Raw genomic sequence first — 57,671 nt, 5'->3', positions numbered from 1 at the left:
GATTATGTCTAGCATTCCTTGCTAGACTTGTTTTACGCAGTCATCTTCTCAAAATTTATGACAAAGCTCTATGCGTCAATTGCCTTAATTCTTGTAAGCTATTTCGTACAAAATAAAAAAATCATTTAAAATCAATAATATTTTTTTATAATCTGTTCAACTTATTTTGAATTCCACTTTTCCTTGATGTTTTAATTGTTAAGGCTTGCACCAATGACGCCTGATCTGCAAGTAAGCTCACCGCAGACTTTGCTCTTGTAATTGCAGTATAAAGCAACTCTTTACTCAACAAATTTTGAGCAGATTGATCTAAAACAACCGCTGTATGTGTAAATTCTGAACCTTGTGATTTATGAATAGTTAAAGTAAATGCTGTTTCTATATTTTTTGGAAGACGTGTTGCCAGTACCCATTTTTCTAAGCTAGGAAAATACACATTAAATTGTACTTGTCCCTCTTTTACTTGCTTAAAGCAAATTCCAATATCACCATTTGATAAACCAAGCTGATAATCGTTATAACTCATCATTACAGGGCGTCCAACATACCAATCACCCTGTTTGACTATATTCAGCTGAGCTAAAAGTCGTTGCTCAATTTGATGATTAATTTGTGTTAAACCAAATGCACCATGACGTATTGCAGTTAAAATTCTGTAATCATCAAATTTTTTAACGACTGCATCAACCAGTAATTCAGGTTCATCACTTTCTAAATATTGTTTGAGTACTTCCACATAAGATACATAGCCCAACATCAATTTGTCATAGTACGCAGTTAAGTCCGATTGATTCGAAAGCTCTGAAGGTAAATATTCTAAATTCACCTGATCTTGCATATCTTCAAGTAACACAACTTCTTTTAAAGTACTTGGCTCAACAACTTCTTTATGAAAAGCCTTTAAAACAGAATCGATAGGCTGATTATCATGTGATTGTTGAATAAATTTCGCCATTTCACCAATCAATGCACCCTCTTTAAAACGCCGACTTGTCACTAAATTTACGAAGTTTGATTCCAGTGATTCAACTTGTTGTAAATCTGCCAATACAGAACCAACATCTACAGATGCAAGCTGATTCGCATCGCCTAATAAGATAAGCCGAGCATGATCCGGGATTGCAGTAAATAACATTTTCGCCAAATTCAAATCAAGCATAGAAGCTTCATCGACCACAATCACATCGTAAGGTAAGGGTTGTTTTTCATGAAATCTTGGTTGATGACTATTTCCCAAACCTAAAAGTCGATGAATGGTAATGGGTGTTAATCGCTTTAAGTCTTCACTTAATAAGTCTTGTAATTTTTCATCATCAAAAGATTTCTGAAGTGCCTCTTTCATTCGCTGAGCAGCTTTACCTGTAGGTGCTGCCATTGCAATTCGAATATCTGGAATTTCTTGATTGAGCACTGCAATAATGCGTGCCAAAGTATAGGTTTTACCCGTACCAGGCCCCCCCGTAATAATGCTAAAGCCATTTTCAGCAACCATTTCCAAAGCTTTCTTTTGATGAGTATCTTCTAATAAATCATGATATTTATTAAATGAAATAGCGGAAATTTTTTGATTTTTTAAACGCTGTACTTGCTGGCAAAGTGCCTGTTCTAAAGCCCAATAACGGTATAAATATAAGTACTGATTATCGTGAATAAAAGGTGCTATATTCTGACTAGAAACCTCATTTTCATGCACCACCAATCCACTTAAAGCATCTATGTTTTCTAAATTTAAGCGTATACAACTATCACCTTGCGTTACAGCCTCGAGAACATCTTGCATAATTTTTGTGGAAATGTCCGTTTTTTCGGCATGATTAAACGAAGATTTTATTAAAAAATCACTCCATATTTGAAACCATTCAGTAGCTTGGCTTTCAGGCTGTTGTTTAATCGTTTTCTGCTTGTTTTCCACACAATTATCCTCAAAGTTATCCACAGACTAATATCATGTTTAATCAGCTCTTTTTTTAATGAATTAGCTTTTTTCGAGTAGTTTATCGACAGAAAAACTGCCTAATATAGAATCAAGTCTCAAAATAAACTCTGCATCGGGTTTCCAGTAGTTTATGCCTTGTAACTTTTCACTATTCATCCCTCTTAAATACAGATAACTTGCACCACCCAAATGCTGATGAATATCATAGTGTTCCAATTGCACTTTTAAATATCGATGCAAAGCCACCAAGTATAAGCCTGCCTGTAACCAATAACTGGCTTGTGACATACTCTTTTGAATTTCTTCAATATTATACTGAGATTGATCTACACCTAAAAAGTTACTTTTATAATCGGCAATTTGATATTTCTGACCATCAAAATAAACCAAATCGATAGAACCTGTTAAATAGCGTGCTGAATTTGCTTCATTTAGCTCGAGCATTTCAATACCGTATTCGGCAAATAACTGATAAATACGTTTGGTTGCCAAAACGTGATCTGACAAAGCCAAATAAAATGGAAATTCAGATAAATGATTTTTTGCACTTAATTGGTCAAGCTGAAAACCATCATGCAGTGGTGTTGTTAAAACATCTTTAAGCCATTCAGCCATTAATGCAATTAACTGATCTTCCGTACCTTCTAAAAATTCTTGATGATATTTTTCAGCAAGTTCCAACCATAAACTTGGATAATCATTTTTAAAACGACGATGAATTTCTAAATGCCATTCGCTAGAATCTTGAAAATTGATATGTTCAAAAATTTCATGCAAGAAATTACCTGCCAATGTTCCCATTGGAAAATTACGTTTAATCCATGAAATTGGTTGAGTCTGAATAACGTCTATTTCAGGAATAATATTGATTTCATCTTCAGCACTTTCCATTTTTTCAGTTTTAGCCGCTAAGGCATCTATGGCTTGCTTACGGGTTAAATGCTGTGCCAAAGCACTAAAACTGGTTTTTGTACGAGGATAAAAGCGTTGCATAGGAAATTGCTGTGCTTTCAAAGCCTTAGATTCTGTATCCGAAGCTCTGAGTGCTAAAGGACGCTCTGCAATTAGAGCTTCATCTACACTAAAAGGATGCTGAAAAACATCTGCACCTTGACCGCGCCAAAATGCTAAACCTGTATTCGACTTCCCTTTTACATCTTGCAACATGGCATACACACGGTGACTTGCACGTGTTAAAGCCACATACCACAAACGATGCTGTTCGGCTTCCGCGCGTGCATTATGCTGACCAATGTCATCTTTTGAAATGATTAACTCGTTATTTACCGCAACGACTCGCTGTAATTCCGCTTTACCTGTTTGTGGATTAGTTTGTTCAACTGTGGAAAAGTTTAGGGTTTTCCCCATTTCACGAAAGTCTTTATCTGCGCCCAATAAAAATACAATTTTAAACTCTAAACCTTTCGATTGATGAATCGTCATCAACTGAACGCCTGCTTCATTCGACAGTTTTCTTTCTAGCTCCCACTCTCGCTCACTTGGAGATTGAAGCTGTTTTAAATACCAATGATAAAGACTTTGAGCACCTTGATATTGCTCACTATGTTGACTCAGCACTTCGGTTAAATGACGTAAATTCACAACCGATCTTTCGTTATCTCGACTTTGAGTTGCAACTAAGTTTTCCCAAATTTGGAATAGATTCAACGCATATTGCCATGCGGTTAAAAAGCCTTTTTCTAACCACATTTCACGTATTAAATCGAAATCATAAATAAAGGAACTTAAACCTTCGGCTTGCTGTTCCAATTCAATTAGTTGTTGCAAATTAATATTTAATAATCGGCTAAGTAAAGCTCGTTTAATTTTTCCTTCATCATAAGGATGCATAATTGCTGTTAAAAACGCACCAACATCTTTAGCAACTTGGCTATCAAAAACACTACGTTTAGATGGACGATTCACCTTAACGCCTAGTCGTTCCAACTCATATTGAACTTTGTCTAAGCCATCGTGATTTTTCGACAAAACTGCAATGTCATCGGCAATTAAATAACGTGGTGATGCTTCATCTAAATATAATTTTTTTTCAATTCCTTGATTAAGTAAATCACGAATTTTCCATGCAACTTGTATGGCTTCCATGCTTTTATCTTCAAGCATTAACCAACGCAAAGCTTGATGATTTTTACCATTTTCATCAACCAATGCAGGATGTGGCCGCGAACCAGCCTCAACCAAACTATAAGAAACATTTTCGCCAAAATCCATTTGACGCTGAAATAAAGCATCGACAACTTCAACCAATTCTTTCGTTGAGCGATGGTTATACTTCAAACTATAAAAATGACCTTTTTTCGCAATAATATCTGCACGAGCTTTGTTATAGGTCAGCATATCTCCTCCACGAAAGCCATAAATCGCTTGCTTTGGATCGCCCACCATAATCATGCAGCCTTGCATATAGCGCTGATGATCACGCCAAATTCGTGCCAGCATATCGTCTTGGTCTTGGTTGGTATCTTGAAATTCATCAACTAAAATAAGTGGATATTTCGCTTGTACAAATTGAGCAAAACGTTGACCTTGAGCGCCTTGTAGCGCCTCAGATAACGTTCGAATTTGCTGTGCAAAAGTCGTTTCACCTTTTTGTTGCAATACTTGTGGTAAACGCTTTTTTACTTCTTTGCTTAAATAAAATTTTAAATAAGCATCTAGTACATTTAAGTCGTTATCCAACTGAGATAATTCTTCAAAGAAATCTCTCAATGCTTTAATAACAATGTGATTATTAAAGTTTTCAAGTACATCTTCAGCGCATTTATTCAGGGCTTTTTTTGTAGATAATTCTGTTAAATACTTAACAGTTTGTTCAAAATGTGATGAAAATAAAGCGTAACTTTTTTGCTCGGCTAAAGCCTTAAAAAATTCGGGCAAGTACAATGTTAATGTCTTTTGCATTAAATCATCAGTGCGCCATTTTTTTGCCACAATAGAATTGTATTGACCATCTGACAGGTAATATTCACTTAAAGTAGCGACTTGGCTTAAATCGAGTTGAAGCAATTGATCAATTGACTGTTCAAACTCATTTAAGTTGATTTTTGGTGCTTCAATTTCTTGAAATTGTGCCGATGCAAAATTTAAAGTGTTTTCCACAACCGAAACATAATTATCCACAGATTTTAGTTTTTTCTGTAAAAGTAGATAATTCACGACCTTTTGTTCTTGTGTCTGAATCCATTCACGTAAAGCGTCATGTATGAGTTGTAAGGTATAACTTTTGGCATCATCAGTAATTTCAGCACGTTCAATTTTGCCACTTTCAAAAGCAAATTCACGTAATAATTTTTGGCTAAAACTATCGAGCGTTCCTACAAATAACTCATCAAGCTGATCGATTACCAATTTCAGACGTTCGCGCGCATAATCCACTTGTGTTGCATAATCTGTTAAAACTTTTTTGTATAAAGGATCTTTTTCTTGCTGAATATAGGTTTGAATTTCAGCATCTGTTGAGTTTTGAAACTTCTCAAAAAAACGCAATGTATCGACCAAACGCATTCGAATACGAGACTTTAATTCTGCAGCTGCTTTTCGGGTAAATGTAGTCGCAATCACTTGATTTGGCAAATATGAACCTAGAAAAATACGTACCATTAAGCTCGAAAGCGTAAAGGTTTTTCCTGTTCCTGCCGAAGCCTCAATCCAATGCAACCCGTGAAACTGCATATCTCCAATAGGGTCAAAAGAAAACTGCTGAGATGTTTGAGGATTGTTCATTTTGTTACTCCTCAACCGTTACTTGATGCATAAAAATTGGGTGATATAAATCATAGGAAAAATGCTTACAAGCATCTTCTAATAAAATTGTTGCATCTTGTTCTTGCAAAATAAAATCCCAATCTCGATGATGCTTTGTCGCTTCATTTTCAGTGACAGAAAAGCCTGTGAACTTTCCATCAAAATTCCAATCTTTATAAATATCATCCATATTTTGAATAACCATGTGCTGATTTTCATCAGGCACCCACTCATATTCTTTATATTTTTCAGCAGGTTTTAAAATTAATGCCGCAGGTAAAACTAAAGGCTGTGCTTGACCATATTCCCAAGCCTTAAACCAATGACTTAAATAAGTTCGTGCTTGGTTAGAAGAAACACCTTCACAAATAATGGTGTTATCACTAAAAATGACAATACGAGCATAGTCTTCACCACTCTCACCCAAATTTAAATATGCAATCCACAATAAATATTCAAGCCACACTTTGGCACGGCGTTTTGCCCGTGCGCTTGATGCTTCTAGGCTGACCCACTGTTTAGCACCATGTTTTGGTAAGCTTAAATTAATATGTAAACTCTTATTTACACGCCAAATTTGCTGCGTTATTGCTGTTTCAGTTTCTGCATATTGTTGTAAACGTGCATGTAATTGTGCTTGCTCTAACACGCTCATTTGCCATGCACTTTCTTGAATTTTCCCAACAGGAAGCTTGTCCATTAAAAGCTGTGAATTTTGTTCACCTTCATGTTTTTTCAAAAAATCCCGCATTGCATAACGTCCCAAACCATCAAGTAATAACGGCTCTTGTGTATCGGGTAAATCTTCTGCTTTTAAGTTTTTTACACCCAATGTTTTTAAATATAAACGTGCAGGGAATGTGACATCTTGAATCCATTGATAGCTGTCGAGCACCTGAATATCTTGTTCTAATAATGGATATTGCGTATTGACCCATTGGCTTCGTTGCGATTTAGCAAAACGAATTTGATTGGCAACTTTATACCATTGATCTTGATAACGAATAGTTTCAGTCGATTCAAAACCTATCGGATCAAAAGGCTGTAAAGTATGAACGTGATAGAGCGACTGCAATTGTTTTGCAACATCAATACCTTCTATTGAAACCATTTCATTTAAACTTGAATCGGTCGTTTCAGCTTCTACAATAAGCGCTAAATGCTGAATAAATTCTTGTAAAACTGTCGATGGATCTCGCACTTCACCATCGCTCACATCAAAGCCATTATAAAACAGCCATAAATTTTCTTGCGCCAATAACAGTGAATCTAAAAATGCGCCTTGTTCATCTTCTAAACGTGAACGATCACCTAATTGTGGTTTTAAAATTTCCATTAAATCGAAAGGTAAATGTGTATTTCGATTTGGGAACTTCCCACTGTCTAAGTTCAGCATCACAATAAGTTTATAAGGCAACGGACGCAATTGCCCAATTTGGCTAAAAGTCACTTGCCCTGTTGGTTCTGCTTGTTCAACTTGCGAATCGAGTAGTACATTTATTTCTTCTAAAATGTAGCCTAAAGGCAAACTTAATGCGTTTAAGGCATGATGATTTTCTTCATCATAAAAACTTGCCAAAGTTAGCATTCTGTCTTGTTTTTTAATCAGCTTATAAACCGCACTTAATGAATCTACACCTGCATCAATAAATTCATTAACGTCATCCATTAAAGTTTTAAGCCATTTTTCGACACGAATTTGCTTACCCAATTCATGAGCAATCATCCAATTTCGACGTGCTGAAAAATCTTGATAAATTTGAATAAGTTTAGCAATAAGCTCAAAGTCACTTGGTAAAACATCTGCAAAACTTAATGTATCATTAAAAATTGCATGCTCTGGAATTGCCACACCTAATGCCAAACGGTCTAAAGCAAATTTAAAACTAAAACGATAATCTTCATCGCCTTGTTTTAGGCTTTGCTTTAAATGTTCTTCATCAAATCCACGTTTAAAACCTGCGGCAACAAGCAGTTCGACCATTCGGTCTACGCTATTAATATCGAGTTCATAACGAAGTAATGTGGCATTTAAACCCAACCAATCTGCAAAGTCTTCAATGTTAAAACGACCTTGAATAAGTTGAATTCTACCTAGCACAGAGCGCCATGCATTGGCGGCATCTATTTGAGTTACACCTGCAATTTGCACAGGTAAATAAATACTTTCTTGACTGAGCCTATGCGCTTGATTTTCACGTGAATGATGTAAATTTCTATCACTAGGTGGCGGTGCAAAAATACTACGAATTAAAGGTTCAAGCTGTTTCAAATTTGGTGTTAAAACCAAAATATCACTTGGTTTTCTTGGACTATCTTTATCGCCTTTTGAAAGCCAGTGAATAAGTTGATCTTTTAAAACTTCAAGCTGTCTTTGAGATGAATGACACACATGAATTTGCACAGAATCATCATCTGGTTTTAAGTGATAAGCATTCTTTTCAGGTTCTACCAAATACAAAATATCAGACTGAACTTTTGCCAGTAAAGTATCTGCATATTCATCGACAAAAAGGTCTGCCCAAACCCCTTCTTCCCCTGAAGATAAATTGGATAATAAAGAGAAATGATCACGCGCTTGCTTACCAAAACGTGTAAGTAGTGGATGACGTGATTCACGTTTTTGTGCATTAAAGTTTAAAGTAAATTCTTCAAAGAATTTTTGAATTTGTTCATCGCTTGCATCTGGATTTTTTTCAATAAATCGCTCTTTTACTCGAACGTCATAACGTGCTTTCCAATTCGGATCGACACTATCTGCCCAATATTCTTGCGATGGGTTGTAATGTAGAATATAGATATCTATGTATTGTCCCAAACGGCGCAAAAACTGTAATTGACTAGGTGGCAAATCCAATAAAGTGAAGACCACAAGCTGATGGGGTAACGTGCTTAAAACATCATTGGGCTGTTCAGGTGAGCCTAAAGCTTCCCAAAACAAAACATCAATTTCTTCCATTTCCTTAAAGTCTTGGTCGAAAACTCCTTGCCAAAGCCAACGCTGCCAAACTTCTAACTCTTGAGCCTGATTTAAGGTAAAAGCCGAAATTTCTGTATTGGTTTTAAAGAACATATTTTCAATATTCAGTTCTTTATTTTGCCCCCAAGCCTGTAACCAATTGGTTTGGCAGTTACATTTTCCCTCGCAACCTTTTTGGCAATATCCTCTATAACTCATGTAATTAGAAAATAACTGAGATACTTGTTGAGATACCCAATACAACATATTTTGCTTTTTTAGCTGTTTTTCTAAACCTTGCTCTAAACGATCTGCGCTGTCATAAATACGTTGAACAATCGAATAAAGTGGATGTTTTACATCGAGAGGATTTTGTTCTGCTTGAATAAATTCTTTTAGCGCCTGAAACACACGCCATTTAATAATTAATCTGGGAATGTTGGCTTTACGGACTTTATCTTTATCGTTCTGTAAAACTTGCTGATAAGCAGACCACTGAAAACCACGAATACGATGGTGAAATGTTGTATTTGCACTAATGCCTTTTTTTTCTGCCAAGCGCTGTGTAAGCCAAGCCTCAATAGCAGGTGAAGGCACAATAAAATGTTGAGTTTTTAAAACGTCAAATGGGTTCGATGTCGGCTTCTGAATAGTCTTGAGCATCGCTTCAACAAGCACATCAATGCGCTGACTTTGAATGACATGAATCCCCATTAAATTTAATTCCTTTTCAATTTATGCAATACAAAAGCTTCAAGATTATTTACTATACTTTAATGTCTGTCTATGTCACTTTAAAAACATTATTCAAGGTAAAATTACATTGAATAAAACATCTTCTAAAAGTTTTACATAGAAAAATTTATACGCTTTTTTAAGGTACTTACCAATATGAAAATAGATAATATTCCTGAGTCTATAGATCCAACGCTGAATATTGAAGCTATTCGTACTGAATGCCTCGAACTTGTAAAAAAGCGCTCTTATTTTTCTGCGGGTGCTGCGGTTATTCCTGTTCCATTTTTAGATGTTGTGATTGATGTAAGTATTCTTTCACAGCTTATTCCTGAAATTAATACGCGTTTTGGTTTAGCACCTGAACAAATTAGTGTATACGACCCTGCAACTAAAGAAATTCATTGGAAAGAACTACGTAAACGTGGCATCGAATTTTCAGGATTTGTTGTTGCACGTACGGCGGTAAAAAAATCTCTCAATAACATTGCGGCAAAAGTAATTACGAAACAAGTAACGAAATTTATTCCTTTAGGTGGTCAAATTATTGCTGCAAGTTTGGGTTATTTTGTGATGAAAAAAGTGGCTGAAGCGCATGTTGAAGATTGCTACCGTTTAGCGCTACGCATTCAGCAAAAACAAAAGACCACAATTGATCAATAATTTTTAATTCGTCAAACTCAATATAATGATTAAACCTCTGCTCTTTCAATAAAGAGCAGAGGGTTTTTTTAAAGTATTAATCTGCTTTAAGCTGTTTTAAAATAGCTTTTAACACTTCCAAACGTGCAAATTGTTTGTTGTCTGTGGCAATCACATGCCACGGTGCATAGTCTGTATTTGTTCGCTCAAACATATCTGCTGCTGCTTTTAAATAATCATCCCAACGCTCTCTATTACGCCAGTCTTCCGCAGTAATTTTAAATTGTTTATGCGGTGTTTCTTCTCGTGCTTTAAAACGACGTTCTTGTTCATCTTTACTAATGGCAAGCCAAAATTTAATCACTAAAGTTCTGCTATCGAATAAGTCTTTTTCAAAGCGGTTAATTTCGTTATAAGCACGTTGCCATTCTGCATCTTGCGCAAAACCTTCTATACGTTCAACCAAAACACGTCCATACCAAGATCTGTCAAAAATACTAATCTTTTCTTCAGGTTGCAGCTTTGTCCAAAAGCGCCATAAATAGGGTCGTGCTAACTCATATTTTTCAGGTGCGGCAATGGTATGAATTTCATATTCACGCGGATCAAGCTTTTTCACAATGCGTTTAATAGCGCCGCCCTTTCCTGCTGCATCCATCCCTTCAAATACAATCACAACATTTCGGTCATCAAAACGTAACGCTTTAGAAACCTTAGATGTCAGCTTTTTCAACTCTGCTTTGTATTCGTCTTTCGGAATTTCTTGAAGTGGTGGGTTAATTAAAACTTCAGGTGTTTTTGCTTGTTTCCATTTTCCTTTGGCTTTACTTTGATGCTCTGGAAGATGCTTTAATTTGCGTAAAATATGTTGTGCAAATTGTTGATCTCGCGATACTGCATCTTCGCAATCAATAATGACCCAATCTTCTGTAAAGCGTTGGCGTAAGCGCTGTAAATTATCGTATTGTTTTTTATTACGCCAATCTAAACCATGTAATTTATGCCAATGTACTTCACTAGGATCCATTTCGTTTAAACGGCTTTGCAGTGATTTCCAAGACAAGTCGAACCAAATTTTAATGACATCTACGTTGTTATTTTTTAGATCTTGTTCATAAGCTCTCATGTTTTCCACGTATTCGTCGAATAGCGTGGAATCTAAGGGGTTTGAAACATGAGATGCCGTTGATAATAAGTCTGTATACCAATTACCAAACATCACCAATATTTGTCCTTCGGCAGGAATTGAGCGTGAATATGGCTGCCAAAATGTTTTTTTATGGTCGAATATATGGGGGGCATCTGCTTTTACACGTAAATAGCGTGGGTCTACCCATTCACGGAGTTGTTTAACGGCTTCGCCTTTACCTGCAAGTTCAATTCCGTTGACCAAAATAAGTAAGCTTTTGGCATTTGATTGTCCGCGAGTTTCTTTCATGGCGTATTGCGCCTGAATAAGCTCTACAGATAATTGTTCTTCTTGCATTGGTTTAAATTCAGTTTCTTTTATCATCGTTATTCATACTTTTTAGCCCCTATTTCTTGAGTATATAAAAAATAGAGTTTCAGATGAGAGAGTTTTTGTTAAATAATGACTAAAGGTTTTCAATACACTTAAGCAGCAAAATATCGTAGTTTCGAATTTCTTAATATTTTTATTATCTTCATAAATTTCAATCATAATTATCTGGATAATTTTGAACAGATAAAAGAAATAATCCTTTCATTTCAACAATCTTATTTAATTCTAGTAATGTTTTCATATCTTCAATGAGAACAATATCTGTTCGGTCGTATCCGCCTTTAAATCTTACAGAGTAGTTTGGATAATAAATATCAAAAAAATTTAATCGTTCTTCCCTTAAGCTGCTTATTACGATTTGTTCAAAATCTTCGCTATTTGTATTAAATAATTGCCAAGAATCTTTATAAAAACAATATACTTGATCAGATAAGGATTTATAAAAATTAATAAATTTGTTTTCACCTTCCAAATATTCATCTAAAGCATCCGAACTTTTAGCTATTGAGTAACATAAAACCTTGCACTCATCTGCTTCTAATTCATCTAGCCAATGATCGAAAATTGAAATACATACAGCTTTTAACCATTTAACTTCTTTAATTTTTTTTGATATACAATTATTCATTTGATTCTTCTTAAGTGAATGCCAAAACTCTATATTATAAAAATATAAAAACTGTAGATAGATTCAATTTATATTTTGAAAAGCGGGGTTTTAATCCTTAGGAACACAAACAAACCCACCACTCCACGATTTTTTTCTCCCAAACCATAGCGCATCTATAAAACACACACTAAAATTCAAGTATTAAGTACACCACCTGAGACGTTACATGTCTAAACTTGCTGTTTTAGATGAGCTTTTAGAACTTTACTATCAGCTGAAATACCATAAAAATCAGGACATTTTTTACCGCCTGCAAGACGTTCAAGCATGGCAAAAACAACGTATACAACGTACACATGCAAAACAATTTGCAGAAAAACAAAATATTTTAATGTCTGAATATTTCTTAAATAGACTATATGGCGGACCAGATTTCGATGCACTTGCAGGACAAATTGCACGACTTGTAAAATATGCACATAAAGCCGAAAAACTCATTCCTGAAAATGCCATAAAAACAGGAACAGCAGGCGTAACCTTGGCTATTTTAGCCGTTCAGCTAGACGAAGAAGTTGCAATTCAATTACTTGAAGATTATCCCAATAATCCTGTAATAACCGATGAAATAATGCGTGTCACTTACTTAAAGCTCAATCAAGGTGAAAACCGTTTAAAACAGCTACGCTTACTGGATGAACTTGGCATAAGCTTAGACAAATACATGCGCTCATTTATGGTTCAAGCAGCCTTTAAAATGTGTAAAGGTGCTGCAAATAAATATCACTTTGAAGTGATGTATGACTTTATGCAAGATGGCTTTTTAGCGCTAAAACCGTTAAAGTCGGCAGAGAAATTTGTAAAAGAATTTACTGCAATAGAACGAAAAATTGTCGATAAAGTTCATGCAGGCGATTTAAATCCATTTCAATAATGGATCAAACTATTTAAAGGGGAAATAAGTCTAAGCTTTATTTTCCTGTATATTATTCATAACAATTGCACGCTGATTGCTGTATATCGACTCATAATCTGTCATCATGCAAGCACTGCAACATTAACCCTATTCTTATGTTAGGAGTGACTCAAATGTCGAATGAAAATCAAACGCCTACCCCTTCTTCTGCGTCGGCACAAACAGACAATGTGAGTCCTTTTCTAACAGAGCCACTTCCTCAAGGTGCGCCACAAGGTCAACAGCAATCTTTAGAATTGCCAACTTCAGACACACCTGTTACTGGTTCTGTTCCTAAATATAATCTTCCACGTGGTGCAAACACAGGTAATGTCGGTGCAACAACACATTTTGGTTACCAAACTGTAAGCAGTGAAGATAAAGCTCAAAAAGTTGCAGAAGTATTCCATTCTGTAGCAAGCAAATACGACATCATGAATGACTTAATGTCATTTGGTATTCACCGTCTATGGAAGCGCTTTGCAATTAATATGTCGGGCGTTCGTCGTGGTCAACGCGTACTTGATATTGCTGGTGGTACTGGTGACCTTGCAAAAGTATTTAGCCGTGAAGTAGGCCCAACAGGTCATGTTGTACTTTCAGACATTAACGAATCTATGCTCAATGTGGGTCGTGATCGTTTAATCGATGCAGGCTGTACCAATGTAGATTTCGTTCTTGCCAATGCTGAAACTTTAGAACCATTTGAAGATAATAGCTTCGACCTTTTAACTATTTCTTTTGGTCTACGCAACGTAACAGATAAAGATGCTGCACTTGCTGCAATGTACCGTGTACTTAAGCCAGGCGGTCGTTTACTAATTTTAGAATTCTCTAAACCTGTATTTGAACCATTCGCTAAAATTTACGATTTATATTCATTCACGGCTTTACCAATCATGGGTAAAATCATTGCAAATGACTCAGAAAGTTATAAATATTTAGCAGAATCTATTCGTATGCACCCAGACCAACGTACTTTAAAAGGTATGATGGAAAATGCTGGATTCCAAAACTGTGATTATCACAATTTAACAGCAGGTGTTGTTGCTGTTCACCGTGGTTTCAAACTTTAAGGTTATAACTATGTGGTCGATTCTGGCACTTGGTGCAGTTGAACGATTCGTGAACCATATCATTGATTTAGATGCGATTACTCGCATTCAGCTCAATGAGCTTCAAGGCAAAATGCTTCGTGTTGTTTTAGACAAACCACAACTTTCAGTTGATGTTTTTTTCGATGAAAATAAAGTTCGTTTAGAACCAACGGTAACAGGTCATAGCGAAGCATCTTCAATATTTGAGCAACGCCCTTTTGATAAAAACCAGCAAGTTTTTGAAGCGACAGCAACGCTACATGTAAAAAATGTGGTCGAGCTACTTAAGCTTTTGGTTGCAGATGAAGTTGGAAATATTCCACTACAAGGCGATTATCACTTATTGCAAAAAATCCAAAACATTATGCAACAAGCTGAACCCGATTTAGCATCACATTTAAGTCCTTGGATTGGTCCTAGCCTTGCCCATGAAATTGGTAAAATTCAACGCGCACCCAAGCATTTAAAAAAGACGTTACAAAGTTATGCATTTTTTGCTGAAGATACTTTGAAAGAAGATTCAGGACTATTTGCTGCCCGTTGGCAAATGGACAATCTCCATCAAGATACTCGCACTTTCCAGCAAAATTTAGACCGTACTGAAGCAAAAATTCAACAGCTTCAAATACAAGTCGACGCATTAGAAAATACAACTCAAAATTAGGTAATAATATATATGATTCCGCATGTTTCACGTTTACTCGAACTTTGGCGTATTGCAGCGCACTATAGACTCGACACGTTGTTCCCTGCGGATGAATTACCTGAAAAAGCCCGTCATGTTTTAAGTATTATCCGCATGCACCCTGCTGCATGGTCAAGCAAAGAAAGTAAAAATCCTTTAAAGCTAAAACAAGCTTTGGAAGATATGGGGCCGCTTGCCATTAAAATGGGACAATTGCTTTCAACACGTCGTGACCTCATTCCACCTGAAGTTTTACAGCAACTAACACTGCTTCAAGACCAAGTAAAACCATACGGTGTAGACGTTGTAAAATCACGTATTCAAAATTCACTCAAAGCAGATGTTGCAACACTATTTTCTCGTTTTGATGAACAACCTTTAGCCGCAGCATCTATTGCACAAGTTCATACAGCGGCATTGCATGATGGTCGTGAAGTTGTTGTAAAAGTGACACGCCCCGATATTCGTACGCAAATTTTACAAGATTTTGAAATTATAGAATGGCTAGGTTGTCGTCTAGAAAAGCGTCTAGAAGCAGCACGTGCATTGCACTTATCTGAAATTATCCAAGACTATCGTCAAATCATTCTTAAAGAACTCGATTTAACTTTAGAAGCAGACAATACACGTCGTATGCGCCATTACTTCACAGGCTCAAGCATGATGTATGTGCCTGAAGTTTATATGGATAGCAAAGATGTGATGGTTGCTGAACGTATTACAGGCGTTCCAATTTCAGATACAGCAACATTCGATAAATTGGGTATGGATCGTAAAGACCTTGCTGAAAAAGGTTTAACCATTTTCTTTACCCAAGTATTCCGCGATAACTTTTTCCATGCAGATATGCATCCAGGAAATATTTTTGTAGAAACTATTAATCCAAATGCGCCACGCTATATCGCGTTGGACTGTGCCATTATGGGTGAATTGTCTAAACACGATCAAATGACCGTTGCACGAATGTTACTTGCGGTAATGAACAGCAATTTCATGCAACTCATTCAAATTGTGCACCAAGCAGGTTGGATTCCACCAGGAACCGATCAGGATGGTTTAGCAAGAGAAATGCGTCGCACCGTTGGCCCAATGGTTTCAAAACCAATGAGCGAACTCGATTTTGCAGGTATTTTACTTGAAGTGATGGATATTGCACGTCGCTTCCATTTAGAAATTCCACCACAACTTATGCTTTTACTAAAAACATTGGTTCATGTAGAAGGCTTAGGTACAGACTTATATCCTGACTTAGATATTTGGCAACTTGCAAAACCAATTTTGACAGATTGGGTTAAAACCAACATGAATCCTGTCAAAAACATGAAAGAATTAGGTCAGCAAATTCCCGACTTACTTCTTGGTGCACAAGATTTACCAAGTATTTTGATTGATAGCATCAACGGTTTAAAGAACCAATCTGCATGGCAAGCAAAACAATTACAAGAATTACAAACTATGCGTTTGCAAATGGAACATCAGCAAAAACGTAGTTGGATTTTTGGTAGTGTTATGGCTATTTTACTGGCAATTTCGGTCATTGCACCTTGGTATGTATCGGTCGTTTTACTTGTAATTGCAAGTTTCCTTGCCATTTTTCGATTATCAAAATAATTGTTAAAAGCTAAAGCAGTCTATTAAATAACGTCTATAGTTTAATAGACTGCTAAATGTTAATTCACTTGTTCTTCTATGGGTGCTTGTTCTAAAGTTACATCTGGTTCAGAGTCTGTAAATGCCCAGAACATACCAACAACAAGCAGCAATACCACACAGAACCACGTCATAATTTTTCTAAATGAAGTCATTTTCATTACCAATCAACAATCTAGAACTAAAAGATAGCTTAAAAAATAAAAACTTGCCTGATTTTTCTCATCATTAATCGAATTTTGTATTAAATTAAGTTTCAACTAATATTTTTATACAAATTTATATTTCATTATGCAAATTCTAAAAAAACAACCACGAGCTTTAAATATTAGAGCAGGTTATCTTGCACGTAAACTCATTACAAAAGAAGGCTTACATGCACATCAAGTCGATATACTGCCCGGTGCTGCAGGTGGCCCGAAAGGCATTGGTATTCAAGGTTTAGATCAAGCAATTTTTGGTCGCTTCCTAACACAAGCGCCGCAGCGCAGAACTGTTATTGGCTCAAGTATTGGCAGTTGGCGTTTTGCAAGCATTTTGGCATGGGGGGCACAAGAAGGAACTCAAAGACTTTCTGAACTTTATACCAATCTGCATTTCACCAATAAAATGTCGCGCCAAGAAGTGGGTGATATTTGCAAAAACATGCTTTTTGAATTAATTCGGGGCAAAGAACAACAACTCGTTGAACATCCCGATTATCACCTTGCTGTTATTTCAGTGAAAGCACAGCATATTTTCCAAAGTGATAAATCACTTCCTTTACTCGCTTCAGTTGCGGGAATTGTCAGTAGTAATGCACTTGCACGTAAACATAATCGCTTATTCATGCAACGCGTCATTAGTCAGCCCAATATTGGTGAACAATTTAAAGTTGATGATGATTTTATTACCCACTACCAAACCCTAAATAATGAAAATGTAACGCCTTGGCTCATGGCATCTGCATCTATTCCAGGGGTAATGTCTGCAGTTCGTAATATTCCAAATGCACCTAAAGGAAGTTACCGAGATGGTGGTTTAATTGATTATCACATCGATCTACCATTCCAAAGTAACGGTGTTGTTTTATACCCACATTTTACCGACAGTATTACACCAGGCTGGTTCGATAAAATGTTTAAAAACAGAAAATCTAACCCTGAAAATCAAGCACGAACTTTATTATTATCTCCATCTCAAGAGTATTTAGCATCTTTACCTTTAGGTCGTTTACCTGACCGTAAAGACTTTACTTTAAAGGGTTTAGATCAACAAAAACGCATTCAGTTGTGGAACCAAAGTGTGGCGGAAAGTCAGCGTTTAGGCGATGAGTTTTTAGAAATGATCGAAAAGCAGAATTTTGCAGAATTTATGCAGGATTTGTGATTTTATTCAGTTTCAAAAATATGCCCCAACACTTTTAGTGAATTTCCCGTGCGATACCACTGATGTTTTGCTACATTAAATTTAATTAAAAATTTAATTTTAAATAATGAAAACATTACATATTGCCATTATTGGGGCAGGTACAGCAGGTATTGCATCTGCCATACTTTTAGCAAAACAAAATATACAAGTTAGCCTATTTGAAAAAGCTGAAAATTTAGATCCTGTAGGTGCAGGACTACTCCTCCAACCTTCTGGTTTAGCTGTATTTGAACACTTAGGAATTTTAGAACACGCACTTCAACTTGGTGCTGTGGTTACAGGTCTTGAAGGGCAACTTGCCAATGGAAAACTGCTCGTCAATAGCCATTACAAACAAGCCAATGAAAACTTCTATGGACTTGGTATTCACCGTGCAACCTTATGCCATGTACTCGAAAGCAAAGCACGTGAATTCCCCAATCATATTCATTGGTATATGGGACATGACGTTCAAACACTCAATGAAAACACAGATGAAATTCGCATTAAGGGAACATCAAGCTTAGGAAATTTTGAAGCAACATTTGATGTGGTCATTATTGCCAATGGTGCACGGAGTTCTATCCGCCCTGAAGCTTGGGTAAAAATGAATAAGCCGTATCCGTGGGGAGCAAAATGGATGATTACGCCTGAATGTCCAGAGTTCGACACTCAAATTTTGCATCAATTTTATGATCGCTCCCAAACCATGATGGGCATTCTTCCCACAGGTTCTATTCCAAATAGTACAGAAAAACTTTCGAGCATTTTCTGGAGTATGCCAACAGAACAGCTTGACTCCTTTTTAGTAAATAAAACTTCTCAGCAAAAATGGCTGCATCAAATCCACCAAAAATGGAGCAAAGCAGCAGAATGGTTTGAAACGGTTTTACCCGAGTCAAATGAACAAAATAAGTGGCTTTCTGCTAACTATAGAGATGTGGTGATGTCTAAGTTTGGTGAAGGTCGAATAGGTGTGATTGGTGATGCAGCACATGCTATGAGCCCTCAACTAGGACAAGGTGCAAATATGGCATTATTGGATGCTTGGGCTTTAGGACAAGCATTTCAAGCTGCCACTCAAAAAGAGCTTTTAGACTTAAATGCACTCTGGAAAAGCTATCATCAACATCGTCAATCTTCTATTCGCTTTTACCAATTTTTTAGCCGATTGCTTACACCTTTATATCAATCACATTCAAAAATTGCAGGACCAATTCGAGATTTCTCATTTTTAAGCATGTATCAAATTCCATATTTCCGTAAGGAAATGGCAATTACAATTTCGGGCTTAAAGTTGAATATGCTACAAACCATAGATTACGAAGATATTGCAAAACCTGCAAAAATTCATATTGACTAAGCCACACATTATTAAAAAATAGATGAAGATTTATTTCCTTAAAAGGATGCGGATGCCGTACACTATCGAAACGATACGGCAAACGTATTGATTAATTTTTTGAAAATATTTTGGTGAAATACTCATGAATAATGTGCAATGGCTCGATGAAGTAAAATTTAACGAACAAGGCTTAGTGCCTGCTATTGCACAGCATCATCAAACGGGTCGTGTGCTTATGGTTGCGTGGATGAACCGTGAAGCTTTAACCTTAACGGCTGAAAAAAACCAAGCGGTTTACTTCTCTCGTTCACGCAATAAGTTGTGGCACAAAGGCGAAGAATCTGGACACTTCCAAACAGTTCATGAAATTCGTTTAGACTGCGATGCAGACGTTATTGTGCTTCAAATTGAGCAACACGGCGGAATTGCCTGCCATACAGGTCGTGAATCTTGCTTCTACCGCAAACTTACGCCAAATGGCTGGGAAATTGTAGACGCTCAAATTAAAGACCCGAACCAAATTTATGGTGAAAAATCTGTAAATCCACATACGCTTGCAATGAATGCCTCAACTGCAAAATCTGAACAAGTCGATGTATTGTCTTATTTAGGCAAAATGATGGCAGAGCGTAAAAAAGCCGATCCTGATTCATCTTATGTCGCAAAGCTTTACCATAAAGGTTTAAACAAAATTTTAGAAAAAGTGGGCGAAGAAAGCGTTGAAACCATTATTTCTGCCAAAGATTTTGATGTAAAAGCCAATGAAGACAATAAAAATGATGTGATTTATGAAGTTGCAGATCTTTGGTTCCATACCATTGTGATGCTTGGCTATTTCGATTTAGATGTTCAATTGGTGCTTAACGAACTTGCGCGTCGTCAAGGTTTATCTGGCTTGGTTGAAAAAGCAAATCGTCAACATTAATTAAAAGTAAATTATCTGTGTCTGAAAATAACAAACCCAATGCGACCTATGAACAAGCAACTGCTATTGATAACGCTCGCCTAGGGAAATCTTTTAAAGTTATTGCCTATGCAGGCACAGGTAAAACTACAACTTTACAAATGATTAGCGATGCTATGCCACAAAGACGTGGCATGTATCTCGCATTTAACAAAACCATTGCAGCAGAAGCGCAAAGTAAATTTCATAGAAATGTTGATTGCCGAACCTTTCACTCCTTAGCCTATAGAAGCGTTCCACGTGGAGTAACCGACAAACTTCGCCTACCACGTTTAAGCCCAAGTTTTATTGCGAAAGAATATCGCTTAGAGCCGATTACACTTCGTAGAATGATGGGCGGACGTTATGAAAAATACGTTTTAATGCCGTCACGTTTAGCAAGTTTAGTGGCAAATACAGTGAGCTATTTTTGCTCTACCAGTTCGCAATACCCTGCTCCACGTCATATTCAAGCACCAAGTTGGTTACATCCAGATGATATTCCAACGCTACAAGCACATTTATATAAAGCTGTTGAACGTCGTTGGTTAGAATCGATCGATCCCAATCATCAAGCAGGCATTGGGCACGATATTTATTTAAAACTTTGGGCATTGTCTGAACCCAATATTCCATCTGACTATATTTTATTTGATGAAGCACAAGATGCTGACCCTCTCATGCTTGGAATTTTACTGAAACAACGTAATTCTCAAGTCATTTATGTAGGTGACGCACATCAGCAAATTTATGCGTGGCGCGGCGCAGTCAATGCCATGCAACAATTGCCTTTACCAGAATCACGCTTAACCACATCTTTTCGTTTTGGTGAAGAAATTGCACTCAATGCAAATGCCATTTTAGGTGCATTGAATGAAACTGTGCCTTTATTGGGTAATCCACAGTTAAATTCTAAAGTTGTGAATAAACCACACACTAAAATGCGTGATGCTATTTTATGCCGTACCAATGCTCGCGCAATGGAACTTTTGCTTTCAGGTTTGGTACATGGTGATAAAGTTAGCCTTCAAGCCGATCATGTTCGATTAAATAAATTTGTTGATGCGGCAAGCATGCTCAAACAAGGTAAGCGTGTTACCGATGTTCCGGAATTGGCTTGGTTTAATTCTTGGCACGATGTTCACGAATATTGTGAAACAAATGATGGTAGCGACATTAAGCCATTGGTCAAACTTGTAGATGATCATGGAACAGATCCACTTAAACGTGCTTTAGCGAAAATTACGCCTATTGATCAGGCGGATTATATTATTTCGACTGCGCATAAAGCCAAAGGTTTAGAATGGAATCGTGTTCATATTGAAGATGACTACCAATTTAGACTGAACGATAAAGACTTTAAAATTAGCGATGAAGAATTACGTTTGTTATACGTCGCATGTACTCGTGCTAAGTTAAGTTTAAATATTCATCATATTTACGACTTGGTTCAACAACTCAAAATTAAAATGCCAATGTCCTTACGTAAAGCTGTCGTATAATTCATGCAGGTGTTCTATGAAAATAAAATCTATACAGTTCAAGCACATCACTCACTTTACCGATACTAAAATAAATTTTGAATATCACAATGCACCTATCACGCTTATTTTAGGCCATCAAGGTTCAGGAAAAACATCTTTACTGCGCTCTACCTTTCTTGCACTGACTTGGTTTTCTGCACGTTATAAAGATGCTCGAACAGCAGGTGCAATTTTACCTGATCACGATATTAAACAAGATCGCCTACAAGCAAAAATCGATATAAAAGTACATCTGCCAATAGAAATTGGCTCATTGCCCGAATCTATCAATTCATGTGAAATTGAAACTCAAATATGCGATTGGCAACTTTACAAAACAAAAACGAAAGCCTTAACAGGTCATAGCAAAGTTGAAACACAAAAATTAGAAAAACTTGTTGCGCTTTATCAAAAGGCAGCTCAACTAGATCCATTACAAGGCTTACCACTTATTGCATATTACCCTTCAGAGCGTTTTGTTCATGAAATAAATTTAACCAATAAAAACAATCCTGCTATTTTTCAAGCAGGAAATGCTTATGAAATTACCACAATTCAGTACACAACTTTTTCACGTTTTTTTGAATGGTTTCGTGAAATTTCAGACATTGAAAATGCCCAAACTACAGATCTTGTAAATCGTTTAATTTCAAGCCAAAAAAGTAGCGACCGACATCAAGATTTAAGCGCAGCTCTTATTCATGCTTATAACCAAATGCATGCACCTAGCTTATCTGCGCTAAAAGATACGCTTACCATCATATTTCCTGAACTTAGTAATATTTATGTGCAATACCTACCAAAACTACAACTCATGGTAACGTATCAAGGTAAAACCATGATGTTCCAACAACTTTCTAATAGTTTAAAAAATTGGATTGCTTTGGTTGGAGATCTTGTTCGTCGTATGTGTTTACTAAATCCATCAAGCCTTTACCCATGTTTAGAAGGCGATGGCATCTTATTAATTGATGAAATTGACCAACAGCTTGATCAAGATGAATGTACGACTATTTTGGCTCGGCTCAATCAAGCATTTCCACATTTACAAATGATTGCGACAGGTAATCGAGCAGAATTATTAGAACAAGCATCTGACTATCAATGCTTACAGCTAGAAAACCAACAATTACATCCGATAATGCCACCACAATTTACAGTTGAATTTGATGAAATTTATCAAAATTTAACCACAAATGAAGATCTCAATATTTCAAATGATCTTGAAGCTTTACAAGGTAGTGTTGAAACACCACAAAGTATGTATCAATTTATTCATGAAAAATTGAATGATGAACAACTAAAAGACCTCATCACATTACTAACAAACGACATCCAAACAAGTCCAGACCAAAAGTTACTTGAGTAATTTTTTTTCAAACTAAGTCTTTGCTTACATTTATTAAAACATCTATTCATGTATCTTGCCCATAGAGAAATGAAGTCAGCGTATAATGTGCCCAATGTGATCAAAAAAGATTGATGTTGTGCTTTGGCTGTAATATGATCGGATTTATTTGCAAATTTCGTAAAAATATCGGATTTTGCAATCATTCCTAAGTTGCGCAATACAACTTATTTTTCATTTTGATTCAACATTTGGCTTTCAAGATTTAGAAACTTGGATCGTTCTTTGCTGTCCTATAATCCTTGAAAGATTAAGATTCACATTAGGTTTCTCGACCTAAATCACGACTATGGATACGAGTGTGCTACCGATTATTATCTTGTTACCGTTAGTACTAGGCACAATACTTGTCTCGTGGCTGAAGAAATTCTCGCGCGGGGTAACAGCTTTAGGTGCTATTGGAGTCAGTCTTACAAGCTTAATCTTGTTACTGACTCAAGCCGAAGCTGTATTTAATGGCAAAACGATCATTCAAACATGGTCTTGGTTACCTCAATTAGGTATAGATCTCAGTTTCCGCCTCGATGCACTGGGTTTACTTTTCTCCCTTCTTATTACGGGAATTGGTACCCTCATTTATATTTATGCATACTATTATTTAAGCCCTAAAAACTCTCTCAGCAAATTATACCTATTACTCATGCTGTTTATGGCAGCTATGCTTGGTATATCCCTATCTAATAATTTACTTCTATTACTTGTGTTTTGGGAGTTAACCAGTATCTCCTCATTCCTGCTTGTAGGTTACTGGAGCAATTACGATGCAGCTCAACGCGGCTCACGTATGGCTCTAACCATTACAGGTATGGGTGGGCTTGCCATGCTGGGTGGTTTTATTTTATTAGGACAAATTACTGGCACATACCAAATCGATCAAATTTTAGGTATGGCAGAACAAATCCAAGAAAGTCCTTTATTTGTTCCAACACTTTTACTCATTTTACTTGGTGCTTTTACTAAAAGTGCGCAGTTCCCATTCCACTTTTGGTTACCAAATGCAATGGCAGCACCAACACCTGTATCGGCTTATTTGCACTCTGCAACTATGGTAAAAGCTGGTATTTTCTTACTTGCACGTTTACTTCCAATTTTTGCAGGTGCCGCGCTTTACCACAACCTTGTGACTTTTATTGGATTATTTACGTTATGTATGGCGGCCTTCTTTGCCATATTTAAAGAAGATTTAAAAGGTTTATTGGCTTACTCAACGATTAGCCATTTAGGTCTTATTGTTTGCTTACTTGGTATTGGCTCTCCCCTTGCTGTTGCCGCAGCTATTTTCCATATTATCAACCATGCCACATTTAAAGCGGCATTGTTCATGATTGCAGGTATTGTTGACCACGAATCTGGTACACGTGATTTACGTAAACTTAGTGGTTTATGGCAACTACTTCCTTTTACTGCAACCTTAACTATGATCACTGCTGCCTCTATGGCAGGTGTTCCGCTGACCAATGGCTTCTTGTCTAAAGAAATGTTCTTTACCGAGTTGCTTGCGAATTTATCAGGTCCTGTAATGGTAATTTCAGCGATTGTTGCAACACTTGCTGGTATTTTTGCAGTCGCATACTCTGTACGTCTTGTTCACGGTGTATTTTTTGATGGCCCCGTGGGCAAAGATGTTCCTAATAAAAATGCTCATGAGCCTGCTTTTGGCATGAGAGCACCTGCAACATTACTTGCAATTTTATGTATTTTAGTGGGTATTTTCCCTGCGCTACTCATTCAAAATATTATTAACAGTACAACGCAAGCCAGCACCCAAATCGCAAGTTTTGAAGGTGTCCACATTGCCATTTGGCATGGGTTTAATGCACCATTACTCATGAGTGCAATTGCATTAATTGGTGGTATTGGTTTCTATTTCTCTTTAGCGAAAGGTGGCAAAATTCGTGAAATTGATTTAGACCCTTATTTAGGTAAATTCCAAGGAAAAGTTCTCTTTGACCTATTCCTAAAACATTTATTACTCAATGCTCGCAAGTTTAAACGTGCAACTGAAAATGGAAAGCTACAAAGTTACCTTTTATGGATTGTACTTTTCAGCATCATTGTTGTTGCTTTACCTCTATTAAACTCAGGCATCACAACAGGTACTCGTGAGTTATCTCATGCACCCGCAATTGCGATTGTGCTTTGGTTATTATTGTTCTCTTCATGCTGGATGATGTTATGGTTCCATCACGAACGTATTAAAGCAATTTTAATTAGTGGTGCTGTAGGTTTAGTTGTGACCATGGTATTCGTATGCTTCTCTGCACCGGATCTTGCACTGACTCAAATTACAGTTGATGTTGTAACAACAGTTCTACTTCTTATGAGCTTATCGTTGTTACCACAACTCACGCCTTATGAATCTTCAGTACCTAGACGTTGGAGAGATGCATTACTTGCCATTTCTGGTGGTGTGGGTATTACATGGATTACATGGCTGATTCTGACCCGTGATCACAATTCAATTTCATGGTTCTTTATGCAACAAGCCATTCCATTGGGTGGTGGTACAAACGTTGTAAACGTAATTTTAGTCGACTTCCGTGGCTTTGATACATTTGGTGAAATTACCGTATTAGGTATTGCTGCAATTGGTGCACTTTGTTTAATGGATGGTATGCGTACGCATGGAACCACAACTACACAAGGTCTAACCTATCGCTTTAATCCATCTCCGCTGATGTTCCGTATCACGTCTTCATGGATTTTAGCTTTAGCACTTGTCGTAAGTTTATATATCTTCCTACGTGGTCATAACCTACCTGGCGGTGGATTTATTGCAGGTTTAATTACATCTCTTGCTCTTGTTATTCAATATATTGCTTTGGGTCAAGATCAAGCTGAACGCTTATTAAAAGCTAAATCTGGGCGTTTATACGAAATTTGGATTGGTGTTGGTTTAGTCATTGCAGGACTTTCAGGTATTGCTGCATGGCTTTGGGGGCGACCATTCCTCACCAGCGCACACATCTATGTTAACCCACCAATTTTAGGTGAAATGCATTTAGCATCTGCCGCTATTTTCGACTTAGGTGTTTATATCACTGTTGTTGGCGCAACTATGTTAATGATTTCCGTACTTGGTGACTCACGTCATACCAGTATTACTGGTCCAGTTCCGAAGGGGTAAAATATGATTAGCTTAGAATTTTTACTTGCCTCTTCAATAGGATTACTCGCTGCAACAGGTATTTACTTAATACTTCGAGCACGTACTTTTCCTGTGGTTTTGGGCTTAGCCATGATTGGTTATGCAGTTAACTTATTTTTATTTGCCATGGGTCGTATTCAAATGAATGCACCTGCGGTACTTACAGCGACTGAACGCGTTACAGACCCCCTCCCTCAAGCTCTAGTTTTAACAGCTATTGTTATTGGTTTTGCAACTACTGCATTTATTGTTCAACTTGCATTACGCAGTCGTTTTGAAACAGGAACAGACCACGTTGACTCCAAAGAAGAAATACCACAAATTGACCCACGCGAGGATGAGCCATAATGACTGACATCCTCCAATTTTGGACACAGCACACACCTATTTTTAGTATTTTAATTCCTGCATTTACTGCATTTATTCTTGTGCTTTTAGGTAACCCAGGTTCAGGCTCTTTAGCACATGACTGGCGCCAACCATGGCGTCGCGGCATTAGCTATATTTCTTCTGCTCTTGGTCTATTTACTGCTATTAGCTACTTAATATTTGCAAGCAGTGGGCAAGTTTCTGTTTACAACTTGAGTGAATGGGCTGCGCCATTTGGTATTGTACTTGTACTCGATCAGCTTTCTGCATTTATGTTGGTACTCACCTACTCTCTTGCGGTTCCAGTTATGTGGTACGCAAGTAAAGAGTGGGATGAACGTGGTCGATATTTCCATGTCATGTTCCATTTTTTACTCATGGGACTTTGTGGTGCATTCCTAACAGGCGATTTATTTAACTTATTCGTATTCTTTGAAATTTTGCTTATGGCATCGTATGTCCTGCTTCTTCATGGACAAGGCCGAGCAAGATTCCAACTCGGCATTCATTACGTCACCATCAACCTTCTTGCTTCTGCCTTATTCCTTATTGGTTTAGGTATGATTTATGGCAGTGTAGGTAGCCTAAATATGGCAGATGTGGCACGTCTAATGCCTCTATTGGAAGCGGATCAACACCGTCTTGCTGTTGCTGGTGGCTTACTCTTATTTGTTGTATTTGGTATTAAAGCAGCCATGTTACCTGTAGGTTTCTGGCTTCCAAAAACTTATGCAGTCGCAACCACACCTGTAGCAGCCATTTTTACCATTATGACTAAAGTGGGTATTTACTCAATTTTACGCGTAAATGGTACTGTATTTGATGATGAATTAAGTCGCTCAATTCTGCAAAATTTATTGCTACCTATCGGTCTAATTACCTCACTTTATGGTGCAATTTGTGCCATTGGTGCTGAACGTTTAAGACGTTTTGTTGGTTTTATGATTTTGTCATCTATAGGTACAATCTTAATTGCAATTTCACTATTTAATACACAAGCATGGGCTGCTGCATTGTATTACTTAGTTCATAGTACAATTATTGGTGCAGCATTTTACTTGTTAGCAGGTTGGATTACCTCTCAACGTGGCGAGTTTAAAGATCACTTTAAAATTGCACCACAAATGAAACAACATAAAGTTGTATCTATTAGCTACTTTATTATTGCGTTAATGTTGGCAGGTCTTCCACCATTCAGTGGCTTCTTTGGTAAAGTTTTCCTTTTACAGGCAACTGCTCATTCACCATACCAATTGATTATTATCATTACGGTTTTAGTGGTTAGTTTACTCAGTATTATTGCATTTACACGAGTAGGTTTTATTCTTTTCTGGCGCGCAACTAAGCCTGAGAGTGACCCTAAAAAACCTGAATATGCACAATACCAAGCATTACCTAGCACTGCTCCAAAACGTAACGATTATGCAATTTATGTCCTACTTTCAGGCTTAGTTCTTTATGTCGTATTTGCAAATCCTATTTATCAATACATTTCAAATACTGCGGCACAAATTCAAAACAATGCTTTATATGAATCAACTTTCCTGAAAAAAGATGAACATGGCAAGTTTATTAGCGTTCAACCCTTTGATGCAGAAAACTTACCAGAAACTAAATATGGTGGTGAAACGGTTGATCCAAATGCACACCTCATTCCTTATATTATTTCTGAGGAAACACTAAAGGGGCAGCATATTTCAGAGTTCAAAAAACATCAAATTATTGAACAGCGCACTCAAGATGATCATCCTGAAATAGATCAACTTAAACCAACTGAGGAGCCATAATATGCAAAAAATTTCTTTTGTTGATCGTTGGTTCCCCCACCCCTTAGTTTCTGTACTTTGTGGTTTGAGTTGGATCATGCTTGCTCAAAGCCTAGATGCAGCAACTCTCATTATGGCACTACTACTTGCTTTTGCCATTCCAAAACTACTTAGTCCGTTTATCGATCGCACGCCAAATATTAATTGGTTAGAAGCACTCAAACTTTTCTTTGTTGTTGTTTGGGATATTGTTGTCTGTAATATCAATGTTGCCAAACTTGTGCTTGGACCAACAAAAAATGTACACCCAAAATGGTTCCGTGTTCCTTTAGATACAGAACATGAAGAAGTAAACTCTCTTCTTGCGATGATTATCACCACAACACCAGGTACCGTTACCGCAGGTATTGACCAAGATCGTTGTGATATTTTAGTTCATGCTTTAAATACAGATGACATTGAAAGTGAAATTAAAACGATTAAAGAGCGATACGAACAACCTTTAATACGTATATTTGGCGTAAAAGTAGGAGATAACTCATGAGTATATTGCCGTATGCTTTAAGTATTTGCATGGTTGCAATTACCATCTCTATGCTTTTATGTCTGATTCGCCTCATTATGGGTCCATCTATTGTCGATCGCTTATTGGCTTTGGATACCTTATTCCTTAATGCTATTTGTTTAATTGTAGTTTTAGGTATTTATTGGGCAAGTACATCATTATTTGAAGGTGCACTATTGGTTGCCATGCTTGGTTTCGTTTCAACTACTGCTTTAGCTAGATATTTTACATCTGGCCATGTAATTGATTAGGAGTAGAAACTATGCAACTCGTGATGGAAATTCTTGTTTCAGTATTTTTAATTATTGGCTCGTTATTTATGCTGATCGGTAGTATTGGTATGGTCAGACTTCCTGACTTATTTATGCGCCTACATGCTCCAACAAAATCAAGCACATTAGGTTTAGGTAGTTTTTTAATTGCAGCAATTATTTATTCTGCCTTTCAAGGTAGATTTGGTTTTGCCGAAATATTAATTACATTATTTGCATTTATTACCGCACCAGTATCTGCAAATTTAATGGCACAAGCAGCCTTGCACTTACGCTTAAGATCAATGAGTGGTGATGTTCCTGAAGCAATTGATCGCCCTCTTCCGTGGCAACGTACACGTCGTCGTGCATTTCACGCTAAAAGTAAATCTACTAAAGATGATATTCACTAAAAAACGTTAACGCTAAATAGCGTTTGACCTCAATAAAAAAGCCACCCTAAGGTGGCTTTTTTTATTCTTACAAATTATTCGTCATCTTGCTTAGCTTCAGCAGGAGGTAAATCCTTCACAGCTTCAGCAATTAGACCAAACATATAGTTACCATAAGCATTCGTCTTGTCATAATGGAAACGTAAGCGCGGTGTAATACGCGTCTTAATACGATGCCCTAATTCATGACGTAAAAAACCAGATGCTTTATTCAATACATCTAAAGTTTCTTTATTTGCTTCTTCATTCTGGTCATCACCAAGTTCACGTCCCATTACTGTGACATAAACTTCGGCATATCCTAAGTCTGGGCTAACCTTCACGGCAGAGATGGTCACAAGACCACCTAAGCGTGGATCTTTAAGCTCCTGACGGATAAGCTCAGACAACTCACGTTGTACTGTATCCGCCATACGCTTTAGACGTTGACTACCCGCCATTAAAGACTCCGTTTAATTAATTTAACATCATACACTTCGATCTTATCTTGTGGTTTGATGTCTTTATAGCCTTTAACTGCAAGACCACATTCCATACCCGCACGAACTTCTTCAACCACTTCTTTATAACGACGTAATGATTCAAGTTCACCTTGGAAGACAACAACGTCATCACGAAGGACACGAATTGGTTTGTTACGATGTAATGTACCTTCAAGTACCATACAACCTGCAGCAGCACCAAATTTACTAGAGTGGAACACTTCACGCACTTCAGCAACACCCAAGATAGTCTCACGGTGTTCTGGAGCAAGTTTACCGCTCATTGCAGCTTTCACATCATCAATCAATTGGTAAATGATTGAGTAGTAACGAATGTCGATGTCATCAGCATCTGATTTTTGACGAGCTGCATTATCTGCACGCACGTTGAAACCAAGAAGAATCGCTTCAGAAGATTCAGCAAGAATTACATCTGACTCGGTAATTGCACCAACACCAGAACTAATTACACGAACTTTAACTTCATCGGTAGACAATTCAGAAAGCGCAACAATCAATGCTTCCAATGTACCACGTACGTCAGTCTTAAGAACAACGTTCACGATAGGTACATCTTTTTTGCCCATAGAAGCCATTAAGTTTTCTAGACGCATTGCAGATTGACGTTCAAGACGTTTTTGACGTTCACGATCTAAACGAGCTTCAGCAACTTCACGTGCTTTCTTCTCATCATCAACAACAAGAACTTCATCACCTGCCATTGGCGCTTCTGGAAGACCTAAAATTTCTACAGGAATAGATGGACCCGCAGATTTGATACGTTGACCATTTTCATCAGTCATTGCACGTACACGACCATAAGATGCGCCTGCAAGAACAAGATCACCTACTTTCAATGTACCGTTTTGAACAAGAATCGACGTTACAGCACCACGGCTATTATCAACACGAGCTTCAATTACAACACCTTGTGCAGCACCTTCTTCAGAAGCTTTAAGCTCAAGAAGTTCAGCTTGAATTGAAATCAAGTCAAGAAGTTCATCGATACCTGCACCTGAGTGTGCTGAAACCATAGCAACTGGAACATCACCGCCCCATTGTTCAGGTACGATTTCTTTCGTTGTTAATTCGTTCAATACGCGATCTGGATCTGCAGATTCTTTATCCATTTTGTTGATAGCAACAATAATTGGCGTACCTGCAGCACGAGCATGATCAATTGCTTCAGCAGTTTGTGGCATTACACCATCATCAGCCGCTACAACCAATACCACGATATCTGTCGCTTTAGCACCACGTGAACGCATTGCAGTAAATGCTGCGTGTCCCGGAGTATCTAGGAAAGTGATGATACCTTTGTCAGTTGTAACATGGTAAGCACCGATATGCTGTGTAATACCGCCCGCTTCGCCTTGAGCAACTTTTGCACGACGAATACGGTCAAGAAGCGATGTTTTACCATGGTCAACGTGACCCATGATTGTAACAACAGGTGCACGCGTTGTTTGCGCACCACGTGCTTCTTCAGCTTTCTCAAGTAAGTTATCTTCAGCTTGAGTATCAGATACACGAACTGGGTTATGACCCATTTCTTCTACAACAAGTGCAGCAATTTCTTGGTCAATTGCTTGGTTTTGAGTAACAAGCTCACCCATTTTCATAAGTGATTTAATTACTTCACGAACCTTAACTGCCATTTTTGCAGCTAAATCTGCAACAACAATCGTTTCACCAATTTCAACATCGTAAACTTGTTTTTTAACAGGTTTTTCGAAGCCGTGTTTGCCCGCTTGGCTTGTTTTCAAACCGCGTTTAGGCTGTTTGCTAAAGCTTTGCTCTTCCTGACCACGACGACCACCTTTTTTAGGTGCACGTGCAGTTGGAGTATTCGTACCACGTTTAATTTCACGGTCTTCTTTCGCAAATGAATCTTCATATGCTTGACCAACAAGACCAGCAGCCAGTGGAGAGTCATCTACAACACGAATTGTTGCAGTTGTATCTTCTGAAGAATACTTAGACGCCATTTGACGCATTTGCTCAAGTGTACGTTGTTGTGCTTCTTCAGCCGATTTACGACGTGCTGCTTCTTCAACTGCTTTTAATTTAGCAGCTTCAGCTTCACGTGCGCGTTTTTGCTCAGGTGTTTCTACTTGTTTAACTTGGGCTTTAACCACAGGTTTGTTTGTAGATTTACGCTTAACAACAACAGCAGCTTTAGGTACTTCTTGTTTAGCAGTTTCTTGCTTAGCAGCAGCGCGCATAGCTTCTAAAGCTTGTTTTGCTTTAGATGCGCCTTGAGCTGGTGCTTCAGTTTTAGCTGCTGGTTTTTCAGCAACATTTTGAACTGATTGTTTTGCTTGTTCATCAGCTTGAGCTTTCGCTAAAGCTTCAGCTTTAATTTGCTCAGGATCTGGCTTAACAAATGTATGCTTCTTACGAACTTCTACATTAATTGTTTTTGCTTTACCTGATGTACTTGCCACTTTAGCAGTACTCGTAGTTTTACGTTTCAACGTGATTTGTCCTGCATTGCCTGTGTCTTGACCATGAATTTTCTTCAAATGGTTTACTAGGGCATCTTGTTGTTCAGTGGAAATAATATCGTCAGCTTTACGTTGCGGTAAGCCAGCATCACGAACCTGTTCCAGGAGCTTTTCAACGCTACGATTCACGCTGATAGCCAACTCTTTAATCGACTTGTCCGTCATATATTACCTCCTAGTTAAACCATGATTCGCGCGCTTTCATAATGAGTTGACCTGCTTTTTCAGCACCTAAACCGTCAATATCTTCGATATCATCAGTTGCCTGATCAGCAAGATCATCAATTGTTACCACACCACGAGCAGCAAGCGCATAGGCGATCTCTTGTGTCATCCCTTCCATTGCTAGAAGTTCATCACTAGGATCTTGAATATTCTCTTGTTGTTTCAATGCATCAGCTAAAGTTACTTCCTTAGCACGACTTTGTAGCATTTCTACAACTTCAGAATCTAATTCGATCTCATCAAATGTTTCAGCTGGTACATAAGCAATCTCTTCTAATGAAGTGAAGCCCATTTCAACTAATGCCATTGCAAGATCTTCAGCAATCTCAAGACGACCAACAAACATATCTAAATACTGTTGAGCTTCATTTTGCTGACGAGCACGATATTCTTCTTCAAGCATCATATTTAACTTGTAGCCAGTCAATTCTGAAGCCAAACGAACGTTTTGACCTTGAGAACCGATTGCACGAGCTAATTGATCGCTTGTTGCAAAAATAATATCTGCTGTACGTTCTTCTTCATCAATCACAATACCCGATACATCAGCAGGCTCTAAAGCACTTGCGATATATTGAGCAGGATCATCAGACCATACAACTACATCAATACGCTCACCATTTAGCTCTGACTGAACTGCTTGAATACGCGTACCACGCATACCAATACAAGCACCCACAGGATCAATACGGTGATCGTTTGTTTTCACAGCAATTTTAGCACGAACACCCGGCTGACGCGCAGCCGCTTTAATTTCAATAATTTCTTCAGAAATTTCAGGAATTTCTTTTGTCATTAATGAAATAAGCATTTCTGGCTTAGAGCGTGACAACAACAATTGTGCACCACGACCTTCACGGTTCACGCTATATAAAATTGCATTTACACGTTGCTTAGGACGAAGAATTTCTTTTGCAATCATTTCTTCACGTGCAAGATATGCTTCAGCATTTTCACCTAAGTCAATAATAAAACCATCTTTGGTTTGTTTTTTAACTTCACCGTAGATCAGCTCACCAACTTTAGCTTCATAAGCATCAGCAATTAAAGCACGCTCAGCTTCACGAATTTTTTGAACAATAACTTGTTTTGCAATCTGTGCAGCAATACGTCCGAAGTCGATAGACTCAACTTCTAATTCACGAATATCACCAATTGACCATTTTGCAGGATCTACATCAGAAATCGCATCTTGGCATGCAGGCATTTCATGATCTTCATCGGCTACAACTTCCCACTGACGGAAAGTACTATAGTCGCCTGTTTTACGGTCAATCTCTACACGTAAACGTGCTTCTTCAGAGTGAGTACCTTCATAAAATTTCTTTTTAGTTGCTGCAACTAGAGCCTGTTCAAGCGCTTCAAAAATTGCATCACGAGGTACACCCTTTTCATTACTAACTGTTTCTACTACAGTAAGAATTTCGCGTGCCATGAGTCACCTATTTCGTTAGATTCTTATTTATTCAATTAATCTTGGTAGATCAAATTCGCTTTATCAATATTGTGACTATCAATGTCCAATACTTGTTGCTTTTCAACCTCAACCTGAATCATTTCATTTTCAAGATCAACTGCAATGAGTTTTGCTTGAAATTTACGACGGTTTTCGACTGCACTAATCAAACGCAAGGCAACCTGCTGACCAATATACGCTGACATTTGCTCTAGTTGAAAGAACGGTCGATCCCAACCTGGAGATGACACTTCAAGTGCATACTCACCAGAAATTGGATCATGTACGTCAAGCATTGCGCCTACTTGTTGTGTAACACGCACACAGTCTTGAACGCCAATACCGCGACCTTGCTCTTCATCACCATCTTCATTAGCGATAATTACGCTTTCATCAACTGGTTTGTCAATAAAAATACGTAGTAATGAACGTTTACCTTGAGGTGTAAATTCAATACCCCAAAGGTCTACATTACATGCTTGTACTGCTGGAGCAATAAGATCCTGAAGTACTTGAGTTTTATTTGATAGCTTCATTTACTCTCGTCAAATTTGTGAAATTAAATGGTCAAATGGCTACTACAAGCCAACATAAAACTATTGTAGTAGTGAAACATGACGATTTGACCAAAAAATTGTCGACACTACACGATAGATAATAAAAAAGGGCGTAATCGCCCCATTATGACACAGAAAACTAAAGTCCACTGTGCAAAAAGGCCCACTTTGTTGTGAGCCTCTCTTTAGAAACTTGGTAGCGGGAGCTGGATTTGAACCAACGACCTTCGGGTTATGAGCCCGACGAGCTACCAGACTGCTCCATCCCGCATCAACGTGCAAAAATTATATACAAAACACTGATCATTTTCAATCAAACTTTCAGTTTTTGCCCAATTAAGTCGCACCTTAATTGGAAGTGGTAGCGGGAGCTGGATTTGAACCAACGACCTTCGGGTTATGAGCCCGACGAGCTACCAGACTGCTCCATCCCGCAACAACGTACGTTTTAATTTCAACTAAAAATATTTTTAATTGCTTTTTAAGTTCGTATCTTAAAAAGATTGGTAGCGGGAGCTGGATTTGAACCAACGACCTTCGGGTTATGAGCCCGACGAGCTACCAGACTGCTCCATCCCGCAACAACATGCATTTTTATTTCAATTAAATTTCTTTTAATTGCTTTTCTAAGTTTGCATCTTAAAAAAGATTGGTAGCGGGAGCTGGATTTGAACCAACGACCTTCGGGTTATGAGCCCGACGAGCTACCAGACTGCTCCATCCCGCATCAACAAATTTGCCGCTTACACCAACTTAATTTCTGGATTAAAGTTGGTGCGGAAGGGGGGACTTGAACCCCCACGCCCGAAAGCACTACCACCTCAAGGTAGCGTGTCTACCAATTCCACCACCACCGCAGCAGTGTGGCATTCTAGTCGCATCACACAAAAAAAGAAAGGCTTAAATCAGATTATTCGCCAGTTTTTGTTGTGTTTGATGAAGTTTCAGGCAATGTTGCTGGAGCAGAGGTGGTTGTATTTACTGTTTTCAAACTATAAGAGTCTGTTGTTTGTTTCTTCGCAAAAACTGCAAGCGTAAGACTTGTAACGAAAAATAGTGCTGTCAATATCGCTGTTAAACGAGTTAAGAAATTACCTGAACCAGATGCACCAAAAACAGTTGCAGCTCCACCACCACCAAAAGAAGCGCCTGCATCTGCACCTTTACCATGTTGAACTAAAATCAAGCCAATCATTAAAACAGCTAAGATAATATGTACTACCAGCACAAAAGTATGCATGCTGAACTCCTAATTATTTTGTATTTGCAAATGCTAGAGCAATTTTATGAAATGACTCTGCATTTAATGATGCACCACCAACAAGCGCACCATTAATATCTGGACAGGCCGCTAACTCTACTGCATTTTCAGCCTTAACACTACCGCCATATAAGATAGCCATGCTTGTCCCATAAGTGGTAATTTGGCTTAATCCTTGGCGAATTTGTGCATGCATCGCTTGAGCATCGGATGGGGACGCTGTTTTGCCTGTACCAATTGCCCAAATAGGCTCATAAGCAATAACTATATTTTGCCACTGCTCTGCTTCTACTACTGTAGCAATATCACAAATTTGCTGTAAAACAATTTGTTCAGCTTGCCCACTTTCACGTTGCTCTAAGCTTTCACCCACGCAATAAATTACAGTTAAACCTGCATTTAATGCATTTTTAATTTTTTCATTTAAGATTTGCGCAGTTTCGCCAAAAATTTCACGACGCTCAGAATGCCCAACTAAAACATAACCAATTTGACTATCTTTTAATAATTCAGCACTTACTTCACCTGTATATGCACCCATTCCCGCAATGCGAGAAACATCTTGTGCAACAGTATAAATCTCTCGATTTGAACCACTTAACTCTAACTGTACTGTACTAAGTGCCAGCATAACAGGTGAAATACCTATATGACATTTAGAAGATTCTATTGGATTAGTCGTCAATAAATCTTTGAAATTTTGAATAAGTTGCTGGGCATCGGCCTGCATTGGATTCATTTTCCAATTACCAACTACCCACGGCGTAATCGTTGAACCCGACATACAATAACCTGCAAAAAACTATTTTTAAAAACGAGCACATTCTACACGTAAAAATTATTTGTGCTTAAAAATTTATTCAACTTTCAAACCTTGTATTTATTATTTATTTTGTAATTACCAATGTATCAGCCTACAATTTTAGCATTTTTTCACAATTACTTCACATTTATAGATAGGAGTTATTAAAGGATATTCATTTTAGCTGTGGTATTTTTATATAACGAAAGTATAATTTTAGAATACAAATTATAAACACTATTTTTTAAGGACTTTGGGGATGTCAGTAACACAATCTACACCGAAACTTACCGGTTTTATTCGACGCCTTGTTGAAGATGAGGTTGTTGATGCTGCCGCTATGCAAAATGCAATGGTGAGTGCTAAAAAAGCCAATCAAGATATTGTTCCTTATTTAATTCAAAACCTTAAAATTTCTCCTCTTGTTGTTGCTGAAACCATTGCTCTAGAGTTTGGCGAGCCTATTTTTGACTTATCTGTATACAACACAGATATGCTTGCTAAAGATGGTATTGATGAAAAAATCATTACTAAACATCGTGTATTACCTATCTTTAACCGTGGCAACCTTCTCTATGTTGCAACAGCCAATCCAACCAATATAGATGCGATGGATGCAATTCGCTTTAACAGTAAAATGAATGTTGAAGCTGTTATTGTTGAATTTGATAAATTAGACAAACTTATTGAAAATCTATTTGCAGATACAGGTAATTTTGAGTTTGGTGATGATGACTTTGACTTAGATGTTGAAGAAGTTGATACCAATGATGAGAATCATAAAGACGATGATCCTACAGGTGATGAGTCCCCTATTGTCAAATACATCAATAAACTTTTGGTGGATGCAATTCGTATGGGAGCCTCGGATTTACACTTCGAGCCGTACGAAAAATCATATCGCGTACGTTATCGTGTAGATGGTGTTTTACGTCAAATTGCAACACCACCACTGCAACTAGCAAATCGTTTAGCTTCTCGTTTAAAAGTGATGTCTCAAATGGACATTTCAGAAAAACGTATTCCGCAAGATGGTCGTATCAAGTTAAAAATATCCAAAACAAAAGCCATCGACTTCCGTGTAAACTCTTTACCTACCCTATTTGGTGAAAAGCTCGTACTACGTATTTTAGATCCATCAAGTGCAATGTTAGGTATTGATGCTCTTGGTTATGAACCAGATCAAAAAGAATTATTCATGGACGCCCTAGATAAACCTCAAGGGATGTTATTGATTACAGGTCCTACGGGTTCTGGTAAAACGGTATCGTTATATACAGGTTTAAATATTTTAAACCGCGAAGACACAAACATTTCTACAGCCGAAGATCCTGTGGAAATTAACTTGGAAGGTATTAACCAAGTTAACGTAAATAATAAAATTGGCTTAACATTTTCTGCGGCCTTAAAGTCTTTCCTTCGTCAAGATCCTGATATTGTAATGGTCGGAGAGATTCGTGACCTTGAAACTGCTGAAATTGCTATCAAAGCAGCTCAAACAGGTCACATGGTAATGTCTACGCTGCATACAAACAGCGCGCCCGAAACACTTACCCGCTTAAGAAATATGGGCGTACAATCTTTTAATATTGCAACATCGGTAAACCTTGTAATTGCACAGCGTCTGGCACGTCGCTTATGCTCACACTGCAAAGTGCCCGCAGATATTCCAGAACAAAGTTTATTAGAAATGGGCTTTACACCAGAAGATTTAGCTAATCCTGAAACTAAAGTTTATCAACCTGTAGGTTGTGCTGAATGTCGTGAGGGATATAAAGGTCGTGTTGGTATTTACGAGGTAATGAAAGTTACACCTGAAATTTCAAAAATTATTATGGAAGATGGTAATGCACTTCAAATTGCAGAAGCTTCCGAAAAAGCTGGCTATAACAATTTACGCCGCTCAGGTTTATTAAAAGTCATGCAAGGGGTAACTTCTTTACAAGAAGTAAATCGTGTGACGAGTGAATAAAGATTTAAAATAAGGATAACGACGCATGGCTGTCAAAAAAGCACAGATGATGCCCACCTTCACATATGAAGGAGTTGACCGCAAAGGGGCTAAACTTAAAGGGGAAATTCCAGCTCGTAACATGGCTTTAGCTAAAGTCACTTTACGAAAACAAGGAATTACCATTAAATCCATTCGAGAGAAGAAAAAGAACATTCTTGAAAGTGTATTTAAAAAGAAAGTTTCCACTTTAGACATCACTATTTTCACTCGTCAGCTTGCTACGATGATGAAAGCTGGTGTTCCTTTAGTTCAAAGCTTTGAAATTGTGGCTGAAGGCTTAGACAATCCAGCTATGCGTGAAGTTGTTATTGGTATTAAAGGTGAAGTAGAAGGTGGTAACACCTTTGCGGGTGCTTTAAAAAAATATCCTCAATATTTCGATAAACTTTTTTGCTCACTGGTTGAATCTGGTGAACAATCAGGTGCGCTCGAGACCATGCTTGACCGTGTTGCCATATATAAAGAGAAAAGTGAGCTTTTAAAGCAAAAAATTAAAAAAGCCATGAAGTATCCAATTACTGTTGTCGTTGTAGCAATTATTGTGACCATTATCTTGATGGTCAAAGTTGTACCCGTTTTTGAAGAACTCTTTACCTCTTTTGGTGCAGATCTCCCTGCCTTTACAAAAATGGTTGTTAACATGTCTCAATGGATGCAAGCATATTGGTACATTCTAATTGCCGGCATTATCGGAACCGTCATTGCTTTTATAGAAACAAAAAAACGTAGCAAGCCATTTCGAGACTTTTTGGATAAAGCAGCTCTTAAAGCCCCTATTTTTGGTGATCTTGTTTATAAAGCAATTATTGCTCGCTACAGTCGTACATTAGCGACCACTTTTGCTGCGGGTGTACCTCTTATTGATGCGTTAGAGTCTACAGCAGGTGCCACAAATAATGTGGTTTATGAAGAAGCAGTAATGAAAATTCGTGATGATGTTTCTACAGGTCAACAACTGCAATTTGCTATGCGTGCAACCAATGTTTTTCCATCAATGGCTATTCAAATGGTTGCAATTGGTGAAGAATCGGGTGCACTTGATTCAATGCTAGAAAAAGTCGCAACTCACTATGAAAATGAAGTAGATAATGCGGTTGATGGTTTAACATCTATGATGGAACCTCTCATTATGGCTGTTCTTGGTGTACTTGTAGGTGGTCTTGTTATTGCCATGTATCTTCCAATTTTCCAAATGGGTTCTGTTGTTTAATGCAAGAATTAATCTCTTATTTTATTTCAAACCCAACTGCACTTTATATTGCAGTTGGGCTTTTTAGTTTATGTATTGGCAGTTTTTTAAATGTGGTGATTTACCGCACGCCAAAAATGATGGAGCAAGAATGGCGTACAGATTGCCAAATGCTTTTGCATCCTGATCAAGCCATTATTGATGAAACTAAAATTACATTAAGCAAACCTGATTCAACCTGCCCCAAATGCCAATCCTCTATCCGTTGGTATCAAAATATTCCTGTAATCAGTTGGTTAATTCTGAAAGGAAAATGTGGAAGTTGCCAAAATCCAATTAGCATTCGTTATCCTTTCATTGAACTACTTACAGCAATTGCCTCTCTCACTGTGGTTGCTGTATTTGGACCTACGCTTCAAATGCTTTTTGGCTTAGTTTTCACATGGGTCTTAATCACGCTTACTTTTATAGACTTTGATACGCAACTTCTACCTGATAGATATACGCTCACCCTAGCTGCATTTGGCTTAGCAATTAATAGCTTTGGCTTTTTCACTACGCCAATTTCTGCCATTTGGGGTTATGTTATCGGCTTTCTCTGCCTTTGGATTGTGTACTACATCTTTAAGTTAGTCACAGGTAAAGAAGGTATGGGGTATGGCGACTTTAAATTACTTGCAGCCTTAGGTGCATGGATGGGACCTCTTATGCTCCCACTCATTGTTCTACTTTCATCACTAGTAGGTGCTATTATTGGTATTATTTTGATGAAAGTCCGTAAAGAAAATCAGCCTTTTGCTTTTGGTCCTTATATTGCTATTGCAGGTTGGATTGTTTTTCTTTGGGGTGAACAAATCATGCAACTATATTTAGGTCAACTAGGTTAAGTATGTCTTTTATTTTGGGTTTAACAGGTGGTATTGGAAGTGGAAAATCGGCTGCAAGTCAGTGGTTTGAATCTCAAAATATTATCGTTGTAGATGCAGACATTGTAGCTCGTGAAGTTGTTATGCCTGGGCAATCTACGCTAACCCAAATTCAACAAACATTTGGAGATTGGGTTTTACTTGAAAATGGTGAACTCAATCGACGTGCGTTACGTGAACATATTTTTAAAGAACCAACCGCACGCAAAGCTTTAGAAAATATTACCCACCCTGCTATTCGTAACAGAATTATTACCCAATTAAATGCAGCTAAAAGCCCTTATGTTATTTTAGTTTCACCCTTATTATTTGAAACTAATCAACATGAATTAACAGACCATAATTTGCTTATCGATGCTTCTGAAGAATTACAAATTCAACGTGCATCACAACGTGATGGGCAAAATATCGATCAAATTAAAAATATTATTAAAGTACAAATGCCACGCACAGAAAAACAAAAACATGCCAATGATATTGTGCTCAATGATGGTCATTTAGAGCATTTGTATCAACAACTTATTCCCTTGCATGAAAAATATTTAGCACAATCAAAAAAGCAGTCTTAATTAGACTGCTTTTTTTGTTGTTCAAGCTGAGCTTCCAAACTATCTTTCCGACCAAACCATCGCCAAGGCTGTAAAGCTCCAATTGCCATACCAATTAACCCACAAATAATGGCTAAGCTTAACGGCTCACCCAATACTGGAACAGCAATCACCGCAGCAATAAAAGGCGCTAGTGTCACTATACTTCCTGTTTTAAACGCACCTAAGCGTTTAATTGCTTCAACATACGCAAGTGTTGCAATCATCACCACACATATACCATGAAACAAGGTTTGTAAAATAATATGGATGGGCTCTGGTTCCAATAGATGTTTCGGTAAAAACAAAAGATAGATGGGTAAATAAATAATTGCCGACCAAATTGCCACACCGGACATTGCATGCCATGCAGATAGTTTCCATTGACGCAAAAGAATAGAGAAAACACCCCACCACATTGCACTTAGCACAAAGAGTAAGTCGCCTAAGCCAAAAGCAACGCCCGTTTCTCTATACATGAGCAAACTCATGATACTAATGGAAGCAATCATAATAATGACACTAAGCCATGTATGTTTATCGAAAGCTTGTTTAAAAATGACGAATCCTGCAAGTGCAGTACACAAAGGAATAAAGCCATTTAAAAATATTGCAGCATGCGCCGCTGGCACATAATGAAATGCTGAATACGATGTTAAGCAATACCCCACACCACCAATCATTGCGAGAATAAAAGGCTCTTTTTTCCATAAAAAAGCTAAATCTTTTTTATAAATTAAAATGGGGACCAAAATCACAAAGGCTAAGGCGAAACGTAGTGCAGTAATGTCCCATGCCTCAATCCCCCATTTCACATTTAATCGAGATGTTAAAGTAAATCCACCCCAAATCACCATGCAAATGAGGACATATAAATAGCCTTGTGTTCTTGGTGTCATTTATTTTCAGCTTTTATAAACTAGACGTTACGTTGGCGACAAGCTTCATACAAAGCCATACCTGTTGCAACGCTCACATTCAAACTTTGTAAATTTCCCGCCATAGGAATATAAACTGTTTGATCACATTGAGACTGTGTAATTGGGCGTAAACCTGTATCTTCTGCACCCATTACAATACAAATGCCCGTACCTGTGAAATCAAATTTTTGAACAGGTAACGCTTTTTCATCAAGCATTGTGCCAACAACACGCACATTAAAATCATCTTTCATTTGACCCAAAGTACGCGCCAAATTTGTCACTTGAATGAACTTCACTTTGTCTGCACCACCTGCAGCAACTTTACGTGCTGTTGGTGTTAATGTTGCCGAACGATCACGCGGAGCAATCACCGCTTCTACACCCATAGCAGCCGCAGTACGAATACATGCGCCAAGATTATGCGGGTCTGTAATATGATCTAGCGCAAGTAAAAGTGCCTGAGGCTTTTCATTTAAAAGTGCTTCAAGATCTTTTTCATTTAAAGTTGGATGAGCACGAACAGCAGCAACAACACCTTGATGAAATGGTTGACCTGCAAGCTTTTCCAATTTATCTCGGCTTGCTTGCTGAACACTAATACCAAAAGGTTCTGCCAACTCTAAAACACGTTTTAAACGCTGATCATCACGCCCTTTTAAAGCGAATAACGTTAAAACTCGCTCTGGCTCAAGCTCTAACAATGACTCCACCGAGTGAACGCCATAAAAATATTCAGTTTTTGCCATGAACGACCTCTAACATTTGACTGAGAATACAAAAAGAAAAAATCCCGCAAAGCAGACTTTACAGGATTTATGCTGAAGCAATAGTTTAACCGATTTAGGTTAAAATTTCTTTGCTTGATTTTGGATTTAGTAATTAGCCACCCAAGTGGCAAACATAATCTACAACTTCATCTGCTTCAATTTTAAAGCGACTATTGCCAGGCACATAAAATGATTGTCCTGCGCGGAATAATTCACTTTCTTCGCTATCTGCAATGCGAACGCGGCATTCACCTGAAACGATTTCCATACGTTCAGGTACATGCGTTTCGAAGGTTAATTCTTGCTTACTTGGCAAAAGCACACCCAACGTTTTTTTTGTGCCATCTTCAAATTGAACGGTATGACTTACGCATAAACCATCAAAATAAACATTCGATTTTTTTACTACAGATACATGATCAAACTGAGCTGACATGCGTATTCTCCAAAAAACGCGTTTTATATTTTGAATTGATTTTATTAATTCAAATCAATCTCTTTTTTAGGTAAACCAATGTACTTCAAACTTAAGCTTAATTTATGCTTTTGTTTGCGCTCGTTCACCCCAATTTCATAAAATTTTAAATCAACTACACCATAAGTACAAATCACTTTTTGCACAATATCCACTAAAGTTTCAAATACCTTCTGTGGTAAAACAAGCAAAGTAATCATTATTCCACGTTTAAATTCTCTATTATGTATTTTGTTCAAATTTTCAAAAATAGATAAGACTGTGAAATTTATAATATCTTTACACAGAGATGTTTAAATCCTGTGAAAAAATATAATTTAAACAAACGATATAGCGTATATTCTAGTAATTCTCTTTTATTTTTAAAGATCTATATTCGTTCTAAGAAGTATTATTTTTAGTAGGATTTTAAGATAGAATTAATATGATCTTGTGACAAAAACAAAACTTGACGACTTTTTACTAAAACTTTCCGCAGCTTGGATGCGTTTATGCTGACACATTTAACTCTGATTAATTTTGCCTTAGCCGAACACTTAGCCATTGATATTGAAGAAGGTTTCAACGTCCTGACAGGTGAAACAGGTGCGGGTAAGTCATTATTGCTCGATGCTCTTTCGGCATGCCTTGGCGAAAGAACAGATACCAATTATGTGCGTTATGGTGCAGAAAAAGCAGATGTAACCGCAACATTCAGCTATACAGACGGCAGTGCAGAAGCACTTTGGTTAAAAGAACAAGAACTAGATGATGAATCAGGTGAAATACTTTTACGTCGTGTTATTTTTGCCACAGGTCGAAGTAAAGCATGGATTAATGGTCGACCAAGTAGCTTGTCTGAATTAAAAGAAGTAGGTCGATTATTAGTACAACTTTATAGCCAACATAGCCAGCAACAACTTTTAGAGCCACCGTATCCTAAGCATTGGTTAGACCGTTATAGTAATTTTTACGCCCCTGCTCAAGCTGTGCGAGATGCCTATAGCAAGTGGCAAAAAGATATACGTCAACATCAAGCAGCACTCGATGCTCAAGCAACACGCAAACAACGCATTGAAACGCTTGACCTTCAAATTGAAGAACTCGAAGAACTTGTTCAAGTGGATTACATCGAAATTGAACAAGAATTCGATCGTTTAAGTCACCATGAACACATCATGCAAGATTGTGGTTATGGTTTAACTGCTCTAGATGATGCTGAACAAAATATTAATCAAGAAATTGCATCTATTTTACGACGTTTAGAATCGCATTCAGGGCGTAGTGATAAATTATCAGAAATATATACATCTCTCTTAAATGCACAAAGTGAATTAGAAGATGCGACATCAAACCTACGCCATTTTATCGACAAACAAAGTTTCGATCCTGAGCGTATGGAAGAGCTCAACTCTAAACTTGAAGTTTTCCATCGTTTAGCACGTAAATATAGAACGCAGCCTGAAACACTAAAAGAAGAATATGATGCGTGGCAAACTGAATTAGAACAGCTTCATCAACTCGAAGATCCTGAAACTTTAGCCGAACAAGTTGAAGCATCGCATCAAGACTTTTTAGCCAAAGCACAACATTTAGATGATATTCGTCGTGAAGCATCACTTCCTTTAGCGAAACACTTAACCGAACAGGTTAAACAACTTGCACTTCCTGAAGCTCATTTTGAATTTAAATTTGAGCCTTTAGAACAGGTTTCAAGCGAAGGTTTAAGTTTTATTCAATTGCTCTTTACCGCTAATAAAGGCATACCACCTCAGCCTTTAGCTCGGGTTGCATCAGGTGGTGAATTGTCACGTATTGCTCTTGTTATGCAAGTCATGAATGCTGAAAAAACAGAGTCTGAAGTGTTAGTATTCGATGAAATTGATGTCGGTATTAGTGGTGGTACAGCTGAAATTGTTGGACGTTTACTTGCAGGTTTAGCACAACACGTGCAAATTTTATGTATTACACATCAAGCACAAGTTGCAGCACAATCTGATCAGCATTTACTTGTGAAAAAACGACAAACCGACCCAGCAAGTAGCACCATTCTAGACTTAGAAGAAAATGATCGAATTCTAGAGCTCGCTCGTATGACAGGTGGAATCGAAATTAATGAAACGACTTTGCAACATGCAAAACAGCTTCGTCAATTAAAGTTTCAATCTGCTTAATTCTGTTTCAATATCTTAAAAAATGATTTGTTGAAATATAAAAGCTCTTGTAACGTGTAAGTTAAATGAGTTTAAACAATAAAATAAGGAGAGCAACCTAGGTGCCGAAACAATATTTGATGCATCGCTGTCTTATTGCTCCACCCGATATGGATGATGAATTCTTTGCAAATACCGTCATCTATTTAGCTCGTCATGATGAAGAAGGTGCTCAAGGCATTATCATCAATCGCCCTTCAGGGCTTCAAATTAAAGAACTTTTAAATGATCTTGATATTGAAGCCGATAATGTAAATCCACACGAAGTTTTACAAGGGGGGCCTTTGCGCCCCGAAGCTGGCTTTGTTTTACATACAGGTCAACCGACTTGGCATTCTTCTATTGCCATTGGTGAAAATGTTTGTATTACTACTTCTAAAGATATTTTAGATGCAATTGCACACAATGAAGGTGTTGGTCGTTACCAAGTTGCGTTAGGCTATGCAAGTTGGGACAAAAACCAATTAGAGCAAGAAATTGCACGTGGTGATTGGCTCATTTGCGACTCCGATATGGATTTAATTTTTAACTTACCTTATGACGACCGTTGGGATGCTGCCTACAAAAAAATGGGCGTAGACCGTACATGGTTATCTTCCGAGATTGGTCATGCCTGATTTATCTGCGCCACACATGATTATGGCGTTCGACTTTGGTACTCAAAAAATGGGAATGGCCGTTGGTCAATCTCTTATTGAAAGTGCTAACCCCCTTGCTTTATTTCCAATGAAAGATGGTATTCCAAATTGGGATGAGCTTTTAAAAATTGTGAAACAGTATCAACCAACTCTCTTTTTAGTTGGCCTACCTTTGAATATGGATGATACTGAATCTGAACTTTCAACACGCGCACGTAAATTTGCACGTCGTTTACGCCATCAAACCAATATTGAAACATTAATGGTCGATGAACGTTTAACAACACGTGAAGCACGTGATGAACTCGATCATTATCAAGCACAAGGTCGTGGTAAAAAACTCTCTGCAGATAGTATCGCCGCTGCTTTATTTATTGAAAGTTGGTATCGCAATCCTGAAGGTTTAACACCTTAATATTAAATTTCATTCATAAAAAAAGCATCGTTATCGGATGCTTTTTTTATGTCTTACATAGATATTTGAAATGAACGCTTTTTATTTCTTATCTTCTAAAATGTGAACCGTCACAGTACGACCAGCAACAAATGCTAATTCATTTTTAGGAGTCTCATCTAAAACAATTTTCACAGGAACACGCTGTGCTAAACGTACCCAACTAAAAGTTGGATTCACATTTGCCAATAAACCTGTTGTTGAAGTTCTTTCTCTATCTTCAATACCTGAAGCTATTCCTTGAACATGTCCTTTTAGGGTATGAGAATCGCCCATTAATTGAATCGATGCTGGTGCACCCACATAAATTTTATTCAATTTAGTTTCTTCAAAATAACCGACTACATACAATTCTTCACGATCAAGCAAAGCTGCAACCGCTTGCCCTACTTTCACATAATTACCAGCTTTTAACTCAAAGTTAGATAATGTTCCGTCAGCAGGTGCTATAACTTCTGAGCGCTTCAAGTTTAATTGTGCTAAATGCAAATTACTTGTTGCCACTTCAATTAATGCTTTTTGTTGAACAATATTTGCTTTAGCTTGCTCAATAGATGCCTGCATTTGTTCATGTTCTGCATGAGATTGATCTCTTTGAGCAAACATTTGGTCTTGTTCTTGTTTTGAGATTGCACCATCCATTAAGTTTGCATAACGACTTGCATTTTTATCTGCTAAATTTCTATTGGCTTCAGATTTTACAACATTGGCTTTGGCTTGCAGTAACTCAGCTTCTGCCGATGCTAGACTCGCTTTAGCTTTTGCCAAATCAGATTTTGCTTGCTCAACATCAAGAGATTGGCGTGCAACATCTATTTTAAAAAGAACTTGCCCTTTTTTCACCGTTTGGTTGTCTTGTACTAAGACTTCAGTAATTAAACCCGAAACATCCGAAGATACTTGAATAACATCACCTCGAATACGTCCATCACGTGTCCATGGTTCTGCATTGTAATAATTCCAAATATGTGTAATTGCCAATATTGCAAAAATTGCAACAATCAACAAACCCACTGGTCGTATGATTTTACGCAAATCAAAAGATGCCATTTTCATTGTACCTCGTTCATTTCAAATATTGGTGTGCTTAAACAGAACACAGGATGAAACCCCAATGGATTAGCCATAGCAAAATAACGTAAAGACATAAATAAAAAACACTAGGTAAAGGTATCCAGCCTTTTGCTATTAAGGGGTCTATACCTAACATTACTAAGCGCAAAATGCCGTAAGCAAACACGCTTTGAATTAAAAGTATGGGTACATAAACGCCATATATATTGAGTTCACCCATATTTATGCTCCAACCAAATGTGCTTGTTCAGTTTCATCAAAAGTGGCATGACATAAACTGCTTTTAATATTGTTGAGTGAAATTTGTAACCGCTGAGAAATGTCCTTATTTTCTATATTTACAGCTTCACATTTTAATTTTTGAATGCTGTTTAATATTTCGTTTCTATAGTCATCTTCTGGTTGATGTAATTCTTTGGTACGGAAGTAATCATCTAAATTAGACTGCAATTCTGCCAAACTTCGACAAATTTCAGGCTCTGAATCCAGCTTGTTCATGAGCTCTTGAAGACGCGTTAAATCAATGACTGCACTCGATTCAATAAGCGCTAAATTAATATTTTTCTTTAGCAAGTCAGATTGCACCACTTTTGTATTTAAAATACCTATACGATCTAACATCCCACGTAAGTGAATTCGGAAGTTCACCCCATACGGAATATATAAAGCTTGCCTAATGTCCTTGTAATGCAATGCCAAAATACGTTGTGCCGTAATATCTGGCGACATAGCCCGAACCAAATGAATCACATAAACAGAAATAATTGGACCAAGTACCGTACCAATGGAAGCATCAAAAAAGAAAATCTGATCTAGAACATAACGATTTTGCAGATTAAGCCCCATAATCGTTCCCATCAAAACAGGTAAAGCCAAGCCTGTTAATGGTGGATGCGGAAACATCATTAAGCAATAAATCACAAATGGAGCAAGAACCAGACCTAATTGCCAAAATTCTGTTACGTGCGGAAAAATACCGTAGGCATAAATAAAAACAAAAACACCTGCATAAATATTGCCACGAATAAACATTTTTAAGGCCGGTACAGGGTTATCCATGGATGTCAAAATACATGCGCTAATCGCTGCCATTTCAGCAAGCATAAATGCTGCCTTCCAACCACTAATAATCCAAAAACCTGTAGCAATAAGGACAATTAAAAATGCTGAAATACCACCTCGAACCGCCATACCATGATCTCGATGTAGGCTTGGATAGTTTGTGGTAAGTGGTGCAACACTTTCGGGTAAAGATGCATCCCCTTTTTGTATACGTTGCCAAATTAATTTAATTGCACGGACATTTTGAATAAAATGGCGAATATCCATTTTAAAACTTTGAATAACCACTTGTTGGGATGATGTTGCAACAGCCGATATATTTGCAAAATCTTGCTCAAAGCTTGCAGGTAAGGTGTTTAACTCACTCTCTGGAAAATCGCCACTCGCTTCCAAAAAGTCAACTATATGCTTTCTCGCAAGCTCTAACTGTGGTCTATAATTTGTATCAATTTCATCTAATTGTTTAATTCGTTCTGCCATTGCAACTAAGTTACTCACCAACATACTAAGCTGATGCAATAACTCTTGTAAGGGTTTGGTCATTCCCTTTAATGTCGATTTTTCATACGTCAAATGCACCGCCATAACATGAATATCGGCAATATCACGTGCAATATGGCTCAGCGCTGTACTGTAATTTTCTAATTCTTTTTCATCTATTAATATTTTTTCAAAAAGTTGTTTTGTATCTAAAAGCGCTTTCGACACACGAGTTTTTACAGCAGGTCCAATATGCATTGGAAAAATAGTCGTTGTCACAATCGCACTACATACTACACCAACGGTAATCTCTAAGAACCGCCCCACAGCCATATCAAATACAGAACTGGTATCGATGTTATAAATAATATTGTAGCTAATAATAACGGTCGTATAGCCTGCCAACATACATACATAGCTACGTGGGGTTCGATCTAAAAGTGAAATATAGAGACAAAAACCAACCCAAAAGGCTAAAAAGAAAGTAAATAACCACGGAGTATTAATTAGAATAGGCGTAACAACAACTGCAACAACAGCACCTAATAAAGTACCTAAAACACGATAAAGACTTTTAGAGGAAGTCATACCCGAATATGGATTGGCAATAACAAATACCGTACCAATAGCCCAAATGGGATATGCCAAATTCAAAGAAAATGCTACGTAAAGTGAAAGCATGCCTGCTAAAAACGTTTTTATCGCAAAAATCCAGTCCATCTTATTTGGACGAAATGCGATTAACTGTTTTGTAAGCAACATAGATTTTCTCTAAACATAGTGGGAATTGCTTCTTTAGAGATCACTTCAACGCACCATATATAAATACATAGTGTTCAACCATCTTGGTAAAACCAAAGGCTTTAAAATTATTTGAAGATAAGAAGCAACTAAATCACATTAAAAATTGAATTAGAACTAAATAGAATTTATTAAATCAAAACAATCTGATTACTTATTCATCATTAGATATTTTCGTTTGAATTTTTTCAAATATAAGTATTTTTGTCAAGATAAATATCTTATTGCGATAATATGTACTATTTTCTACTTTCTTTTATCTTATAAATTGAAATGATTTCTTATACTTGAATTTATTTCAAATAACTAAATTTGTTCAACTTATAAAAGCAATACTTGTTCACTATATTTTTGTTATATAGTAACCCTTGTTCAGATAACCTCTTATTTCAACCAAGCAGGCAACTATGGCGCTTTCTAGTTTCGGTAAAATTCTTACAGTTTTAGATCTATTTTCATTATCTCGCCCTATCATTAATGTAGATATCATTAGTGAAGAACTGGGCTTATCTAAACCAACAAGTTATCGTTACTTAAAAGAACTCGTATCTACAGAATTATTGCAAAGACTCAGTGGTACATCGGGCGACTACACCTTAGGTTCAAAGATTGCCGTACTTGACTATATTTCTCGTACCACAGATCCCTTAATACAAATTAGCATGCCTTTTATGCGGGAAATTGTAGAAAGAACTGAATTTTCATGCTTATTAACACATCTCAACCATGACTCATGTATCGATTTACATGATGAAATTTTTAAAAATACGATGTTTTTATCTTATGGTCGTGGCTGTCCTCGCCCTGTTTATATGGGTTCCTCTGCAAAAGTGATGATTGCACATTTACCTAAACAAGCAATTTTAGATTACTACCAACGCTTTTCTAAAGAACTAGCTCAGGTTGATTTTGCACATGATCAAGAAAGCTTTTTAAATAAGATGAAAAAAATTAAGAAACAAGGTTACTACTTCTCAAACGGTGAAGTTGACCCCAACATTTCAGGTGTTTCTGTTCCTGTTAAATTTTCAAGTAAAGAGCCACCTCTTGCTTTGACATTATTAGCTTCAAAAAATCGTTTTGAGTTTGTGAATATTGAAAAACTTATTACAATTTTGCAGGAAAATGCCGCGTTAATTGAAAAAAAATTCGCAAGCTTGACCAATACATCTGAAACTCAAAGACTATAAATAAACGATTTAAACTTTAAAAAAGCCCACATTTAAGTGGGCTTTTTGATGACATCTATTTTTTAGGATAAAAATATCGAAAAGTTAAATTAACTCTAGGTTCTAATATTCTAGTCGACTTAATTAGAGCATGTTTCCAGTAATGTTGCGTTTGCCCACGCATCACAATAAGCTGCCCACTCTGTAACAATATATCTGCTTTATGCTCTTTAAATTTATGCTTAAAACTAAACTTACGTGTTGCTCCAAAACTCAAAGATGCAATAACTGTTTCTTCTGCTGTTTTAGGTGATAAAGACTCTTCATTATCACTATGCCAACTCATACCTTGCATACCATTTTCATATAAATTTGCCAAACAAGAATTAAAAGAATGCCCGACCAGTGTTTCAATATGTTGTTTCAACCGAAATAATCCAGCATTCCAAATCAATGCTTGTTTTAAAGTCCCCGAATAATGATATTGGAAATCTTCATCTCCATACCAAGCAACTTTACGATCTGTCTTGAAATATTGATCATGCAAATAAACTTCATCATGTTGCCAAGCTAAATGCTGTAAAAAGTATTGTAGATATTTTTCACTTTGCTCCGTATTTACAACCAAACCAAAATCTCTCACCACGCCATCGCAAGGTAAAATATTATCTTGTTGTTCAGGTTCAAATAATTCAAAGTTCATAATTATGTTATTTCAAATTGTTTTTATTGAGCTTAACTTATCCATTCTTCATAAATCAAAATATCATCGTAATTTGTTGAAAATCTCATTTATCAATAAATACAACAATAAAAAAGCTCCCATAATCGGAGCTTTTTTTGTATATAACATAGCAATTAAGGTTGTTTCAAATACGGCCACGCAGCTTTTAAATAAATAAACATTGACCATAAAGTTAATACTACAGCAGTATATAACAAGGCATAAGCTAACATTTCTAAAGGCGGCCAGTTCAGTAGAAATACTGAAATTGCAATCATTTGAAATGCAGTTTTATATTTACCAACAGTCGATACCGCAACATTTGTACGTGCACCAAGTTCTGCCATCCATTCACGTAATGCAGATACTGTAATTTCACGTGAAATAATCACAATTGCAGCAAATGCCATAGAAATAGACGGTTGCCATTGCACAAGAACAATTAAAGCAGCTGCCACCATTAATTTATCTGCAACAGGATCTAAAAAACGACCAAATGCAGAAGTCTGATTTAAGGTTCTCGCTAAATAGCCATCAAACCAATCAGTTACCGCAGCAACAACAAAAATAGCAGTAAGAATTAAGTGACGAGTCATACCACCGACATGCTCATTTACACCTATTGCAGGTGGCCAATACGCCACCAATAAAAATACAGGTATTAGAGCAATACGCGCTAAAGTTAATATATTTGGAATATTTAGGATTCGACCTGTGGTCATAGATACCGCCAATTTTTCCTCTTTATATGAATTTTCATTCACATAAATGTTAAGGTTTTATCCATTGTTAATAGCGCTCACTTTATACGAAATCACCAACAGTGTCACGAAGAAAACTTTTTCAAGCCACCTCCGTTTAATGCTCTACTCATGCAAAATTTTATAAATTGTGCGTGCCATGACACCCCCTAACCCTGGGACTAAAGTCAGCTCTTTTTCGGATGCTTTCAATACCCCTTGAATTCCGCCAAAATGCGTAAGTAAATCACGACGACGCTTTGGTCCAAGCCCTGGAATTACTTCAAGTATAGATGAACCACGCTTTTTATCTCGTTTGGCTCTGTGCTTAGTAATTGCAAAACGATGGGCTTCATCTCGAACTTGTTGAATTAAATGAAGTGCCTTGTGATCTTCAGGCAATTGAATTTTTTCACCATCAGTAAAGTGTAAAGTTTCCAATCCAGGTTTACGCCCTTCTCCCTTAGACACACCCACCATAAATGCATCTAAGCCTAAGTCCTGCATCACCTCCATTGCCATATGCAACTGCCCTTTACCACCATCAATCAGTAGTAAATCAGGCAACATCGCCTTTTTATAACGACGTGTTAAAGCTTGCCGCATTGCTGCATAATCATCGCCTTCGGTAATATCATTAATTGAAAATTGACGATAATCTCGTTTTCGAGCACCACCACTATCAAATACTACACAAGATGCAATTGTCGCTTCACCCATCGTATGTGAAATATCAAAGCATTCTATGCTGTCGATAGGTCTACCTAGCACTTGTTCAAGCTGATGAAAACGTTCATTTAATTCAAAGTGATTCGCAAGTTTTCCTTTAATTGCGTGCTGCACATTCATTTCCGCAAGCTCAAGCCACTCCGCACGTGTTTCACGTACATTGTGCTTAATATGAACTTTCTTTTCGAAATGTTGATGAAATGCATCTTCAAGTTCTTTTCTATCTGGAACTTCGGTATTTACAATAAGTTCCGCAGGAACTTCATCCGCAACTTGGAAATAAAAGTTCGCTAAAAAGTCAGAGAGCATTTGCCCTAAATCATCACCTTGCATATCTGGGAAATAGCTTTTTCCACCTAGCATTTTACCATTACGTACATGCATAATTTGCACACAGGTTACCCCTGCATGATAAGCAATGGCAATAATATCTGCCTCGCCCTTTACTTTATAAATGGCTTGTTGTGCCTGTACATCACGAAGTAGCGCCATACGATCACGGTAAAAAACAGCTTTTTCAAATTCCAATGCTTCTGCTGCGGCTTCCATTTTTGTAATGAGTTCTTGGTTTAACTCTTTAGTATCACCTTGTAAAAAGCGAATCGAATTATTAATATCATCTTGATAAGCTTCTGGAGAAATAAGCCCCACACATGGCGCAGAACAACGCTTAATTTGATACTGCAAACACGGTCGTTTACGCTGTGAAAAATAGCTATTTTCACATTGGCGAACATTAAATAGTTTTTGTAAAACAACCAATGTATCTCGTGCATTATAAGCACTCGGATAAGGTCCAAAAAACTTTCCAACTTGATGCTTACCCTTCCCTCGACCACTTGCAATTCTTGGATATGGCTTATCTGCCGAAATAAAAATATAGATGTATGACTTGTCATCTCGCAACATAATATTGTATGACGGACGATGTAGTTTAATAAGGTTTTGTTCAAGCAATAAGGCTTCAGTTTCAGAGCGAACTATTAGCGTTTCAATATCATAAATACGAGCGACTAAGGCTTGAGTTTTCGGATGCTCTATTGTTTTGACAAAATAACTTGCTACACGATTTTTTAAATTCTTGGCTTTTCCGACATATAGCAACTCGCCATCTTTACCGAGCATACGGTAAACACCAGGCAAACTTGTCATATTCGCTAGAATTTTTTCAATATTTTCTCGTGCGTTTTCGTTCACTCTGCGCCTTAATTTCTATCTAATTTTCGACAATATGATGTGATGATTTTCATCTATTTTTCAAGTAACTTCTTTTTAATACAAACATAAGTATCTTAAACAATAAAAAAGAGACCTATAAAATCTCTTTTTTAATATGAAGCATCAAATGACATAAATTAACTTTGTAGACTTAAACCTAAAGCTGTTAAAAATGCTGTTTTGGCTTTAGGAGATACCAATACAAATTTTGATTTTCCATCTTTTATATAATCGACTTTCAAGCGATCTAACGATAATGCAGGTGATGCAACCGAATTATTTGTTACCGAAATACTCTGAATATCTGATTTCTTAATTTTCCATTTTAAAAACATACTATGAATAATTAAATATTCTTCATCTACAACATAGCGTGTATTAAATATTGGCCACCATAAAATAACTACAGTTAGCATATAAGTGACCGCATGAACTGGATAAGCCGAAATATTTCCTTTGGCATACATAGTAACTAATAACTGAACAATTAAACCAGTCATACAAATAACAAAAGCCAATACCCACCATTCTTTTTTTGATCTAAATTTTTGCATATATTTCCCCCTAATTACATTTCATTCTAATGCAAATTCAGGATTTAAACACACCCACCTATATACTTAATCGTAAACAATATTCAGTAATGCTTTTGCTTCTACATTTCCCGCTGTAACTTGATTGGCTGTTCGTGCGTAATTTACTTTTAGCTGATGTGAAATAACTTGGCTCGTTCCAATATTCGAAAATGTCCATTTATTCAATGCTTTTGATTCATTTGGGTCTAAATTAATGATATTGCCCACCGTGTTTCTTAAACGTACACCAACACCAGTCGCAAAACCTACACCTTCTTTATTTCTTAAAATACTGGTTGAATTTATTGGGTATAAACCATCTGTAATATAAGCTTTAATTTCTCGGTTTTTTCCATCTTGTAAATAAGGGCAATCAATTGTTAAATCTAAATTTTTTGGAGTTAGAGTTGAATCTTGACCCACAGCGGGTAAATAACGCATAGAAACATTTTCTAATGCAACAGAATATGTACTAGACCTTAAACTGCATGTGTATTCAACAAGAGTAATATTACCAGAGCTAACTGTATAATATATTGTAAACCGTGCTACATTTAGATCATTACCTGAAGTATCCGTTAAGTAAAGTTCTGCAATAGGCTGTGAAGTTATTGTTATAAAATCCTGTGATGAGTAACCCTTTTTTAAGTACGTTGTTACTTCAATTTTAATTCCATTTGTTGGTCCTGCATAATTAATCACATTATAAGGTATTGTACTAATATTAGCCAAAGCCCCACCTGTATCTGCTACTCTTACAGCAACAGCCAAGTTGGGGTTATTTGGTAATTGATAAGCATTTTGACCAGTAGGAACACTCACTGGTGTAGATAAAGTCATTCTAGCTTTTAATATTCTTCGATCATTAGTGCAACTGTAAATAGCTGCATAACGGCTTTGTTGCACAAACCTAGCATGGAAGGCTTATTCAGCAATATAATTTCAAAATGAATAAACCTGCCCCTAAAATCTATCGTACAACCAATTGGTCATCCTATAATCGAGCCTTAATCAACCGGGGTAATATTTCCATTTGGTTTGATCCAAAGACCCAGTGGTATGCACAATCACAAGGCAAGCAAGGTCGAAATCAGACCTACTCCGATACAGCGATTCAATGCTGCTTAATGATCAAATCTCTATTTCGACTCTCTTTACGTATGGTCACAGGTTTTGTTCAAAGTCTGATTAAACTCTCTGGATTAGATTGGACAGCGCCGGATTACACTACGCTTTGCAGAAGACAAAAACATATTGATATTGCGATTAGCTATGAAAAAAGTAGTGATGGTCTGCATCTACTCGTAGACTCTACTGGTTTGAAGTTTCTAGGTGAAGGTGAATGGAAATGCAAGAAACATGGGGCTGAATATCGTCGTCAATGGCGTAAGCTGCATATTGCTATAGATGCTAAAACTCTTCAAATACGTGCTGTACAGCTCACTACAAATGATGTTGGTGATTCTCAAGTACTTGAAGATTTACTTTCTCAAATTCCCTTGGATGAGAAAATTGATTCTGTTTATACAGATGGTGCTTATGACACAAAGCATTGCCGACAAGTCATTTTAGATCGAGATGCACATGCGATCATTCCACCGAGGAAAAATGCAAAGCCTTGGAAAGATCAGCAAGCGAGGTCTATCGAGCGGAACGAGTTATTAAAGACAGTCAAACGTCTAGGTAGATCGCTTTGGAAAAAGTGGTCTGGTTATCACCGTCGGAGTTTGGTTGAAACGAAGATGCATTGCATCAAATTATTAGGCGATAAATTAACAGCAAGGAGTTTTCCTAGTCAGGTGAATGAGATCCACGCACGCATGGCAGTCTTGAATAAATTCACAGAATTAGGTCGTCCTCATACCCAAGTTGTCTCTTAAATTTGGCTCACCTAGGGGAGCTCAGCCTTTCAAGCCTTTATGCAACAAAGCC

General features: G+C 37.2%; 49 protein-coding genes and 5 tRNA genes. 25 read left to right on the top strand and 29 right to left on the bottom strand.

Annotated features, from left to right (window positions below; all coding sequences use genetic code 11):
* Window positions 1-145: 145 nt before the first annotated feature.
* The 3 genes from recD to AC5YDH_RS00260 form a co-directional block, all read right to left on the bottom strand.
* A complete protein-coding gene (gene recD / locus AC5YDH_RS00270) occupies window positions 146-1,912 on the bottom strand; it encodes an exodeoxyribonuclease V subunit alpha (RefSeq protein ID WP_496116236.1) in 1,767 nt (588 codons plus the stop codon).
* 63 nt (window positions 1,913-1,975) lie between these two features.
* Window positions 1,976-5,680 carry a UvrD-helicase domain-containing protein gene (locus AC5YDH_RS00265; protein ID WP_496116235.1) on the bottom strand — a complete coding sequence of 1,235 codons (3,705 nt, stop codon included), beginning with the start codon at window positions 5,678-5,680 and terminating at the stop codon, window positions 1,976-1,978.
* Between the two features lie 4 nt (window positions 5,681-5,684).
* Window positions 5,685-9,374 carry an exodeoxyribonuclease V subunit gamma gene (locus AC5YDH_RS00260; RefSeq protein WP_496116234.1) on the bottom strand — a complete coding sequence of 1,230 codons (3,690 nt, stop codon included), beginning with the start codon at window positions 9,372-9,374 and terminating at the stop codon, window positions 5,685-5,687.
* A gap of 177 nt (window positions 9,375-9,551) precedes the next feature.
* Between AC5YDH_RS00260 and AC5YDH_RS00255 the strand changes: the two genes are divergently transcribed.
* The gene (locus AC5YDH_RS00255) at window positions 9,552-10,058 is read left to right on the top strand and encodes a hypothetical protein (protein ID WP_496116233.1); all 507 of its coding nucleotides are present in this window, start codon (window positions 9,552-9,554) and stop codon (window positions 10,056-10,058) included.
* Between the two features lie 76 nt (window positions 10,059-10,134).
* Here the strand turns inward: AC5YDH_RS00255 and pap are convergent, their stop codons facing one another.
* The gene (pap, locus tag AC5YDH_RS00250) at window positions 10,135-11,550 is read right to left on the bottom strand and encodes a polyphosphate:AMP phosphotransferase (RefSeq protein ID WP_496116232.1); all 1,416 of its coding nucleotides are present in this window, start codon (window positions 11,548-11,550) and stop codon (window positions 10,135-10,137) included.
* Window positions 11,551-11,710: 160 nt separating this feature from the next.
* Window positions 11,711-12,187: a hypothetical protein gene (locus AC5YDH_RS00245; RefSeq protein WP_496116230.1), complete on the bottom strand. Its 477-nt coding sequence runs from the start codon at window positions 12,185-12,187 to the stop codon at window positions 11,711-11,713.
* Between the two features lie 208 nt (window positions 12,188-12,395).
* Between AC5YDH_RS00245 and AC5YDH_RS00240 the strand changes: the two genes are divergently transcribed.
* The 4 genes from AC5YDH_RS00240 to AC5YDH_RS00225 all read left to right on the top strand — a co-directional run bounded on the left by AC5YDH_RS00240 (window position 12,396) and on the right by AC5YDH_RS00225 (window position 16,514).
* Complete coding sequence (locus tag AC5YDH_RS00240) at window positions 12,396-13,100, top strand: DUF8198 family protein (RefSeq protein WP_496116229.1); 705 nt, start codon at window positions 12,396-12,398, stop codon at window positions 13,098-13,100.
* A gap of 155 nt (window positions 13,101-13,255) precedes the next feature.
* Entirely contained in the window at window positions 13,256-14,197 is a 942-nt protein-coding gene (gene ubiE, locus AC5YDH_RS00235) for a bifunctional demethylmenaquinone methyltransferase/2-methoxy-6-polyprenyl-1,4-benzoquinol methylase UbiE (protein ID WP_496116228.1), read from the top strand.
* 10 nt (window positions 14,198-14,207) lie between these two features.
* On the top strand, window positions 14,208-14,882 hold the full coding sequence (locus AC5YDH_RS00230) for a ubiquinone biosynthesis accessory factor UbiJ (protein ID WP_496116226.1): 675 nt from the start codon (window positions 14,208-14,210) through the stop codon (window positions 14,880-14,882).
* Window positions 14,883-14,894: 12 nt separating this feature from the next.
* The gene (locus AC5YDH_RS00225; protein WP_496116224.1) at window positions 14,895-16,514 is read left to right on the top strand and encodes an ABC1 kinase family protein; all 1,620 of its coding nucleotides are present in this window, start codon (window positions 14,895-14,897) and stop codon (window positions 16,512-16,514) included.
* Between the two features lie 59 nt (window positions 16,515-16,573).
* Here the strand turns inward: AC5YDH_RS00225 and AC5YDH_RS00220 are convergent, their stop codons facing one another.
* Complete coding sequence (locus AC5YDH_RS00220; RefSeq protein WP_496116222.1) at window positions 16,574-16,708, bottom strand: hypothetical protein; 135 nt, start codon at window positions 16,706-16,708, stop codon at window positions 16,574-16,576.
* Between the two features lie 133 nt (window positions 16,709-16,841).
* Between AC5YDH_RS00220 and AC5YDH_RS00215 the strand changes: the two genes are divergently transcribed.
* The 11 genes from AC5YDH_RS00215 (at window position 16,842) to AC5YDH_RS00165 (ending at window position 29,673) form a co-directional block, all read left to right on the top strand.
* A complete protein-coding gene (locus AC5YDH_RS00215; protein WP_496116395.1) occupies window positions 16,842-17,921 on the top strand; it encodes a patatin-like phospholipase family protein in 1,080 nt (359 codons plus the stop codon).
* 106 nt (window positions 17,922-18,027) lie between these two features.
* Window positions 18,028-19,305 (top strand): FAD-dependent oxidoreductase, encoded by a 1,278-nt coding sequence (locus AC5YDH_RS00210; protein ID WP_496116221.1) that lies wholly within the window; start codon window positions 18,028-18,030, stop codon window positions 19,303-19,305.
* Between the two features lie 124 nt (window positions 19,306-19,429).
* Window positions 19,430-20,212, top strand: coding sequence for a bifunctional phosphoribosyl-AMP cyclohydrolase/phosphoribosyl-ATP diphosphatase HisIE (gene hisIE, locus AC5YDH_RS00205; protein WP_496116220.1), 783 nt, complete (start codon window positions 19,430-19,432; stop codon window positions 20,210-20,212).
* Window positions 20,213-20,229: 17 nt separating this feature from the next.
* Window positions 20,230-21,732 (top strand): UvrD-helicase domain-containing protein, encoded by a 1,503-nt coding sequence (locus AC5YDH_RS00200; RefSeq protein ID WP_496116219.1) that lies wholly within the window; start codon window positions 20,230-20,232, stop codon window positions 21,730-21,732.
* A 16-nt stretch (window positions 21,733-21,748) separates the two neighbouring features.
* A complete protein-coding gene (locus tag AC5YDH_RS00195) occupies window positions 21,749-23,122 on the top strand; it encodes an AAA family ATPase (protein WP_496116218.1) in 1,374 nt (457 codons plus the stop codon).
* Window positions 23,123-23,450: 328 nt separating this feature from the next.
* Window positions 23,451-26,288: a monovalent cation/H+ antiporter subunit A gene (locus AC5YDH_RS00190; protein ID WP_496116217.1), complete on the top strand. Its 2,838-nt coding sequence runs from the start codon at window positions 23,451-23,453 to the stop codon at window positions 26,286-26,288.
* Between the two features lie 3 nt (window positions 26,289-26,291).
* On the top strand, window positions 26,292-26,657 hold the full coding sequence (locus AC5YDH_RS00185) for a Na+/H+ antiporter subunit C (protein ID WP_496116216.1): 366 nt from the start codon (window positions 26,292-26,294) through the stop codon (window positions 26,655-26,657).
* The gene (locus tag AC5YDH_RS00180; RefSeq protein ID WP_496116215.1) at window positions 26,657-28,465 is read left to right on the top strand and encodes a monovalent cation/H+ antiporter subunit D; all 1,809 of its coding nucleotides are present in this window, start codon (window positions 26,657-26,659) and stop codon (window positions 28,463-28,465) included. The genes AC5YDH_RS00185 and AC5YDH_RS00180 overlap by 1 nt, the downstream gene beginning before the upstream one ends.
* Window position 28,466: 1 nt before the next feature.
* Window positions 28,467-28,988: a Na+/H+ antiporter subunit E gene (locus AC5YDH_RS00175; RefSeq protein ID WP_496116214.1), complete on the top strand. Its 522-nt coding sequence runs from the start codon at window positions 28,467-28,469 to the stop codon at window positions 28,986-28,988.
* Complete coding sequence (locus AC5YDH_RS00170; RefSeq protein WP_496116213.1) at window positions 28,985-29,260, top strand: monovalent cation/H+ antiporter subunit F; 276 nt, start codon at window positions 28,985-28,987, stop codon at window positions 29,258-29,260. Before AC5YDH_RS00175 ends, AC5YDH_RS00170 begins: the two co-directional genes overlap by 4 nt.
* An 11-nt stretch (window positions 29,261-29,271) precedes the next feature.
* Window positions 29,272-29,673, top strand: coding sequence for a Na+/H+ antiporter subunit G (locus AC5YDH_RS00165; RefSeq protein ID WP_496116212.1), 402 nt, complete (start codon window positions 29,272-29,274; stop codon window positions 29,671-29,673).
* Window positions 29,674-29,747: 74 nt separating this feature from the next.
* Here AC5YDH_RS00165 and AC5YDH_RS00160 read toward each other — a convergent pair whose 3' ends face one another.
* The 11 genes from AC5YDH_RS00160 to tpiA form a co-directional block, all read right to left on the bottom strand.
* Complete coding sequence (locus AC5YDH_RS00160; protein WP_496116211.1) at window positions 29,748-30,152, bottom strand: ribosome-binding factor A; 405 nt, start codon at window positions 30,150-30,152, stop codon at window positions 29,748-29,750.
* Entirely contained in the window at window positions 30,152-32,866 is a 2,715-nt protein-coding gene (gene infB, locus AC5YDH_RS00155) for a translation initiation factor IF-2 (protein ID WP_496116210.1), read from the bottom strand. Before infB ends, AC5YDH_RS00160 begins: the two co-directional genes overlap by 1 nt.
* Before the next feature lie 10 nt (window positions 32,867-32,876).
* Window positions 32,877-34,361 (bottom strand): transcription termination factor NusA, encoded by a 1,485-nt coding sequence (nusA, locus tag AC5YDH_RS00150; RefSeq protein ID WP_496116209.1) that lies wholly within the window; start codon window positions 34,359-34,361, stop codon window positions 32,877-32,879.
* 35 nt (window positions 34,362-34,396) lie between these two features.
* Entirely contained in the window at window positions 34,397-34,918 is a 522-nt protein-coding gene (rimP, locus tag AC5YDH_RS00145) for a ribosome maturation factor RimP (RefSeq protein ID WP_496116207.1), read from the bottom strand.
* A 215-nt stretch (window positions 34,919-35,133) separates the two neighbouring features.
* A tRNA-Met gene (locus AC5YDH_RS00140) sits at window positions 35,134-35,210 on the bottom strand.
* Window positions 35,211-35,298: 88 nt separating this feature from the next.
* Window positions 35,299-35,375: transfer RNA gene (locus AC5YDH_RS00135), tRNA-Met, on the bottom strand.
* Window positions 35,376-35,443: 68 nt separating this feature from the next.
* Window positions 35,444-35,520 (bottom strand) — tRNA-Met (locus AC5YDH_RS00130).
* A 69-nt stretch (window positions 35,521-35,589) separates the two neighbouring features.
* Window positions 35,590-35,666, bottom strand: a tRNA-Met gene (locus AC5YDH_RS00125).
* 45 nt (window positions 35,667-35,711) lie between these two features.
* Window positions 35,712-35,796: transfer RNA gene (locus AC5YDH_RS00120), tRNA-Leu, on the bottom strand.
* A gap of 53 nt (window positions 35,797-35,849) precedes the next feature.
* Window positions 35,850-36,179, bottom strand: a complete 330-nt coding sequence (gene secG, locus AC5YDH_RS00115) for a preprotein translocase subunit SecG (protein ID WP_496116206.1) — start codon at window positions 36,177-36,179, stop codon at window positions 35,850-35,852.
* A gap of 13 nt (window positions 36,180-36,192) precedes the next feature.
* Window positions 36,193-36,984, bottom strand: a complete 792-nt coding sequence (gene tpiA, locus AC5YDH_RS00110; protein WP_496116204.1) for a triose-phosphate isomerase — start codon at window positions 36,982-36,984, stop codon at window positions 36,193-36,195.
* A 277-nt stretch (window positions 36,985-37,261) separates the two neighbouring features.
* On the opposite strand from tpiA, the gene pilB reads away from it, so the two are divergent.
* From pilB to coaE, 4 genes are read left to right on the top strand one after another with little or no spacing between them, the layout of a single operon-like run.
* Window positions 37,262-38,974 carry a type IV-A pilus assembly ATPase PilB gene (pilB, locus tag AC5YDH_RS00105; RefSeq protein ID WP_496116203.1) on the top strand — a complete coding sequence of 571 codons (1,713 nt, stop codon included), beginning with the start codon at window positions 37,262-37,264 and terminating at the stop codon, window positions 38,972-38,974.
* A gap of 25 nt (window positions 38,975-38,999) precedes the next feature.
* Window positions 39,000-40,226, top strand: coding sequence for a type II secretion system F family protein (locus AC5YDH_RS00100; RefSeq protein ID WP_496116201.1), 1,227 nt, complete (start codon window positions 39,000-39,002; stop codon window positions 40,224-40,226).
* Entirely contained in the window at window positions 40,226-41,092 is an 867-nt protein-coding gene (locus AC5YDH_RS00095; protein ID WP_496116200.1) for a prepilin peptidase, read from the top strand. The genes AC5YDH_RS00100 and AC5YDH_RS00095 overlap by 1 nt, the downstream gene beginning before the upstream one ends.
* Before the next feature lie 2 nt (window positions 41,093-41,094).
* Window positions 41,095-41,700, top strand: a complete 606-nt coding sequence (gene coaE, locus AC5YDH_RS00090) for a dephospho-CoA kinase (RefSeq protein WP_496116199.1) — start codon at window positions 41,095-41,097, stop codon at window positions 41,698-41,700.
* Here coaE and AC5YDH_RS00085 read toward each other — a convergent pair.
* The 4 genes from AC5YDH_RS00085 to AC5YDH_RS00070 form a co-directional block, all read right to left on the bottom strand.
* Window positions 41,697-42,617 (bottom strand): DMT family transporter, encoded by a 921-nt coding sequence (locus AC5YDH_RS00085; RefSeq protein ID WP_496116198.1) that lies wholly within the window; start codon window positions 42,615-42,617, stop codon window positions 41,697-41,699. The genes coaE and AC5YDH_RS00085 overlap by 4 nt on opposite strands.
* Window positions 42,618-42,637: 20 nt before the next feature.
* Entirely contained in the window at window positions 42,638-43,387 is a 750-nt protein-coding gene (gene rlmB, locus AC5YDH_RS00080; protein ID WP_496116197.1) for a 23S rRNA (guanosine(2251)-2'-O)-methyltransferase RlmB, read from the bottom strand.
* A 133-nt stretch (window positions 43,388-43,520) separates the two neighbouring features.
* The gene (ppnP, locus tag AC5YDH_RS00075; RefSeq protein ID WP_154772002.1) at window positions 43,521-43,844 is read right to left on the bottom strand and encodes a pyrimidine/purine nucleoside phosphorylase; all 324 of its coding nucleotides are present in this window, start codon (window positions 43,842-43,844) and stop codon (window positions 43,521-43,523) included.
* A 44-nt stretch (window positions 43,845-43,888) separates the two neighbouring features.
* Window positions 43,889-44,083 (bottom strand): hypothetical protein, encoded by a 195-nt coding sequence (locus AC5YDH_RS00070; RefSeq protein ID WP_496116196.1) that lies wholly within the window; start codon window positions 44,081-44,083, stop codon window positions 43,889-43,891.
* Between the two features lie 291 nt (window positions 44,084-44,374).
* Between AC5YDH_RS00070 and recN the strand changes: the two genes are divergently transcribed.
* The 3 genes from recN to ruvX all read left to right on the top strand — a co-directional run bounded on the left by recN (window position 44,375) and on the right by ruvX (window position 47,128).
* Window positions 44,375-46,036, top strand: a complete 1,662-nt coding sequence (gene recN / locus AC5YDH_RS00065) for a DNA repair protein RecN (RefSeq protein ID WP_496116195.1) — start codon at window positions 44,375-44,377, stop codon at window positions 46,034-46,036.
* Between the two features lie 101 nt (window positions 46,037-46,137).
* Window positions 46,138-46,692: a YqgE/AlgH family protein gene (locus AC5YDH_RS00060; RefSeq protein WP_496116194.1), complete on the top strand. Its 555-nt coding sequence runs from the start codon at window positions 46,138-46,140 to the stop codon at window positions 46,690-46,692.
* Window positions 46,685-47,128, top strand: a complete 444-nt coding sequence (gene ruvX / locus AC5YDH_RS00055; protein WP_496116193.1) for a Holliday junction resolvase RuvX — start codon at window positions 46,685-46,687, stop codon at window positions 47,126-47,128. The genes AC5YDH_RS00060 and ruvX overlap by 8 nt, the downstream gene beginning before the upstream one ends.
* A gap of 81 nt (window positions 47,129-47,209) precedes the next feature.
* On the opposite strand, the gene AC5YDH_RS00050 is transcribed toward ruvX, so the two are convergent.
* Genes AC5YDH_RS00050 through AC5YDH_RS00040 form a run of 3 tightly spaced genes read right to left on the bottom strand, consistent with a single transcriptional unit; the run spans window position 47,210 to window position 50,545 of the window.
* A complete protein-coding gene (locus AC5YDH_RS00050) occupies window positions 47,210-48,217 on the bottom strand; it encodes an HlyD family secretion protein (RefSeq protein ID WP_496116192.1) in 1,008 nt (335 codons plus the stop codon).
* A gap of 37 nt (window positions 48,218-48,254) precedes the next feature.
* Complete coding sequence (locus AC5YDH_RS00045) at window positions 48,255-48,461, bottom strand: DUF1656 domain-containing protein (protein WP_496116191.1); 207 nt, start codon at window positions 48,459-48,461, stop codon at window positions 48,255-48,257.
* A gap of 2 nt (window positions 48,462-48,463) precedes the next feature.
* Window positions 48,464-50,545 carry an FUSC family protein gene (locus tag AC5YDH_RS00040; RefSeq protein WP_496116190.1) on the bottom strand — a complete coding sequence of 694 codons (2,082 nt, stop codon included), beginning with the start codon at window positions 50,543-50,545 and terminating at the stop codon, window positions 48,464-48,466.
* Between the two features lie 446 nt (window positions 50,546-50,991).
* On the opposite strand from AC5YDH_RS00040, the gene AC5YDH_RS00035 reads away from it, so the two are divergent.
* Window positions 50,992-51,774: an IclR family transcriptional regulator gene (locus AC5YDH_RS00035; RefSeq protein WP_496116189.1), complete on the top strand. Its 783-nt coding sequence runs from the start codon at window positions 50,992-50,994 to the stop codon at window positions 51,772-51,774.
* Between the two features lie 55 nt (window positions 51,775-51,829).
* Here AC5YDH_RS00035 and AC5YDH_RS00030 read toward each other — a convergent pair whose 3' ends face one another.
* The 5 genes from AC5YDH_RS00030 to AC5YDH_RS00010 all read right to left on the bottom strand — a co-directional run bounded on the left by AC5YDH_RS00030 (window position 51,830) and on the right by AC5YDH_RS00010 (window position 56,579).
* Entirely contained in the window at window positions 51,830-52,456 is a 627-nt protein-coding gene (locus AC5YDH_RS00030) for an alpha-ketoglutarate-dependent dioxygenase AlkB family protein (protein WP_496116188.1), read from the bottom strand.
* Between the two features lie 155 nt (window positions 52,457-52,611).
* Window positions 52,612-53,199 carry a CDP-diacylglycerol--glycerol-3-phosphate 3-phosphatidyltransferase gene (pgsA, locus tag AC5YDH_RS00025; RefSeq protein ID WP_496116187.1) on the bottom strand — a complete coding sequence of 196 codons (588 nt, stop codon included), beginning with the start codon at window positions 53,197-53,199 and terminating at the stop codon, window positions 52,612-52,614.
* A gap of 144 nt (window positions 53,200-53,343) precedes the next feature.
* On the bottom strand, window positions 53,344-55,143 hold the full coding sequence (gene uvrC, locus AC5YDH_RS00020; RefSeq protein ID WP_496116186.1) for an excinuclease ABC subunit UvrC: 1,800 nt from the start codon (window positions 55,141-55,143) through the stop codon (window positions 53,344-53,346).
* Window positions 55,144-55,301: 158 nt separating this feature from the next.
* Window positions 55,302-55,718, bottom strand: coding sequence for a PH domain-containing protein (locus AC5YDH_RS00015; RefSeq protein ID WP_496116185.1), 417 nt, complete (start codon window positions 55,716-55,718; stop codon window positions 55,302-55,304).
* A gap of 66 nt (window positions 55,719-55,784) precedes the next feature.
* The gene (locus AC5YDH_RS00010) at window positions 55,785-56,579 is read right to left on the bottom strand and encodes a fimbrial protein (protein ID WP_496116184.1); all 795 of its coding nucleotides are present in this window, start codon (window positions 56,577-56,579) and stop codon (window positions 55,785-55,787) included.
* A 107-nt stretch (window positions 56,580-56,686) separates the two neighbouring features.
* On the opposite strand from AC5YDH_RS00010, the gene AC5YDH_RS00005 reads away from it, so the two are divergent.
* A complete protein-coding gene (locus AC5YDH_RS00005) occupies window positions 56,687-57,619 on the top strand; it encodes an IS5 family transposase (protein ID WP_496116183.1) in 933 nt (310 codons plus the stop codon).
* Window positions 57,620-57,671: the final 52 nt, after the last annotated feature.

It is taken from the genome of Acinetobacter sp. FY683, from assembly GCF_059515885.1.
This window is presented reverse-complemented; position numbering and strand designations above follow the sequence as displayed.

What these genes read in the sequence shown, in the direction of transcription:
- AC5YDH_RS00265 (WP_496116235.1), bottom strand. Translation starts at nt 5,680, where the DNA reads ATGAACAATCCTCAAACATCTCAGCAGTTTTCTTTTGACCCTATTGGA.
- AC5YDH_RS00260 (WP_496116234.1), bottom strand. Translation starts at nt 9,374, where the DNA reads ATGGGGATTCATGTCATTCAAAGTCAGCGCATTGATGTGCTTGTTGAA.
- AC5YDH_RS00255 (WP_496116233.1), top strand. Translation starts at nt 9,552, where the DNA reads ATGAAAATAGATAATATTCCTGAGTCTATAGATCCAACGCTGAATATT.
- pap (WP_496116232.1), bottom strand. Translation starts at nt 11,550, where the DNA reads ATGATAAAAGAAACTGAATTTAAACCAATGCAAGAAGAACAATTATCT.
- AC5YDH_RS00245 (WP_496116230.1), bottom strand. Translation starts at nt 12,187, where the DNA reads ATGAATAATTGTATATCAAAAAAAATTAAAGAAGTTAAATGGTTAAAA.
- AC5YDH_RS00240 (WP_496116229.1), top strand. Translation starts at nt 12,396, where the DNA reads ATGTCTAAACTTGCTGTTTTAGATGAGCTTTTAGAACTTTACTATCAG.
- ubiE (WP_496116228.1), top strand. Translation starts at nt 13,256, where the DNA reads ATGTCGAATGAAAATCAAACGCCTACCCCTTCTTCTGCGTCGGCACAA.
- AC5YDH_RS00230 (WP_496116226.1), top strand. Translation starts at nt 14,208, where the DNA reads ATGTGGTCGATTCTGGCACTTGGTGCAGTTGAACGATTCGTGAACCAT.
- AC5YDH_RS00225 (WP_496116224.1), top strand. Translation starts at nt 14,895, where the DNA reads ATGATTCCGCATGTTTCACGTTTACTCGAACTTTGGCGTATTGCAGCG.
- AC5YDH_RS00220 (WP_496116222.1), bottom strand. Translation starts at nt 16,708, where the DNA reads ATGACTTCATTTAGAAAAATTATGACGTGGTTCTGTGTGGTATTGCTG.
- AC5YDH_RS00210 (WP_496116221.1), top strand. Translation starts at nt 18,028, where the DNA reads ATGAAAACATTACATATTGCCATTATTGGGGCAGGTACAGCAGGTATT.
- hisIE (WP_496116220.1), top strand. Translation starts at nt 19,430, where the DNA reads ATGAATAATGTGCAATGGCTCGATGAAGTAAAATTTAACGAACAAGGC.
- AC5YDH_RS00195 (WP_496116218.1), top strand. Translation starts at nt 21,749, where the DNA reads ATGAAAATAAAATCTATACAGTTCAAGCACATCACTCACTTTACCGAT.
- AC5YDH_RS00190 (WP_496116217.1), top strand. Translation starts at nt 23,451, where the DNA reads ATGGATACGAGTGTGCTACCGATTATTATCTTGTTACCGTTAGTACTA.
- AC5YDH_RS00185 (WP_496116216.1), top strand. Translation starts at nt 26,292, where the DNA reads ATGATTAGCTTAGAATTTTTACTTGCCTCTTCAATAGGATTACTCGCT.
- AC5YDH_RS00180 (WP_496116215.1), top strand. Translation starts at nt 26,657, where the DNA reads ATGACTGACATCCTCCAATTTTGGACACAGCACACACCTATTTTTAGT.
- AC5YDH_RS00175 (WP_496116214.1), top strand. Translation starts at nt 28,467, where the DNA reads ATGCAAAAAATTTCTTTTGTTGATCGTTGGTTCCCCCACCCCTTAGTT.
- AC5YDH_RS00170 (WP_496116213.1), top strand. Translation starts at nt 28,985, where the DNA reads ATGAGTATATTGCCGTATGCTTTAAGTATTTGCATGGTTGCAATTACC.
- AC5YDH_RS00165 (WP_496116212.1), top strand. Translation starts at nt 29,272, where the DNA reads ATGCAACTCGTGATGGAAATTCTTGTTTCAGTATTTTTAATTATTGGC.
- AC5YDH_RS00160 (WP_496116211.1), bottom strand. Translation starts at nt 30,152, where the DNA reads ATGGCGGGTAGTCAACGTCTAAAGCGTATGGCGGATACAGTACAACGT.
- infB (WP_496116210.1), bottom strand. Translation starts at nt 32,866, where the DNA reads ATGACGGACAAGTCGATTAAAGAGTTGGCTATCAGCGTGAATCGTAGC.
- nusA (WP_496116209.1), bottom strand. Translation starts at nt 34,361, where the DNA reads ATGGCACGCGAAATTCTTACTGTAGTAGAAACAGTTAGTAATGAAAAG.
- rimP (WP_496116207.1), bottom strand. Translation starts at nt 34,918, where the DNA reads ATGAAGCTATCAAATAAAACTCAAGTACTTCAGGATCTTATTGCTCCA.
- secG (WP_496116206.1), bottom strand. Translation starts at nt 36,179, where the DNA reads ATGCATACTTTTGTGCTGGTAGTACATATTATCTTAGCTGTTTTAATG.
- tpiA (WP_496116204.1), bottom strand. Translation starts at nt 36,984, where the DNA reads ATGTCGGGTTCAACGATTACGCCGTGGGTAGTTGGTAATTGGAAAATG.
- pilB (WP_496116203.1), top strand. Translation starts at nt 37,262, where the DNA reads ATGTCAGTAACACAATCTACACCGAAACTTACCGGTTTTATTCGACGC.
- AC5YDH_RS00100 (WP_496116201.1), top strand. Translation starts at nt 39,000, where the DNA reads ATGGCTGTCAAAAAAGCACAGATGATGCCCACCTTCACATATGAAGGA.
- AC5YDH_RS00095 (WP_496116200.1), top strand. Translation starts at nt 40,226, where the DNA reads ATGCAAGAATTAATCTCTTATTTTATTTCAAACCCAACTGCACTTTAT.
- coaE (WP_496116199.1), top strand. Translation starts at nt 41,095, where the DNA reads ATGTCTTTTATTTTGGGTTTAACAGGTGGTATTGGAAGTGGAAAATCG.
- AC5YDH_RS00085 (WP_496116198.1), bottom strand. Translation starts at nt 42,617, where the DNA reads ATGACACCAAGAACACAAGGCTATTTATATGTCCTCATTTGCATGGTG.
- rlmB (WP_496116197.1), bottom strand. Translation starts at nt 43,387, where the DNA reads ATGGCAAAAACTGAATATTTTTATGGCGTTCACTCGGTGGAGTCATTG.
- ppnP (WP_154772002.1), bottom strand. Translation starts at nt 43,844, where the DNA reads ATGTCAGCTCAGTTTGATCATGTATCTGTAGTAAAAAAATCGAATGTT.
- AC5YDH_RS00070 (WP_496116196.1), bottom strand. Translation starts at nt 44,083, where the DNA reads ATGATTACTTTGCTTGTTTTACCACAGAAGGTATTTGAAACTTTAGTG.
- recN (WP_496116195.1), top strand. Translation starts at nt 44,375, where the DNA reads ATGCTGACACATTTAACTCTGATTAATTTTGCCTTAGCCGAACACTTA.
- ruvX (WP_496116193.1), top strand. Translation starts at nt 46,685, where the DNA reads ATGCCTGATTTATCTGCGCCACACATGATTATGGCGTTCGACTTTGGT.
- AC5YDH_RS00050 (WP_496116192.1), bottom strand. Translation starts at nt 48,217, where the DNA reads ATGGCATCTTTTGATTTGCGTAAAATCATACGACCAGTGGGTTTGTTG.
- AC5YDH_RS00045 (WP_496116191.1), bottom strand. Translation starts at nt 48,461, where the DNA reads ATGGGTGAACTCAATATATATGGCGTTTATGTACCCATACTTTTAATT.
- AC5YDH_RS00040 (WP_496116190.1), bottom strand. Translation starts at nt 50,545, where the DNA reads ATGTTGCTTACAAAACAGTTAATCGCATTTCGTCCAAATAAGATGGAC.
- AC5YDH_RS00035 (WP_496116189.1), top strand. Translation starts at nt 50,992, where the DNA reads ATGGCGCTTTCTAGTTTCGGTAAAATTCTTACAGTTTTAGATCTATTT.
- AC5YDH_RS00030 (WP_496116188.1), bottom strand. Translation starts at nt 52,456, where the DNA reads ATGAACTTTGAATTATTTGAACCTGAACAACAAGATAATATTTTACCT.
- pgsA (WP_496116187.1), bottom strand. Translation starts at nt 53,199, where the DNA reads ATGACCACAGGTCGAATCCTAAATATTCCAAATATATTAACTTTAGCG.
- AC5YDH_RS00015 (WP_496116185.1), bottom strand. Translation starts at nt 55,718, where the DNA reads ATGCAAAAATTTAGATCAAAAAAAGAATGGTGGGTATTGGCTTTTGTT.
- AC5YDH_RS00010 (WP_496116184.1), bottom strand. Translation starts at nt 56,579, where the DNA reads ATGACTTTATCTACACCAGTGAGTGTTCCTACTGGTCAAAATGCTTAT.
- AC5YDH_RS00005 (WP_496116183.1), top strand. Translation starts at nt 56,687, where the DNA reads ATGAATAAACCTGCCCCTAAAATCTATCGTACAACCAATTGGTCATCC.